This window comes from Butyrivibrio sp. WCD3002 (genome assembly GCF_000424265.1).
In the GTDB taxonomy this organism is placed as follows: domain Bacteria; phylum Bacillota; class Clostridia; order Lachnospirales; family Lachnospiraceae; genus Butyrivibrio.
In genome coordinates, this window is sequence record NZ_AUJO01000003.1 from 173,015 (window position 1) to 230,685 (window position 57,671).

General features: G+C 42.4%; 50 protein-coding genes, 1 tRNA gene and 1 other RNA gene (1 of these 52 cut by a window edge). 11 read left to right on the plus strand and 41 right to left on the minus strand.

The annotated features are described in order from the left end of the window. The first annotated feature begins 187 nt into the window (after positions 1 to 187). A complete protein-coding gene (locus G608_RS0106130) occupies positions 188 to 970 on the plus strand; it encodes a Cof-type HAD-IIB family hydrolase (RefSeq protein ID WP_051208916.1) in 783 nt (260 codons plus the stop codon). Here G608_RS0106130 and G608_RS0106135 read toward each other — a convergent pair. The 12 genes from G608_RS0106135 to lepA all read right to left on the minus strand — a co-directional run bounded on the left by G608_RS0106135 (position 963) and on the right by lepA (position 18,777). Next, positions 963 to 2,039, minus strand: a complete 1,077-nt coding sequence (locus tag G608_RS0106135; RefSeq protein ID WP_051208917.1) for a S66 family peptidase — start codon at positions 2,037 to 2,039, stop codon at positions 963 to 965. The two genes, G608_RS0106130 and G608_RS0106135, sit on opposite strands and share 8 nt — an antisense overlap. A 100-nt stretch (positions 2,040 to 2,139) precedes the next feature. After that, positions 2,140 to 3,810 carry a GGDEF domain-containing phosphodiesterase gene (locus G608_RS20125; RefSeq protein ID WP_035794847.1) on the minus strand — a complete coding sequence of 557 codons (1,671 nt, stop codon included), beginning with the start codon at positions 3,808 to 3,810 and terminating at the stop codon, positions 2,140 to 2,142. 107 nt (positions 3,811 to 3,917) lie between these two features. Beyond that, positions 3,918 to 6,206, minus strand: coding sequence for a beta-galactosidase (locus G608_RS0106145; protein ID WP_026495302.1), 2,289 nt, complete (start codon positions 6,204 to 6,206; stop codon positions 3,918 to 3,920). Positions 6,207 to 6,316: 110 nt separating this feature from the next. Next, positions 6,317 to 7,312: a LacI family DNA-binding transcriptional regulator gene (locus tag G608_RS0106150; protein ID WP_026495303.1), complete on the minus strand. Its 996-nt coding sequence runs from the start codon at positions 7,310 to 7,312 to the stop codon at positions 6,317 to 6,319. Between the two features lie 35 nt (positions 7,313 to 7,347). Next, positions 7,348 to 8,223, minus strand: coding sequence for a sugar ABC transporter permease (locus tag G608_RS0106155; protein ID WP_026495304.1), 876 nt, complete (start codon positions 8,221 to 8,223; stop codon positions 7,348 to 7,350). Beyond that, complete coding sequence (locus tag G608_RS0106160; protein ID WP_026495305.1) at positions 8,223 to 9,623, minus strand: carbohydrate ABC transporter permease; 1,401 nt, start codon at positions 9,621 to 9,623, stop codon at positions 8,223 to 8,225. Before G608_RS0106160 ends, G608_RS0106155 begins: the two co-directional genes overlap by 1 nt. A gap of 136 nt (positions 9,624 to 9,759) precedes the next feature. Continuing rightward, positions 9,760 to 11,142 (minus strand): extracellular solute-binding protein, encoded by a 1,383-nt coding sequence (locus G608_RS0106165; protein ID WP_026495306.1) that lies wholly within the window; start codon positions 11,140 to 11,142, stop codon positions 9,760 to 9,762. Positions 11,143 to 11,394: 252 nt separating this feature from the next. Beyond that, positions 11,395 to 12,633 carry a DNA-processing protein DprA gene (gene dprA / locus G608_RS20130; RefSeq protein ID WP_051208920.1) on the minus strand — a complete coding sequence of 413 codons (1,239 nt, stop codon included), beginning with the start codon at positions 12,631 to 12,633 and terminating at the stop codon, positions 11,395 to 11,397. Next, a complete protein-coding gene (locus tag G608_RS20135) occupies positions 12,633 to 14,258 on the minus strand; it encodes a YifB family Mg chelatase-like AAA ATPase (protein ID WP_051208922.1) in 1,626 nt (541 codons plus the stop codon). Before G608_RS20135 ends, dprA begins: the two co-directional genes overlap by 1 nt. Before the next feature lie 216 nt (positions 14,259 to 14,474). Next, a complete protein-coding gene (locus tag G608_RS0106180; protein ID WP_026495307.1) occupies positions 14,475 to 15,536 on the minus strand; it encodes a type IV pilus twitching motility protein PilT in 1,062 nt (353 codons plus the stop codon). A gap of 132 nt (positions 15,537 to 15,668) precedes the next feature. After that, on the minus strand, positions 15,669 to 16,973 hold the full coding sequence (hemW, locus tag G608_RS0106185; protein WP_242829347.1) for a radical SAM family heme chaperone HemW: 1,305 nt from the start codon (positions 16,971 to 16,973) through the stop codon (positions 15,669 to 15,671). Continuing rightward, positions 16,960 to 18,777 carry a translation elongation factor 4 gene (lepA, locus tag G608_RS0106190; protein ID WP_026495309.1) on the minus strand — a complete coding sequence of 606 codons (1,818 nt, stop codon included), beginning with the start codon at positions 18,775 to 18,777 and terminating at the stop codon, positions 16,960 to 16,962. Before lepA ends, hemW begins: the two co-directional genes overlap by 14 nt. Positions 18,778 to 19,021: 244 nt before the next feature. On the opposite strand from lepA, the gene rpsT reads away from it, so the two are divergent. Beyond that, positions 19,022 to 19,285 carry a 30S ribosomal protein S20 gene (gene rpsT / locus G608_RS0106195; protein ID WP_026495310.1) on the plus strand — a complete coding sequence of 88 codons (264 nt, stop codon included), beginning with the start codon at positions 19,022 to 19,024 and terminating at the stop codon, positions 19,283 to 19,285. A gap of 118 nt (positions 19,286 to 19,403) precedes the next feature. On the opposite strand, the gene G608_RS0106200 is transcribed toward rpsT, so the two are convergent. From G608_RS0106200 to G608_RS0106210, 3 genes are all read right to left on the minus strand, one after another. Then, complete coding sequence (locus G608_RS0106200; RefSeq protein ID WP_026495311.1) at positions 19,404 to 20,345, minus strand: TIGR03943 family putative permease subunit; 942 nt, start codon at positions 20,343 to 20,345, stop codon at positions 19,404 to 19,406. Positions 20,346 to 20,443: 98 nt separating this feature from the next. Continuing rightward, entirely contained in the window at positions 20,444 to 21,568 is a 1,125-nt protein-coding gene (locus G608_RS0106205) for a CobW family GTP-binding protein (RefSeq protein ID WP_026495312.1), read from the minus strand. A gap of 96 nt (positions 21,569 to 21,664) precedes the next feature. Continuing rightward, positions 21,665 to 25,030 (minus strand): hypothetical protein, encoded by a 3,366-nt coding sequence (locus G608_RS0106210; protein WP_155833227.1) that lies wholly within the window; start codon positions 25,028 to 25,030, stop codon positions 21,665 to 21,667. Between the two features lie 276 nt (positions 25,031 to 25,306). Between G608_RS0106210 and G608_RS20140 the strand changes: the two genes are divergently transcribed. Next, positions 25,307 to 26,380 (plus strand): GGDEF domain-containing protein, encoded by a 1,074-nt coding sequence (locus tag G608_RS20140; RefSeq protein ID WP_196810146.1) that lies wholly within the window; start codon positions 25,307 to 25,309, stop codon positions 26,378 to 26,380. Positions 26,381 to 26,497: 117 nt separating this feature from the next. On the opposite strand, the gene G608_RS0106220 is transcribed toward G608_RS20140, so the two are convergent. Then, positions 26,498 to 27,334, minus strand: coding sequence for a gluconate 5-dehydrogenase (locus tag G608_RS0106220; protein WP_155833228.1), 837 nt, complete (start codon positions 27,332 to 27,334; stop codon positions 26,498 to 26,500). A gap of 162 nt (positions 27,335 to 27,496) precedes the next feature. Here G608_RS0106220 and rnpB point away from each other — a divergent pair. Continuing rightward, an RNA gene (gene rnpB, locus G608_RS22315) (RNase P RNA component class A) lies at positions 27,497 to 27,841 on the plus strand. A gap of 12 nt (positions 27,842 to 27,853) precedes the next feature. Next, positions 27,854 to 28,693 carry a S1 family peptidase gene (locus G608_RS0106225; RefSeq protein ID WP_026495315.1) on the plus strand — a complete coding sequence of 280 codons (840 nt, stop codon included), beginning with the start codon at positions 27,854 to 27,856 and terminating at the stop codon, positions 28,691 to 28,693. On the opposite strand, the gene G608_RS0106230 is transcribed toward G608_RS0106225, so the two are convergent. The 8 genes from G608_RS0106230 to G608_RS0106265 form a co-directional block, all read right to left on the minus strand. Then, positions 28,649 to 30,301, minus strand: a complete 1,653-nt coding sequence (locus G608_RS0106230) for a nucleoside kinase (protein ID WP_026495316.1) — start codon at positions 30,299 to 30,301, stop codon at positions 28,649 to 28,651. The genes G608_RS0106225 and G608_RS0106230 overlap by 45 nt on opposite strands. A 42-nt stretch (positions 30,302 to 30,343) precedes the next feature. After that, positions 30,344 to 31,096 (minus strand): tRNA (adenine(22)-N(1))-methyltransferase, encoded by a 753-nt coding sequence (locus G608_RS0106235; protein ID WP_035794849.1) that lies wholly within the window; start codon positions 31,094 to 31,096, stop codon positions 30,344 to 30,346. Beyond that, entirely contained in the window at positions 31,096 to 32,304 is a 1,209-nt protein-coding gene (gene rpoD, locus G608_RS0106240) for an RNA polymerase sigma factor RpoD (RefSeq protein WP_035794904.1), read from the minus strand. Before rpoD ends, G608_RS0106235 begins: the two co-directional genes overlap by 1 nt. Positions 32,305 to 32,771: 467 nt before the next feature. Beyond that, on the minus strand, positions 32,772 to 34,553 hold the full coding sequence (dnaG, locus tag G608_RS0106245; RefSeq protein WP_026495319.1) for a DNA primase: 1,782 nt from the start codon (positions 34,551 to 34,553) through the stop codon (positions 32,772 to 32,774). Positions 34,554 to 34,581: 28 nt separating this feature from the next. Further along, on the minus strand, positions 34,582 to 35,589 hold the full coding sequence (locus tag G608_RS0106250; protein ID WP_026495320.1) for a deoxyguanosinetriphosphate triphosphohydrolase: 1,008 nt from the start codon (positions 35,587 to 35,589) through the stop codon (positions 34,582 to 34,584). 71 nt (positions 35,590 to 35,660) lie between these two features. Further along, positions 35,661 to 35,972: a hypothetical protein gene (locus G608_RS0106255; RefSeq protein ID WP_051208926.1), complete on the minus strand. Its 312-nt coding sequence runs from the start codon at positions 35,970 to 35,972 to the stop codon at positions 35,661 to 35,663. 25 nt (positions 35,973 to 35,997) lie between these two features. Further along, the gene (locus G608_RS22285; protein ID WP_051208928.1) at positions 35,998 to 36,453 is read right to left on the minus strand and encodes a DUF6465 family protein; all 456 of its coding nucleotides are present in this window, start codon (positions 36,451 to 36,453) and stop codon (positions 35,998 to 36,000) included. A gap of 12 nt (positions 36,454 to 36,465) precedes the next feature. Continuing rightward, entirely contained in the window at positions 36,466 to 36,852 is a 387-nt protein-coding gene (locus tag G608_RS0106265; RefSeq protein ID WP_026495322.1) for a hypothetical protein, read from the minus strand. A gap of 218 nt (positions 36,853 to 37,070) precedes the next feature. On the opposite strand from G608_RS0106265, the gene G608_RS0106270 reads away from it, so the two are divergent. Both G608_RS0106270 and G608_RS0106275 read left to right on the plus strand, forming a co-directional pair. Then, on the plus strand, positions 37,071 to 39,068 hold the full coding sequence (locus G608_RS0106270; RefSeq protein ID WP_026495323.1) for a methyl-accepting chemotaxis protein: 1,998 nt from the start codon (positions 37,071 to 37,073) through the stop codon (positions 39,066 to 39,068). 14 nt (positions 39,069 to 39,082) lie between these two features. Continuing rightward, positions 39,083 to 40,081, plus strand: coding sequence for a substrate-binding domain-containing protein (locus G608_RS0106275; protein ID WP_026495324.1), 999 nt, complete (start codon positions 39,083 to 39,085; stop codon positions 40,079 to 40,081). A gap of 126 nt (positions 40,082 to 40,207) precedes the next feature. On the opposite strand, the gene G608_RS0106280 is transcribed toward G608_RS0106275, so the two are convergent. Further along, positions 40,208 to 40,780, minus strand: coding sequence for a thymidine kinase (locus tag G608_RS0106280; RefSeq protein ID WP_026495325.1), 573 nt, complete (start codon positions 40,778 to 40,780; stop codon positions 40,208 to 40,210). A gap of 123 nt (positions 40,781 to 40,903) precedes the next feature. On the opposite strand from G608_RS0106280, the gene G608_RS23175 reads away from it, so the two are divergent. Together G608_RS23175 and G608_RS0106290 are read left to right on the plus strand one after the other, a co-directional pair. Further along, a complete protein-coding gene (locus G608_RS23175; protein WP_155833229.1) occupies positions 40,904 to 41,062 on the plus strand; it encodes a hypothetical protein in 159 nt (52 codons plus the stop codon). A gap of 69 nt (positions 41,063 to 41,131) precedes the next feature. Beyond that, positions 41,132 to 41,860 carry an ion transporter gene (locus tag G608_RS0106290; protein WP_035791913.1) on the plus strand — a complete coding sequence of 243 codons (729 nt, stop codon included), beginning with the start codon at positions 41,132 to 41,134 and terminating at the stop codon, positions 41,858 to 41,860. A 3-nt stretch (positions 41,861 to 41,863) separates the two neighbouring features. Here G608_RS0106290 and G608_RS0106295 read toward each other — a convergent pair whose 3' ends face one another. From G608_RS0106295 to G608_RS23555, 4 genes are all read right to left on the minus strand, one after another. Continuing rightward, positions 41,864 to 42,928 carry a CPBP family intramembrane glutamic endopeptidase gene (locus tag G608_RS0106295; RefSeq protein ID WP_026495327.1) on the minus strand — a complete coding sequence of 355 codons (1,065 nt, stop codon included), beginning with the start codon at positions 42,926 to 42,928 and terminating at the stop codon, positions 41,864 to 41,866. A gap of 179 nt (positions 42,929 to 43,107) precedes the next feature. Further along, a complete protein-coding gene (locus tag G608_RS23550; protein ID WP_051208929.1) occupies positions 43,108 to 44,460 on the minus strand; it encodes an ABC transporter permease in 1,353 nt (450 codons plus the stop codon). Between the two features lie 47 nt (positions 44,461 to 44,507). Next, positions 44,508 to 44,861: a hypothetical protein gene (locus tag G608_RS0106305; RefSeq protein ID WP_155833230.1), complete on the minus strand. Its 354-nt coding sequence runs from the start codon at positions 44,859 to 44,861 to the stop codon at positions 44,508 to 44,510. A 25-nt stretch (positions 44,862 to 44,886) separates the two neighbouring features. After that, positions 44,887 to 45,114 (minus strand): hypothetical protein, encoded by a 228-nt coding sequence (locus G608_RS23555; protein ID WP_026495329.1) that lies wholly within the window; start codon positions 45,112 to 45,114, stop codon positions 44,887 to 44,889. Between G608_RS23555 and G608_RS0106315 the strand changes: the two genes are divergently transcribed. Next, the gene (locus tag G608_RS0106315) at positions 45,105 to 45,992 is read left to right on the plus strand and encodes a substrate-binding domain-containing protein (protein ID WP_026495330.1); all 888 of its coding nucleotides are present in this window, start codon (positions 45,105 to 45,107) and stop codon (positions 45,990 to 45,992) included. The genes G608_RS23555 and G608_RS0106315 overlap by 10 nt on opposite strands. Before the next feature lie 128 nt (positions 45,993 to 46,120). On the opposite strand, the gene G608_RS20160 is transcribed toward G608_RS0106315, so the two are convergent. The 8 genes from G608_RS20160 to G608_RS0106350 form a co-directional block, all read right to left on the minus strand. Then, positions 46,121 to 48,751 (minus strand): response regulator, encoded by a 2,631-nt coding sequence (locus G608_RS20160; RefSeq protein ID WP_196810147.1) that lies wholly within the window; start codon positions 48,749 to 48,751, stop codon positions 46,121 to 46,123. A 353-nt stretch (positions 48,752 to 49,104) separates the two neighbouring features. Further along, the gene (gene thpR, locus G608_RS0106325) at positions 49,105 to 49,614 is read right to left on the minus strand and encodes an RNA 2',3'-cyclic phosphodiesterase (RefSeq protein ID WP_026495331.1); all 510 of its coding nucleotides are present in this window, start codon (positions 49,612 to 49,614) and stop codon (positions 49,105 to 49,107) included. An 82-nt stretch (positions 49,615 to 49,696) separates the two neighbouring features. Continuing rightward, entirely contained in the window at positions 49,697 to 50,194 is a 498-nt protein-coding gene (locus G608_RS0106330; protein ID WP_026495332.1) for an NUDIX hydrolase, read from the minus strand. After that, on the minus strand, positions 50,184 to 51,023 hold the full coding sequence (locus G608_RS0106335; RefSeq protein ID WP_026495333.1) for an LD-carboxypeptidase: 840 nt from the start codon (positions 51,021 to 51,023) through the stop codon (positions 50,184 to 50,186). The genes G608_RS0106330 and G608_RS0106335 overlap by 11 nt, the downstream gene beginning before the upstream one ends. 82 nt (positions 51,024 to 51,105) lie before the next feature. After that, positions 51,106 to 51,270, minus strand: a complete 165-nt coding sequence (locus G608_RS24545) for an STAS domain-containing protein (RefSeq protein WP_196810148.1) — start codon at positions 51,268 to 51,270, stop codon at positions 51,106 to 51,108. Then, entirely contained in the window at positions 51,210 to 51,371 is a 162-nt protein-coding gene (locus tag G608_RS23745; RefSeq protein ID WP_207637684.1) for a hypothetical protein, read from the minus strand. Before G608_RS23745 ends, G608_RS24545 begins: the two co-directional genes overlap by 61 nt. Before the next feature lie 92 nt (positions 51,372 to 51,463). Next, the gene (locus G608_RS24115; protein WP_255345317.1) at positions 51,464 to 51,589 is read right to left on the minus strand and encodes a hypothetical protein; all 126 of its coding nucleotides are present in this window, start codon (positions 51,587 to 51,589) and stop codon (positions 51,464 to 51,466) included. 795 nt (positions 51,590 to 52,384) lie between these two features. After that, positions 52,385 to 52,468 (minus strand) — tRNA-Leu (locus tag G608_RS0106350). A gap of 257 nt (positions 52,469 to 52,725) precedes the next feature. Between G608_RS0106350 and G608_RS0106355 the strand changes: the two genes are divergently transcribed. Next, a complete protein-coding gene (locus G608_RS0106355; RefSeq protein ID WP_026495335.1) occupies positions 52,726 to 54,459 on the plus strand; it encodes an IS1634 family transposase in 1,734 nt (577 codons plus the stop codon). Positions 54,460 to 54,870: 411 nt separating this feature from the next. Here the strand turns inward: G608_RS0106355 and G608_RS0106360 are convergent, their stop codons facing one another. From G608_RS0106360 to G608_RS0106375, 4 genes are all read right to left on the minus strand, one after another. Beyond that, positions 54,871 to 56,355: an alanine/glycine:cation symporter family protein gene (locus tag G608_RS0106360; RefSeq protein WP_026495336.1), complete on the minus strand. Its 1,485-nt coding sequence runs from the start codon at positions 56,353 to 56,355 to the stop codon at positions 54,871 to 54,873. Positions 56,356 to 56,567: 212 nt separating this feature from the next. Further along, entirely contained in the window at positions 56,568 to 56,789 is a 222-nt protein-coding gene (locus G608_RS0106365; RefSeq protein ID WP_026495337.1) for a hypothetical protein, read from the minus strand. Positions 56,790 to 56,887: 98 nt separating this feature from the next. Next, entirely contained in the window at positions 56,888 to 57,340 is a 453-nt protein-coding gene (gene dtd, locus G608_RS0106370) for a D-aminoacyl-tRNA deacylase (protein ID WP_026495338.1), read from the minus strand. After that, a protein-coding gene (locus G608_RS0106375; RefSeq protein WP_026495339.1) for an alpha/beta hydrolase crosses the window boundary here: on the minus strand, positions 57,337 to 57,671 show its final stretch. The gene runs 418 nt beyond the window's last position; the window shows 335 of its 753 coding nt (coding positions 419-753); the start codon falls outside the window, past its right edge — the gene reads right to left on this strand; the stop codon is at positions 57,337 to 57,339. Before G608_RS0106375 ends, dtd begins: the two co-directional genes overlap by 4 nt.

Below are 57,671 nucleotides of genomic sequence, written 5' to 3' on the forward strand. Positions count from 1 at the left end.
GTCCTCATTAAAATACGTCTTGTTACTTGCTGCTAATTGGTGAAACTTTTTTATACTATGTTATTATATCAATCTATGGACACTTTATCACGACCTATATTGGTAAATGTGGTATCATATAGAGAAATGATTTTATGCTTATTTACTGCATTCGCGGCAAATATTCATTTAGAAAAGGATGTTAAAAATGGTTTTATTTTTCGATATCGACGGAACACTTTGGAACTATAAAAACGAGATCAACGAAAAGACTATAGAAGGCATAAGACTCGCCAGAGCAAACGGTCACAAGTGCTTTATAAATACAGGCCGTGCCAGAGCCTTTATCACCAATGAAAATCTGCTTGGCATCGGCTTTGACGGAATCGTATCCGCCTGCGGAACAATGATTGAATTCGGAGACGAAGTTGTTTATCAAAGATTCATTCCAAAGGATGATGCCATAAGAACCATCGAAACAATAAGAGAATATGGTTTTAAACCAATCCTTGAAGGACCGACACATCTCTATCTGGAGCTTAAGGATTTTCAGGGTGACATGTATGGCGATAAGATCATCGCAGAGATGGGCTCACACCTTCGCGGCATCGATGAATGCTATGGAAAATGGGAAATGAATAAGCTCTCCTGCGCAACAGAGATTCCTGTTGAAAAAAGAGATGAGTGCTTCGATAAGCTCTCAGACCTGTATGATTACATAATCCATTCGGACACCGTTGTGGAGATGGTTCCCAAGGGCTTCAACAAGGGTACCGGCATTGAGAAGGTCTGCGACCTTCTCGGAGAATCCATCGAAAATACCTTTGCCTTCGGTGACAGCATAAACGACAAAGAGATGCTGATAGCAGCAGGCGTTGGTGTTGGCATGGGAGAAACCTATCACGACCTTACAGAATACGCAGACTACATCACAACATCTCTTGATAACGACGGCATTTGGAATGCCCTTAAGCATTTCGAGCTTATTTAAGATTTATCTTTAAATCATTTCCTTTAGCATAGACCTTAGCCTCAGCTCCCATAACAATTGGCATTGCAGGATCGATATGTCCCACATCTGCATCCATTACGATGGGTACTCCAAGCTCTCCCACGATATCTGTCACTGCATTGAAATGATTTGCTCCCATCATCTCTTTTCCAAAGGCTGTAAGGGGACGGCCTATGATAAATCCCTTGGCACTGTCAAACCATCCTGCTTCTCTCATGTTCCAGATGGTTCTTCTGTAGCTTAGAGGTGTAAGGTCGCAGGCTTCAAGAACCCAGATGACATCCTTAAAGTCTTTATTGAATTCCTTCATCTTATCAAATCTTGTTCCCACAAGATTGGCAAGAACATCGACGCAGCCGCCAAGGAGGATCCCCTGCATATTTATCTCGGTATTATCATCGACCTTAACTGCCTTGCCGCTGTCGCACACAAAGTTTGTAAGAATCTTATCCGAATTATATTCGTAGGGAACGTCAAAGTTCACCTTTGAATAATCCGTAATTTCTTCTGTTGGCTTTTCCTCTTTTGCAGGATCAACGAATTTCTCATAACCCGAAAATTCTGTCTGTGTTCCCTCAAGGGCAGCCATGGCATCTAGCTCAGGCTTCTCCCACTTTTTGGAAAAACCGGAAATGCAGGGGCCGTAAATTCCCTGTACTCTTGAAATGGTAACCAGCGGGAAAATAAAATTGGTATTGTCCGAATAGCCAAGATACCATTTAGGCTTTTCATTTTTCAAAGCTTCATAATCCACGTAGGTTATGGTCTCATTCATGCATTCGCCGCCACCTGCAGAGATTATCGCATCGATGTCGTCCCTTTTATAGAATTCCACAAGCTCTGCGGCTGCCACCTTGGGATCAGTGTTTATGCCGATACCATCGTTTTTAAAAAGGGTATCACCCTCTATTATTTTATAGCCTCTATTCTCAAGATTCCTCTTTGAATAACCATACATTGAATAATAAGGCTCACTGGATGGTCCAAAGGAAGGTGCTGTAATTCCGATACTGCATCCGGGTTTTATATATTCCGGTCTTTTTATCATACTGTTCTTCTCCTTTTTATTAGCAGTATATTTTAAGTACATATTTAAAAACAGGCTGCTCTTTTCGGAAATCAGCCTGTTTTTATCTTTGTACTAAAACTTAATACGGCAGTCTATATTTATAGTTAATAAGTCTCTCTACAAACTCTTCATACGGAAGAGGCTTATCAAAGAAGTATCCCTGCGCAAGAACGCATCCCGTCTCTTTGAGGAACTTAAGCTGTTCCTCAGTCTCCACGCCTTCAGCGATACTCTCAAAGCCCATATCATTAGCCAGCGAAATAACGTGGCGGAACATTATACTTCTGATGCTTCTCTCATCCTCATCATCCTCGGGAAGGAAGCACTTATCAACCTTAAGCACATCCCATGGTATCTCCTTGATGAGGTTCAGTGATGAATATCCCATACCAAAATCGTCTACCGAAGTAAATATTCCTACCTCCTGAAGATCATTAACCATTCGCTTAAGGTATGTAAATTCCACATCGGCATTTGTTTCAGTAAGCTCTATTTCAATATATTGGTGAGGCACATTATGCCTGTCGATGATTTCAAGGATATGATTCGTAATGTCAGGATCTGCCATATGCTTACGTGAAAGGTTCACAGATACTCTGACAACTCTCTTACCTTCATCAAGCCAGCGCCGTATATCCATACATGCATGTTCAAGCATATAAAAATCGAGCTTACAGATGTCCATATTCATCTCAAGAATCGGAATAAATTCCATAGGCGGAACTATTCTTCCATTCCTGAACCATCTGCACAGGGCCTCGGCTCCCATCAGCGCTCCTGTCTCCACAGAAATCTTAGGCTGATAGTAAACCTTAAACTCCTCATCCCTAAGAGCTTCCACAAACTTACTCTGAACCTTTATGATATATTCACGATCGATATCTGTTTTTCTGTCGTAATTAATTATGCTGGCACCGCCACCTGTCCTTGCCTGCTCTGAAGCACCGGTTACCTTCGCCATTATATCGCCAAAATCATGATATTCGAATTCATCGGGAATATTGAAAATACCTGCGGATGAAGACACCATAATATAATCACCGGTGGTGTCGTCATAAACAATCGGTGCCCCGGTAAGGATTTTGATTATCGCATCTTTCTTATCCCCGCCAAAGATCATAATGAAATTATCACCGCCGATATGACACACAACACCGTCACCGGCAATAGTATCATCTATTAGAGATACATATTTTTTCATGACAACGGTACCGGCGTCTCTTCCGATCTGCTGATTGACAAGGGAAAAATGACTTAGATTGATTCTTGCGGCAACCATGCCGGGAAGCTTATTTTCCTCATTAAGTCTTTCTATTTCACGCATATAAAACTTGAGATTCTTATATCCGTCAAGATCATAGAAAGAAAGCCTCTCCACCGTTCTCTGAAGCCTGGTTCTGGATAAAAAACTGACTATAGTCTTCTGAATAAGATCAACGCGTTCAGTCTCCTCTTCATTTAGAGGTTCTGCGTCTTTTGAAAAATAGCAGATACAGGTGGTCACAGTTTTAACATCTGTTTCGAAACGGGCAACTCTTGTGTTATCAGAGCTATTCCCGTCATCGTAGCAGACAAATTCTTCGCATATACCAAGAGTCTCTTTTTCAGGACTGTCATAAAAACAAGTGACGCCCTTTGATACTCTGAACATTTTGCATAGCTCGCCCAGAGTAGCATTGATATCTTCAATATCAAGGACTTCGGCTGTCATTTTCTTTATAAGTTGTTCGAGTAATTCATAGTATCCCATATATGGACCACCACTTTCATACTTCGTTACAATAACTCCTATTATATTGTACCTTAATATTCAGATTTTGGCATCACTTGTTGTCAATTTGTCAGATAAAAGTTTTATTAAATCGAAAGCCTTACTCTATATTGTGCTATAGAATCCACAGAAGTCATCCTGCAGACCTTGCCATCCTTCATTTCAGGTTTGGACTGAAGATAGATTTTGTCATCCTCATGCAAAGGATAAACTACCGCTTCAGCCTCGAATTTATCTTCAAGGCCGTTTTCTCCCTCTGAACCAATAAATCTCTTAAGGCCCACCTCCCACTTTTGACCGGTATAGAAACTGTCGGCTATCATCTGACCTTTACTGAAGGTCTCCATATCCTTAGCAGCATAAAGCTCGCCTCTGTCTCCCGTATAGTCTATCATAAGATAAACTTCATCTATGTCAGAATCTATATCAGATACTTTTATTCTGTATTTCATACTGCCATCTACGCCGGGCTCAGCATTCTCATCCCAGCTAAGGATTGTCATTACCGGATTAACATACTCATCAACATATCTGTAATCAGCAAATTCCATGCTGTCTATCATGTAGGATTCGCTTGCGCTCTCAGCATCAGCATGTATAAAGCCGATGGGCGTCTCGTCAAGATCGGGCCACACTCTGAAGGATACATTATGCTCTCGTCCATCGGATGGAATCTCTGCATAAATCTCATAGCCAAGGGAATTACCTTTTTTATCTGTCCTCGGATTCTCAACCACATTGTATTCACTTATGACAAGATGCTCAGCCCCGCGCTCATCTATGATTTTCACAGCATGCTCAGCCTCATTTCTAAGAAGAGTAACAATGCTTATTCTTCCAAGGTCACCTTCTATCTCATAGGATGCTGACTCATTTTTATCTGTATAAAAAACGTATGCCAGTTCTTTTCCTCTCTCATCATGAAGGATACAAAGAGGCGTAGCATTTGCTCTTCTCAAAACAGCCTCATATCCGATAGGCATATTAAAGGGATAGAAGAAATAGTCTCCGTTATTAACATCCCTTTCCTCAAAATCGCAGATTTTTTCTCCGGCTTCATCGTAAGCGGAAAGTGTAATCTGCTCATGGTCTGCCATCTTATATCTTCTCTGATAATTGTTTACAAAAAGATATCCGGACAGTTCCTCTTTACCGCATATCTCAGCCTTATGAGCTCTCACTGCGCATCTAAGGGACGAAAGATCATCGGGTTTAAGGGGATTTCCGGGCTGCGGAATATAAGGCATATCGCAAAGCTCTTCTCCAAAATCCTTGGTGAACATGGCAAGTGTTCTAACCTTGCGATAGGTCTCCTCCATCTGTCCGTACTCTCTTATAGGCGCATTGAAATCATAGGATAAAACAGGCAGATCGTTGGGATAGCCTGTTGCTGTGCTCTCCTGCAAAGTTGTGAGCTTGCCCTCCGGATTGGTACCGCCGTGATACATATAATATCCAAGGAGATTTGCACCGCTTCCCATTTTTACCATGCTCATAGCAGCCGTGTCATCGCCTGTGGCAATAGGCCTTCTGTGATGGGTAACCTGAAGTCCGCCTCCAAGCTCAGCTGTAAGATAAGGAAATCTATCCATATCAAAGGTAATTCCAACGCCAAGGCCATGATCTGAGCCTATGTTGTGATCGTTTCTTTCCTTTGTGAAAATATAATTTCCACTGGGTTCAATCTCTGTGGTTCTTGGATCCCACGGTGCCTCGCAATATCCGCCCATAACAGGCAGCATTCCTCCTGTTACAGCTCCGCCCCAACCGGTAGCAGTGTAGATCGGCGCATCAAAACCTATCTCCTTTGCCATGCTCTGAAGGGTTCTCATGTGCTGTTCTCCCTCAGGGCCTCCAAAGCCGCCGCAGTGACCATATTCATTTTCAATCTGGATGCCGATAACAGGGCCATCATCCTTAAGGAAAAATCCCTTTGCCTGTTCATAGATATGCTCGTAGAAATTTCTTACATGAGAAAGATATTCCGGAGCATCACTTCTAAGATCGTATCCTTTTTCCTTAGCATCCTCCAGAAGCCAGTCGGGGAAACCTCCGTTTCTGGCTTCGCCATGGGCCCAGGGACCTATTCTCAAAATGCATTTAAGCCCGCTCTGTTTAACGGTCTCAAGGAATTTATGTAAATCCCTGTCTCCGCTAAAATCGAATTCTCCGCGAATTTCTTCATGATGTATCCATATAGTATAAAGTGATACGATGTCAACGCCGCCACTTTTCATTTTCTTTAATTCTTCAGCCCAATAGCGGCTTCTATATCTGGAAAAATGCATCTCACCCATAACAGGATAAAAAGCCTTCCCGTCAACTGTCAGTGATTTTTCATTAAAAGACAGATTACTTTCCTTCGTAAGTTTCATTTTCATATCCTCCGAGCAGGGACATCCGGCTCTTCAAAGCCTTCCTCCTGCTTTATTTAAAAAGTGCCGGCTCATTTTCAAATACCATTAAATGAGCCGGCATATTGATTTTACTTCGTGCTTTCTTTCATTACAACTTCATAATTCTTCAAGCTTTGTTTTTCAACCTTTTCACCATCTATCAGTGAAAGCAGCATTCTGGTTGCTGTAGCTCCAAGCTTTCTTTCATCAAAATTCAGTGAAGTAACAGGAACTACTGCATTTTCCAGAATATTACTGTTGTAAAAGGATGCCAGTCTAAGATCCTCGGGAATCTTGATTTTTTGCGCTCTGCATATAGAGATCACATATCCCGCAAGCTGATCATCCATACAGATTACTCCATCAACTTTCTTTGCTGCAAGATGCTTTAAAATCTCTGTAAGTCTCTGCTCATTTCCCTGATTCAGAAATATGAGAGACTCATCGATTTTCTTGTTAGCCCTCTTAAAGGCATCAACAAATCCATCATATCTGGTTCTGGTGATCATGTGATTCTGTGAACCACCGATAAGAGCCAGCTTGGAGTGTCCCTTTCCTATCAAGATAGAGGTAAGCTCCATACATGCGCCATAATTATCATTATCAACAGTAATGATATCTTCGTCAAAGGACGTTCCTATTGCTATAAAAGGAATTCCGCTTTTTTTCAGATACTCAGCAGGCTTATCATCAATAAGTGTTCTTGTCAGGATTACTCCGTCAACCTTTCTGTTCTCAATGATTCGTCTGAGATTAGATATCTCATCTCCGGATACAAGGGTTATAACAATGTCATATCCATGACCGCTTGTAACCTCACTCATTCCAATAAGGCAACGCTGAAAAAAAGGCAGGTCGACAAGTGAATAATCACCGGGCCATACAACAGCCATGTTATATGTCCTTCTCTGAGCAAGTCCTTTGGCAACAACATTAGGTTTGTAATTATTCTGTTCTATGTATTCGAGGACGCGGGTTCTTGTTTTTTCTCCAATTCTGCCCTTACCAGAAATTGCTCTGGATACGGTAGTTTTGGAAACACCAAGGGCCGCCGCAACATCCTCGATGGTTATTTGCTCGCCCATATTTTTTCTCTCAAAGTTTTAATAAGGAAGTTCCGTTAGCCTTTTACAGCACCGCCGGTAACACCTTCAACGTAGTACTTCTGCAGGAACAGGAACAACAGTGTAACCGGAATGGCAACAAGCACGCCGCCGGCACAGAATCTGGTAAAGTAACCCTGATAGTCACCGGTGTTCATCCATCTGTACATGGAAACGGCTACGTTGTAGCTCTTATCATGTCCAAATGCGATGTAGGAAGCAAATACATAATCATTCCAGGGTGCCATGAAAGCTACCAGCATTGTGTAAATGATGATGGGCTTACTCATGGGAAGTGTCATTGTAAAGAATACTCTTGCTCTGGAAGCGCCATCGATACGGGCAGCTTCATCCAGTGCCTTGGGAATAGTATCAAAATATCCCTTACATACGTAGTAACCCATACCTGAGCTTGCAACAGATACCAGAATCAATCCCGGTATAGCACCTGCCTGAGTAAGTCCCATCTGCTTAAGCAGGAAGTACAGACAGATCATTGTAAGGAAGCCCGGAAACATACCAAGTACCAGCCAGAACTTCATAAGTGCTGTTCTTCCGTAAAATCTCATACGGCTAAGAGCGTAGCTTACGCAAAGTATGATGATAGTCTGAAGCACTGATACGCAGGTAGCAATGATAACTGTATTGAGATACCATCTCTTGAAGTTGGTCTCATTTCCAAGAACGAATCTGTAGTTATCCAGTGAAAAGGTCTTGGGAATTATATAACCAACAATTCCGCCGTACTCAACCTCGGGAAGATATGATCTGAAGCTTCCAAGTACCAGTCCCACAAAAGGGAAAAGCCATATTATAACGATGATTGTAAGTGCCAGATAAGCAAGTGCATTGCTAATGGCACGTTTCTTTTTCATAGAAGTCTCTTTTGCCATTACTGGAATCCCTCCTCATCCTTAACTGACGGCAGCATGCGATATACAGAAAGCATGATTATAGCCGTAACAACGAATACCATGATACCTATTACAGCGGCCATCTTATAATCAGTGTCATTGATGGTCATCTTATAAAGCCATGTTACAAGAAGGTCTGTACCACCTGCACCTCCTGCATAACTCATAGACTTTGGTCCGCCACCTGTCAAAAGATAGATAACGTTAAAGTTATTAAGGTTACCTGTATAGGATGTAAGCAGATAAGGTCCTGTTACGAAAAGCATGTATGGCATTGTGATATTCTTAAACATCTGCCAGGGTGTAGCGCCGTCAATCTTGGCACTTTCATACAGATCCTCAGGAATGTTCATAAGAAGACCTGTAGCCATAAGCATAAGATAAGGGATACCTATCCAGATATTGACTACTACGATTGTTATCTTTGCAAGCCATGGATTTGTCCAGAATGGAATCGCACTCTTTATTATTCCCAGTTTAAGAAGTGTTGCATTGATTATACCTGCGTTATCAAACATCTTTGCCACATACAAAAGACTTACAAACTGAGGAATAGCGATGGTCATAACAAGACATGTACGCCAGAACTTTTTAAATTTGATTCCCTTCTTGTTAATAAGAATCGCTACTGCTATTCCAAGGAAGTAGTCAATAAAGGTTGCAAGAAAAGCCCAAACCAGAGTCCAGAGAAGGACGCTTACGAAGGTACTTCCAAATCCGCTTTTTCCAAAGGAAAAAAGATTCTTGAAGTTTTGAAGTCCAACCCATGTGAACAACTTGGTAGGTGCCTGATGTGTCGCATCATAATTGGTAAAGGCAACACATATCATGAAAATGATCGGCAAAACGGTGAAGGCGAATACACCTGTTACCGGAAGTGCCAACAAAGTTTTATCAAAATTAGAATCAAAGAGTGACAGGAAATCTGCTCTGTTTCCGGGAAGTTTCTTGCCTTGTTTAAGTGCAAGCTCTTCCTTTCTGTTCTCTTTGATGTTCATTCTCCACAAGAAAATAATGAATACAATAAAAATAAGAGTTAAAAGACCAAACAAAAGGATCAGGAATGAATGATCTCCATACACTATTTTTCTGCGCTTTTTAGTTGTCTCGATTACACCAAGTGTTCCCAGCTTGGAAAAATATTTACCGCCAAAAGCTCCAAGGAACACAAAGAATAAAATCTCAACAACAAGATACATAAGGCCTCTTAAGGTCTGTCCCCTGAGTATCGGTCCGATACCCATAATCAAAAATGAGAGTTTTGTTTTCCAATCGCCCTCTTTAAATGTGACCCCAATCTCCTTGAGGTCATTTACCAAAATCGAAAAAAATCTGCTAATAGGATTCTGTTTCGAATTAGACGCATTATCACTGCTCATAGCGTTCTCCTCCGCTCTTGCGTTCCCACACAACCAAGTATTTTCAGCATTCCTTCTAAAAAACCGGCAGAAGGCAAAAGCTCCTGCCGGTTTGAATTTTTCAAGGTATTGTTTTTACCTCGCTAAGTCATCAGTTTTACTGAGCAAGACCTACTACTGTCTCCTGGAATGTAGCAAGTGCTGCCTTGAGGTCATCATCAGATGCGCTCTGGAACTTGTCTGTTACATCACCAGCAAGTGCCTCTGCATTTGACCAGTAGTCACCAGGATACTGACCCTGAGGAATTGTGAATGCGAACTGCTCTGAAAGTGCTGAAAGAGCTTCGTCAGCCTTAACTGAAGAATCTTCCTGAGCATTGAGGTTTGAAGGGCCCCAACCTACTGCATTGTATCTGGCAAGCTGAACTTCTTCGCTTGTGAGGTACTGAGCAAGTGCATCACATACAGCAAGCTTGTTCTCATCTTCCTGAGGCTTAACACCAAGAAGCTTGCATCCGTTGAAACCGCTCATCTGATAGCTCTTGCCATCAGAACCTGTGAATGTAGGAAGCTTAGCGCAAGCGTAGTTGTCGCCAAGTGCTGCCTTAACTACATCTGCATCCCATGTACCATCGATGATTGCTGCATAGTCAACTGCATCGCCTGCAGAAGAACCGGGCTGGAAAGCCTTAGAAGAAGCAACTTCGATCATCTCCTTAAGAGCTACGAGGCCTGCATCTGAATCATAGTTACAATCGCATGCTGTGAAGTTACCGTCATTGTCTGACTCGTATGTAAGTGTGCATCCTGTTCCGAAGAAGAATGCTACCTGATACCAACCTGTAAGATCCATGTAGAAGTTCTTACCAGCTGCTTCGCACTGCTCAAGGATGCCCTCAAGAGTAGAAGGATCTGTTACAACGCTCTTATCATAGTAAAGGAAATATCCGTTATCAGCTGTCATAGGATAAGAATAAAGTGTATCGCCAACTGTTGCTGCTGTTACAGCACCTGCTGCGTTCTCACTCTTGATTGCATCAACGTTCTCAGGAGCAACCTCCTCAAGAGCACCTGCTGCAACAAGTCTTGCTGTCTGGTCCTGAGCGAAACCATAAATATCAGCACCTGCTGTTACGTCTGTGATCATGTTGCTTGCTGCATCGCCTTCACCTACAGCCTCAACTGTTGCTGTGTATCCGGCGAACTGAGGGTTAGCTTCGATAAACTTATCGAACTGCTCCTTTGTGAAATCAACTACATTGTCAGCAACCCAGATCTTAATCTCGCCTGTGCCGTAATCTGTGTCATCTGCTGCTTCTGCAACATCTTCTGTAGCTTCTTCTGTTGCTTCTTCAACTGCTTCTGCTGCATCTTCAGTTGTTTCTTCAACTGCTTCTGTTGCCTCTTCTGCAGTCTCCTCTACTGCATCTGCAGTGCTCTCAGCAGTATCTGCTGCTGTGTCGGCTGCGCCGCCGCATCCTGCAAGCAGTGATGCAGTCATAGCTGTTGCCATCAAAACTGATACCAATTTCTTTTTCATTTTACTTTTTCCTCCGTTTATTACCGTTTTTTTGTTGCGCAATGGTTAATTTGCGCAATCGGTTGCTCTTGATCACATTGTAAGTCTGTGCTTTTTTATCGTCAATAGTGATTTCTTCCTAAAAGAAAAACGTTTTCCTTATACAAATTGCACAATTTTGTTACCGGAAACGTTTAGTTTCAAAAAGTGCATGCGCAACCGTTTGTCTTGGCTTATTAACTGTGTCGGTAACGTTTCCGATTTATATTTTCATTATTGTGCTTTTTTATAAAAACCGGCTCCGTTTCCTGCCGCTACGCCTGTAATACAAAGCTCAACAAGAATGTTCATAACCTCTGAAATACCGATATTTATGCCCTTTTCAGCCATTTTCTCATATATCGAAGCCGATGTCTGAGGATAGAAATCCATCACGGAGTAAACCTCTTGTTGTGCACTGCTCATAGTTATAAATGGCACAGTTGCGCTACTCTCCGCCTGAGCCCCTTCGGAAACTCCAATGTTTTCCCCAGTTTCAGCCACTTTATCATCTGAAGACAAATTTTTATTTCCGACGAACACTTCTCCCATCAGCTTTCTTCTGAGAAAATCCACGACATCCTCAGGTGATGTGGCAATTTCTGCCCCCTGACGAATCAACTGATTGCAGCCACTGCTAAGGTTATCGCATATCCTTCCCGGGACTGCAAAAACTTCTCTCCCCTGGTCAAGAGCCATATCCACCGTTATAAGTGTTCCGCTTTTCTGTCTTGCCTCAATAACAATAACAGCATCGGACAGCCCGCTTATTATCCTGTTTCTTGGCGGAAAAAACTGTGGCTTTGGAAGTGTTCCGGGGACATATTCGGATATAATTCCTCCCGAGACTATAAGTTCATCATAAAGTGCCCTGTTTTCCTCAGGATAGCAAACATCTACTCCGCTTCCCAGAACGCCGAAGGATGCACCGCCCGCATAAGCTGCTGCTTTTTGCGCAATGCCGTCAATTCCCCTGGCCATTCCGCTTATAACCTGTATTCCGGCCAGCGCCAGCTTTTCTCCAAATAATCTCGCGGCATATTTTCCATACTCAGAGCTGTTCCTTGCTCCGATTATTGATACCGAAGGCCTATGCTCATCAGGCATTTTCCCTGCGCAGTAAAGTGCAAAAGGCGGATCAGGAATATCCTTTAAACGACCCGGATATCCTTCAGAAAAATAGGAGCAAAAGTCGATTCCCCTGGTGTAGAGATATTCAAATTCTCCGTCCACATCCCATTCTCCTTTAGCTGCCTTAAAGGCCTTAAGCTGTTTGCCCGTGAGCATTTTTCTTAGGACATCGCAAGAGGCATGATAAATCTCTTTACAGCTTCCAAGCTCCCGGTAAAGCATAAACAGCGTCTTATTCCCAAAGCCCTGAATATTGTGAAGCATATAAGCATATTTATCTTCTTCCGCAAAAACCGCATTATTCAACGGCTTGCCGCTCTCAAAGTCTTTTATATTGCCCATCAGCATACCCTCCTGTTCTTGATAATCGGAGAAGCTGTTCTTTCTTTTGATGAGCTTTCCTGCTTGTTCCAGTATCTTGAATCTGTCATTCTATAGCAGGCAGCCTCGGTGATATGTCTTGTCTCAATGTTTTCGCTTCCATCAAGATCCGCTATGGTTCTTGCTACCCTGAGAACCTTATGATATGCCCTGGCGGATAAATCCATCGTATTGAACACCTGCTCCATAAGTCTTTGCTCCTTTAGACCAAGCTTGCAATATCTTCCTATCTGGGCAGGGCTCATCTCAGAATTAAACCTTATGCCCTCATCCTTAAATCTCCTTTTCTGAATGTCCATGGCGCCAAGAACACGCTTTCTTATCTCCGCACTGCTCTCATTGCACTGATTTCCGTGACTAAGCTCACCCACATCAATCTTGGAGGCTTCAACGCTTATATCTATCCTGTCCAGAATAGGCCCGGATATTCTGCCAAGATACCTTGATATCTCGCTTTCCGAACACCTGCATTTATTAAGGTCAGGATAATATCCACATGGACATGGGTTCATGGCTCCCACAAGAAGCATATCCGCAGGATAGGAAAAAGTCCCTCCGCTTCTTGCCACATGGACCTCTCTGTCCTCCAAGGGCTGTCTTAAAAGATTGAGCGTATTTCTTTTGAATTCCGTCATCTCATCAAGGAAAAGCACTCCTCTGTGGGCAAGGGAAATAACACCGGGATGAGGTATTGTTCCGCCTCCCGTAAGTGCCGGTTCCGTAATGGAATGATGAGGGCTCATAAAAGGACGCCTTGTAATCAGTGCTTCACCCTTTTTTATCATTCCCGCCACACTGTAGATTGAAGATACCTCAAGACTTTCATCCTCCGACAAGGGCGGCATTATCCCCGGTATACGTTTTGCAATCATGCTTTTACCGGAACCGGGCGGCCCCACAATAAGAATGTGATGATATCCTGACACTGCTATCTCAACCGCTCTTTTTACGGCTGCCTGTCCGTTTATCTCTGAAAAATCCATACCTCTTAAATATTTTTCTCCGGGCTCAGCATCCTTAAACATCATTTGAACGTCAATTTTAGTAGGCTCAATTACTTTGTCCCGCTCTGATTTTTCCGCAGTCAGATAGCTTATGGTTTCAAGAAGATTCCTTACTCCTATAACCTTCATGCCTCTGACCACAGCGCCTTCGTTTGCATTGTCATAGGGCAAAATACAGGTTTTGAATCCTTTTTTCCATGCATGGGTAACCATAGGCAAAACGCCGTTTACCGCCTTTACTTCGCCATCAAGCCCAAGCTCGCCGATTACCAGTGTATCCTTTAGCGCATCCTCACTTATCTCTCCCATGGCACATAGTATTCCCAGCGCCACCGGCAGATCTACCGCGATTCCGGCCTTTCGGATATCCGCAGGAGAAAGATTGACTGTAATTCTCATCGGAGGCATCGGAAAACCGGCATTTTTCAAAGCAACCCTGACTCTCTCTGATGCCTCTCTTACGTCGCCGCTGATAAAGCCGACCATATTGAACATGGGCAGTCCATCTGACGCGTCTACCTCAACCTGCATCAGATACGGCAATATACCCTTTACCGCACCCGAAACAACTGTACTAAACATAAAAACTCCTTCCGGGGCATAAACGTACCCCAAAGGACCGTTATCCGAAAAAAATTACAAAAATAAAGGAAAATTGTACGGAGAATCTCCGTATGAAATCTTTTTTTATTATACCGATTAGAAAAAGAAATGCAAGCAGATTTTCCGATAAAAAAAATCTGCCTGCACCATAAATAATCTCTCAATCTGCAGCAACTGCCGATTGCTTTATGTGAATTATCTCAATATCTTAGCCTGCATTGTTTCAGGATCCTGGGCATAATGAATTGCCATATCGCGACCGATTTTTCCTGATTTACAAAGCTCAACTATCGCATCATCCATGGTTATCATTCCCTGCTTGCGATTGGTCTGCATGATAGTAATAAGCTGATGGGTCTTGCCTTCACGGATCATATTTCTTACGGCGCTGTTTACATGCATAACCTCAAAGGCTCCCACTCTCGCATCACCGTCAGCTGTAGGAATGAGCTGCTGCGAAATGACAGCTTCAAGAACGTTGGCAAGCTGAATTCTTATCTGCTGTTGCTGATGCGGCGGGAAAACATCAATTATTCTATCAACTGTGCTGGCTGCTCCGATCGTATGGAGAGTTGACAGCACCAGATGTCCTGTCTCAGCAGCAGTAATAGCGGTACTTATGGTCTCAAGATCTCTCATCTCTCCAACAAGGATAACATCAGGATCTTCTCTAAGAGCAGCTCTCAGAGCGTTGGCATAATTATCAGAATCAAGACCAACCTCTCGCTGATTTACAATGGATTTATTGTGCTGATACAAAAACTCGATAGGATCCTCAAGAGTTATAATATGAGCCTCCCTGTTGTCGTTTATCTTATCAATGATAGACGCAAGGGTGGTTGATTTTCCTGAACCCGTAGGCCCCGTTACCAACACAAGTCCTCTCTGTCTCTGGTAGAGATTAACTACCGACTGGGGAATTCCCAGTATCTCAGGATCCGGTATCTCAGTGGCAACAAGGCGAATAGCCATAGCAACTGAGCCTCTTTGTTTAAATACATTAAGCCTGAAGCGTCCAAGTCCTTTAACCGAAAAAGACATGTCATGCTGTCCGTTGGCATCAAGAAGCTCCATTTGTTTTTCAGTCATAATACTTTTAGCAACTTCCATGGTGTCGTCAGGAAGCATTCTCTGATAGCCTTCAAGAGCAAGCAGTTTTCCATTTACGCGCATCTTAGGCGGAATACCTACAGTGATATGAACATCGGATGCTCCTGCTTCTTTAGCTGTTTTAAGAATTTCATCAATCCTTGGCATTTTCTACTCCTTGTAATTGCATGCGCATATTTTTCTATAATTATCTTGTCGAAAAGACCCGAAATTGTCAACGAAGTTACCGTTAAATATTCTAAAATTATGATTAAACATGAGCCCTATGATCTTCTCTTGTCAAAGCAAAAATTCAGCCATGCAGTAATTGCTTACATCAAGGCCTTCCGCCGATAATCGGATCGTATCTCCGTCCCATTCCAGAAGATTTTTCTCCCTAAGCCCTTCGATGACACCTCCGTAAATTTCACCTATTTCTTTTCCAAATCTACTCCTAAATTCATTGGCAGATACGCCGGCCGTAAGGCGAAGCCCCAGAAACATAAATTCTTCCATCCTTGCCTTCTCATCCAGCGGTTCTACATCCTCTCTGATATCCAAAAGCCTTTGATTCTCAGCAGAAAGTGAAATGGCTCCATCCTTACCCTCAGCTTCTCCAATTGAAAAATCACCGTTCAAAGTCTCTATATACCTTTCAAAATCCGAGGTATTGTGATACCTTTCATTTTTCATAAGAGATGAAGCACCAAGACCAAGGCCAAGATAGTCTCCGCCCTGCCAGTATCTTAGATTGTGTATGCACTCTTTTCCCTTCGCAGAATAATTCGAAATCTCATATCGGCGGTAGCCATACGAAGATAATATTTCCTCTGTGCGATGATACATCTGCCGCTCCGTATCCTCATCAGGTAGCGGTAGCCTGGGATTTTGGCAGTACTCAGAGCCATCCTGCATATTCACACTGACGGCAATATCTTTATTCTCATTATCCTCCCCATAAAGCTCGTAAAAAGGAGTCCCCTCCTCGATTATGAGGCTGTACGCAGAAATGTGGCACGGCGCAGGATCAAGGGTGCAAACATATTTTAGATTATCCTCCCAATCAGTGAGAGTCTGACCCGGCAGCGCACTCATGAGATCCACATTTATATTTTCAAAGCCTGCCTTTATCGCATTCCTGTAACATTCCTCGAACATTTCCCTGTCATGTATTCTGCCAAGCCTTTTCAGTTCATCATCCTTTGCTGACTGAAGGCCTATACTGAGTCTGTTAATTCCGGCATTTCTATATGCCTTTAACGCATCAAGATCAGCGGTACCTGGATTACATTCTATAGTTATTTCCGCATCGTCTTTAAATGAAAAATTATCGAAAAGAGCCTTCATTATCCGAACAATAGCTTCAGGCATGACAGCTGTGGGAGTTCCTCCTCCAAAAAAGACCGATTGTACTTCATATTTGCCGCAGCCCGTTGCGGATAGCAAAATTTCTTTTTCCAGAGCATCAAAATAAAGTGCCTGCTGCGCTCTCCCCTTCGGAAAGGAGAGAAAATCGCAGTACAGACACTTTCTTATGCAAAATGGTATATGGATGTAAATTCCAAGACTTTCCATTCTGAAACCTCGTCCATCAATTTCCTTCATCCAGCTTAAGAACACTTAAGAAAGCCTGCTGAGGGATTTCTACGCTACCGATCTGGCGCATCTTCTTTTTACCCTCCTTCTGTTTTTCCAGAAGCTTTCTCTTACGGCTGATATCACCACCGTAGCACTTTGCAAGCACGTCCTTACGCATAGCCTTAACAGTCTCTCTGGCTATTATCTTACCGCCAACTGCTGCCTGAATCGGAATCTCAAACAGGTGTCTCGGAATTTCGCCCTTTAGCTTTTCGCACATCTTGCGTCCACGCTCATAGGCACCTTCCTTGTGAACGATAAATGAAAGAGCATCCACCTGTTCATGGTTAATAAGAATATCAAGCTTAACAAGCTCTGACTGCTCATAGCCCTTGATTTCATAATCAAAGGAAGCATAGCCCCTTGACCTTGATTTAAGAGCGTCAAAGAAATCATAAATAATCTCATTAAGCGGAAGCTCATACTTAAGGATAGCTCTTGTGGCCTCTATATACTCAGTACTGATATACTTACCGCGTCTCTCCTGGCAAAGCTGCATGATGGATCCGACATAATCGGTAGTAACCATGATCTCACCATTTACAATGGGCTCCTCCATATAGTCTATCTCTGAAGGATCTGGAAGATTTGAAGGGTTGGTCAGATCAAATACTGTACCGTCTGTCTTGTGAACCTTGTAGACAACACCGGGAGCGGTGCTGACAAGATCAATATTGTATTCTCTCTCAAGTCTCTCCTGAATTACTTCAAGATGAAGAAGTCCAAGGAATCCCGCACGGAAGCCAAAGCCCAATGCCTGTGATGTCTCAGGCTCATAGAAAAGTGAAGCATCGTTAAGCTGCAGCTTTTCAAGGGCATCTCTAAGCTCAGGATATCTGGCTGTATCTGCAGGATAAAGACCGCAGTAAACCATAGGCATTACCTTCTTATATCCTGGAAGGGGCTCTGCGCAGGGTCTGCTAACCTCAGTCACTGTATCACCGACTCTTGCATCCTGAATATTTTTAATTGAGGCTGTAAAATATCCAACGCTTCCTGCAGAAAGTTCATCGCAGGGAATAAACTGTCCGGGGCCAAAATATCCAACCTCAACCACCTCCCAGGAGGCACCTGATGCCATGCACTTAGCCGTCATGCCCTTTTTAAGGACACCGTCTCTTACTCTTACAAATACGATAACTCCGCGGTATGAGTCATATACAGAATCAAAAATAAGTGCCTTAAGAGGCTCCTTTGAATCTCCGTTAGGTGCAGGAATTCTGTGAACCACAGCTTCAAGAACATCATCAATTCCTGTTCCCATCTTTGCGGAAACAAGGGGAGCATCATGAGCTTCAATCCCAATTACATCCTCGATCTCTTCCTTAACCTCATCCGGTCTTGCACTGGGAAGGTCTATCTTGTTGATTACAGGAAAAACATCAAGGTCGTGGTCAAGGGCAAGATATACGTTTGCAAGAGTCTGAGCCTCAACACCCTGAGTTGCATCAACAACAAGTATTGCGCCATCGCATGCGGCAAGGCTTCTTGAAACCTCATATCCAAAATCCACGTGACCGGGAGTATCTATCATATTGAAAACATACTCCTCGCCGTCCTTAGCCTTATATATCATACGCACAGCCTGAGATTTGATAGTAATACCTCTCTCCCGCTCTATATCCATATTATCGAGAACCTGATTCTGCATCTCTCGACTGGTAAGCACCCCGGTAGTTTCGATCATACGATCAGCCAGGGTAGACTTGCCGTGATCAATATGTGCAACTATGCAAAAATTTCTTACTTTACTCTGATCAAATTCAGCCATTCTTTAAATCCATCCTAAAAACAATAATACATACGTGCCGGATATTTTAGGGTGGCACGCACACCTTGAAATATGATAACATAAGAAGCGTTATAAAGTACAGCAATTCAAAAAAGCTCTTGACATAATGTACTATAACATCTAAAATATTTGGGTGTATGTGGCATTGACTGTCCGTGTCCGGTTTCATAGCCATATAACTTAGATGACTATTAAATTTTTTGTAATAATAATGGAGGAAGTTATGGCTAATATCAAATCTGCCAAGAAGAGAATTCTTACAAATCAGAAGAAGGCTGCAAGAAATCAGGCTATCAAGTCTGGTGTTAAGACAGAGATCAAGAAGGTAAGAGCAGCTATCGAAGCTGGCAATAAGGAAGAGGCTGCTAAGGCACTCCTTGCTGCTACATCAGCTATCGACAAGGCTGAGTCAAAGGGCGTTTTCAAGAAGAACACAGCTTCTAGAAAAGTTTCTCGTCTTGCTCAGGCTGTTAACAAGCTTGCATAATTAAATATATGAATTTTAAAAACTCCTGCATCTCTCACCGGTGCAGGAGTTTTTTCGTATAGAAAAATTCTTTTCCTATAAAAATCGCCGGCAAAAAAACTCTGCCGGCGATTATCATTTATTCATTTGGATTTGAAAAATCAATTACAGGACTCTTAGGCTCAGATACATGCTCTAAGCTTACAACGCTAAGAAGCGGTCCTACTCCCTGATACTCAGGTACAAGAGCCTTCTTTACATTGGCTGTTACCTTTACCCATTCCTTCTCTTTAAGCGAAGGAGCATCATCATATTCACATTTAAAGCCCAAGAACTGCATATCATCAGCGCAGCAGGTCATAGCCATACGTCCCGGAACAAATGCGTTATCTGCCATATCGTAAGGCTTAGCCACCATTGCAGTGAATGATACATTCTTACCATCATATCTGTCCACGTGCTCAAGGGCATCTAAATAGAACATTCCATATCCAAAATTATTGAGCTCGATGGGATCTGCGTTAAGATCAAAGGGAAGATCCTCATCCAGAGTTACATCAACCTCGCCGTTCATATCTTCAAAAATAATATCAGCCTTCTGGTTGATTGCCTTAACATTTCTCTTATAGGTTGCAAGATCCTCGATTCCGTCACATCTGTTAAACAGGATAAGCTCAGAATTCCTAAGCTGTTCAGACAGAAGTGATTTCATATTTGTAAAATAAAGCTCAAAGCTTGAAGCATCGATTATGGTAATCTGCTGTTCAAGCTTCCACTTATTGGGGATCTTGAAATTCTTAAAATTCCACATTCCGTTATACTCAATGAGAATACGCTCAGGCTCATGCTTTGCATCAAGTGCCATAAGAGCTGCGGGAGTAAAATCCTCCTCATCCTCAAAAGTCTCGAGAACTGTGTTGGTAGCGGTCAGAAGCTTCTCCTCATATTCATTCTCACCCTCTTCACATACTATAAGAAGAGTCTTACCCTTTGTTCTGAAGTAAGGCTGAGCAATTGTATACTTAAAAAAGTCCGTCTTTCCGCTGTCAAGAAAGCCATTAATTACATATACCGGTTTCATTTTCTTTTCTCTATTCCTTCCAAACATCAAATAACTCCACAAAATCCCCCGCCAATACGGCGAGGGATATCATTATTATAACTGTGTTGCGTTAAACATTAGAGCTTTCTCTTAAAGAGCAGTTCGAGATTATCTTCCTTAAGCTCAGCACCGATTACACAGAACTTACCTGTTACATCTGCGCTGCCCTTACGGATTGTAGGCTCACCGGGAACATAATCAAACTCGATCCACTCGCCATTTTCATCAGGAACCATTCCCTTAGCTCTGAGAACAACGCCAAAGTTTTCCTCTTCCTCAAGTCTTCCAAGCATCTTCTCAATCTCATCCTTGGAATACTTAGCAGGAGTCTCCATTCCCCAGCTTGTGAAAATATCATCTGCGTCGTGATGGTGGTGATCATGTTCATGGTCATGATCGTGTTCATCATGGTCGTGATGGTGCTCATGCTCGTCATGGTCATGATCATGGTGGTGCTCATCATGATCGTGGTCATGCTTGTGAGCTCTGTAAACTGTGTTACCATCCTCATCAGTGAATTTCTCTGAACCATGGTCATGGTGATGATGATGTTCATCAGCCTTCTGAGCAAGAACCTCCTTAAGAAGCTCTGCCTCAAGATCATGATTTCCCTCAAAGGTATCAAGAACCTCTTTTCCGTCAAGCTGATCAAGAGGTGTGGTAATAATAGTAGCCTTAGGATTATACTGGCGAATGAGCTCTACAGCTGTCTCAATCTTAGCTTCGTCAGCCTTATCTGTTCTTGTTAAAAGGATGGTTCCGGCATTTTCAATCTGATTTGTGAAAAACTCACCGAAATTCTTAATGTAAACCTTAGCCTTGCTGACATCAACAACAGTAACTGCACTGTTCATAGTAAGATCAGTACTCTGGTCAGCAACATTCTGAATAGCTCTCATAACATCAGAAAGCTTACCAACACCTGAAGGCTCAATAAGAATTCTTTCAGGAGCATAGGTATCCATTACTTCCTTAAGAGAAGTACCAAAATCACCAACAAGTGAACAGCAGATGCATCCTGAATTCATCTCACGGATATCGATGCCTGACTCCTTGAGAAATCCGCCATCAATACCGATCTCACCGAATTCATTTTCTATAAGTACTGTTTTTGTTCCTGCCAACGCTTCCTTCAAAAGCTTCTTAATAAGAGTAGTCTTTCCTGCTCCAAGGAAGCCTGAAATTATATCTATTTTTGTCATATAATCACTCTCCATTCCAAAAATAAAGTAAAATTCTATTACACAACGCTAACATTGTAGACCTGAATTCAGACAACTGTCAAGGAACGTCGGACATCAGTTATTTTCCCGGATTGCTTCTGACTCAGCCGTGCCGTTACTGTCATCAGAAGTATCGCCTGTTACTTCCTCAGAATCAGAAGTTTGCTGTTCTTCACTGTTTTCTGTCTCTTCAACAATCTCATTTTCTACAATTTCCTCTACAAAATCTTCATTTTCTTCATCACTTTCAGGAAGAATTTCTGCGTCTTCATATTCGTCATAGTCCACACTATCACAACTACCATTGTTATCAACCGGAATGAATTCCTCAAAAAGAATTTCTCCGTCAACGAAATCCACCGCTGCGTTTGCAGCAATCAGAGATTCCGCTAAATCATTTTCCTTTTCATATTTGATAGTCGCTTTCACAATGGAATTCTCCTTATATCCGCAACCGGGTATATAGTACTCGACGCTATCTCCCATAGAGCAAACCAGCTCTCTTTCAACCCTCATTGTATATCCATTTATACTTCTCCTGACAGCGTCATCAAGGCTCTCGGACTCCTCATCATGATATGGATTATCTGATGCTGTATTACATCTGTCGCAATAATATCTCTCACCTCCACCATTATTGATACGCCTGTCATATCTATTAGTTCTATAAGAATATATTGTTCTCTCATTAAAACACTCAGCGCCATGTCTGTGTTTTACTTCGATCTGGAAACAGCCGCCTTTATTAAAACTGGTTTCATTAGGGCATGCACCTTTCCCATCAACATGGTGATGATATTCGTACTCAACATCGCTGGAATTTAAGACTGCTTCAGGGACCTGCTTTATCGCATTTTCAAGGTCCTCAAACTTGGCATCCTCAGGAACATTTACTCCAAGTGTGGCAAGCGCGGATGCCAGTCGCTTTTTACCGCTGGCCACATCGTTAAAAACCTTTTCAAGCTTTCCAAACAGAGTCTGGATATCAGTGTCTATCTTTCCTATACCGCTCTCAAGAGTACTCATTCTGCCCTCAATGGTACCAAGCTTGGTGTTGGCCTCATTCTGGGTCTTCTGAAGAGAGCTTACACCACTCTTTACATTATTAAAACCGTTATCAACTTTCTTCTCTACGCCTCCGACCTTTGTTTCAACATTACCGACCTTTACACCGACACCATCAACCTTTCTATCGACGCCGCCAACCTTGGTATCAACACTGCCTACCTTTGTCTCAACGCTACCGACCTTGTTTTTTACTCCGTCAACCTTGCTGTCAACACCGCTTACCTTGGTATCAACACCGCTTACCTTGGTATCAACGCTTCCGACTTTTCCGCCAACGCCATCGATCTTTCCGCCTACTCCATCTACCTTTTTATCAACTCCGCCGACCTTCTTGTCTACGCCATCGACCTTGGTATCTACAGTTCCGACTTTTCCGCTGACTCCGTCGACCTTCTTATCCACGCCGTCGACCTTGGTATCTACAGTTCCGACTTTTCCGTTTACTCCGTCGACCTTCTTATCTACACCGCTAACCTTCTTGTCTACACCATCGACCTTGGTATCTACAGTTCCGACCTTTCCGCTGACTCCGTCGACCTTCTTATCCACGCCATCGGCCTTCTTATCGACGTCATTGATCTTCCTGTCTACATCGCCAACCCTTGATTCAACTTTTCCGACCTTTCCGCCAACACCATCAATTTTTCCATCTACACTGTCAATTTTTCCATCTACACTGCTGACTTTTCCATCCACGCCATCAATCTTTTTATCAACGCCGCTGACCTTCTTGTCTACATCGCCAACCTTTGTATCAACAGTTCCGACTTTTCCACTGACACCGTCAATCTTCTTGTCTACGTCGCCAACCTTTGTATCAACAGTTCCGACCTTTCCACTGACACCGTCAATCTTCTTGTCTACGTCGCCAACCTGAGATAATGCACCATCAACCTTGCTGTCAATACCGGTTACCTTAGAGCCCATACTGTCGACTTTTCCGTTAACGCCATCCATCTTTCCACTTACGCCGTCGATTTTTCCGCTTACTCCGTCCATCTTTCCGGAAACACCCTCGACCTTGCTGCCAACGCCATCAACTTTTCCGTCAACACCTGCTACTTTTTCATCTACACCGTCAATTTTTCCGTCTACATCGGCAATCTTTCCGTCCACGCCGTCAACCTTCTTGTCTACGCCGCTGACCTTTGTTCCGACGCCTTCGACATTGCCGTTAACGCTATCGATTTTTCCATCCACTCCGTCGATCTTTCCGTCGACTCCATCGATTTTTCCGTCTACACCGTCAATTTTTCCGTCTACGGTGCCAATCTTTGCATCTACAGCTCCGACTTTGCCATCCACGGTACCGACCTTTGCATCAACAGCACCAACCTTGCTGTCTACGCCACTGACTCTGGATTCCACAGCACCAACTTTACTGTCTACCGCGCTAACTCTTGAATCAACGCCGCTCACCTTACTGTCAACGCCGCCAACTCTGCTTTCAACACCATCTACTTTATTTTCAACTGTACCGACCTTGTTTTCTACGCCGGCCACCTTGTCCTCAACCTTGTCGAGATTCTTATCGATACCGTCAAGACCTGACTCCACCTTTTTACCTAATCCGGACACGCTCTTATCAACCTTTTCCACGTCCTTCTCGATTTCACCCATCTTTGCCATATATGTATTCTGGGTTTTAAGAAGATCAGATTCCATTCTGGTCAGGGTATCAGTTACATTTGTATTCTCAAGCTGCTTTTCAATCTTCTCGAGATTGTTTATAACAGTCTTGTTTTCACTGTTAGAGCTTTCCTTGTTTTCCTTAATCTGTGCAACAAGGGCTGTAACCTCTGTACTTGATTTGTCACAAGCCTTCTTAATATCACTAAGCGCATTTGTAATCTGTGAGAAATCCTCTTTATCTTTATCTGTGTTTTTGCTCCCACCATTATTCATGCTTTCCTTAAGCTCACATACCTGGTCGGATGTATTCTTGATCTCGGAATGAATTGATGCAAGCTCCTTATCAAGGCCACCGATTTTCTCTACTACCTTGTTGTTATTGGTAGTTGTGGAATTATTCTTTTCATTTTCAATTGTTTTCTCAGAAAGAAGCTTTTGCTCATTCTGTACTGTCTGAATCTCCTTTATGAGCTCCTGGCTTCCTGTCACTACCGAATCAAGCTTTTCAAGATAATTATCAATCTCTCTTAGCTGATCGCTTGCCTTTTTCTGGACGCCGAGAGAATCCCTGCGGACCTCCTCAGCTGCAGCATCAGCACTTATTGCAGGTGTTGTCACATAAACAAAACTGCCACATAATATCGTTGCTGCCATAACACCTGCGCCCATAACCAGCGTATCGTGTCTGCGGAGCTTCTTCAAAAGCTCTTTCATCGAGTTACTTTGTTTGAATGGTTTCATAGATAATAAACCGCCTTTCATAATAAATAATAAAAATAAAAACAATAGGGATTCATCTCGAAGCGATAGCTTCAATGAATTGCCGGCTGACCGCCGACAGGAAGTGATACTATCACACCAAAAATCACATGACAATAGATTTTTGCAAACTTAAGTTTTTCTTAAGATTGTCATAAGAATCTTAAGAATTAAAACAATCAATATAAGTTTTGTGTTTTAGTAGTGATTTTGTGATAGAATGTATTCATGCTTACGAAAAAGATTGCGAAAAATGAATTGAATAATTTTTATCAGTCGAAGTTCGACTACTTCAGAAGAGTCTCATTTTTATCAGCTATGCTGACGGGACTTCTCGAGATTACTTATTTTATATCCGATTGTCAGATATTTGGCAGATTTGCCTACGAAACCCTTGTGCCGAGATGTTCGGTTATCCTGCCACTTTTGCTATTGATAATATGTGAACCGAGAATTAAGAATTACCGTTTTGGTGTTTTCCTATATTACCTGATAGCCCATGCGTCAATGTGGGCCACAATCTGGGCGATATGGTTTCTTCCAAATAAAGATTTCGCCAGAGAAGGCTTTATAATAATGCATTTTGCATTTTTGGCCATTGGACTGGGCATGCCTGTTGCGTATCATGTTCCGATCCACTCGCTGGTACTGCTTAACATAATTATTTCCAATACATGGAATCATTATGAACACTTTGATATGATGATTTCCCTGGCAGTACCTGTTTTCATCGGCATTATTATCATCATGCTGATCCTGGAAAACTCATACGCCGACCAATATCTGATAAAGCGGGAGCTTGAGAAAACATCCATAACTGATAATCTTACCGAGGCATACAATCGTAACAAGATAAATGAAATAGTATCCGACGATGAAACCGAACAGCTGAACATTCCCCATGCGGTGGATGTTGTAGTACTGATGATCGACATCGATAAATTCAAGAGAGTCAATGATACCTACGGTCATGATGCCGGAGATAAAATTCTTGTATTCTTAACAGAGCAGATCAAACGCTGCATCAGATCATCAGATATGCTGATACGCTGGGGCGGTGAAGAATTTGTTGTTCTTCTTGTCGGCGCTGAGACAGAGGTTGGCTTAAAGATTGCTGAGCACATAAGACATTCTGTTGAAACTACTGAAAACGAGGTTTGTCCTATTACCATTTCAGTAGGTGTCAGCAAATATGATGGCGGTAATTATCGCGAAGCTGTCAAGAAGGCAGACAGAGCTCTGTATTATGCAAAGGGTCACGGCCGAAATCTTGTTGTACACTATGATGATATTTCTGACGAAGATCTCTTGGATTATCCAAAATCAGAATAAACCACTCTCCGGCTCTTAGTCGGAAGAACTTTCCGGTTAATTATACGTAAATACAAATTAAGCCCTCATGTCATCACAGACATGAGGGCAATTTTTATATAGATATAAATTTTAAAATCAGTCTTCAAACTTTGAAGGATCAAGGTTTCCCGGATCCTGTCCGATGTAAGCAAGTATTCCGCCATCGATGTAAACAACCTGTCCGTTGATAAAATCAGAAGCAGGAGATGCAAGAAATACCGCAAGTCCCATAAGATCTTCCGTTTTTCCCCAGCGCTGTGCGGGAGTCTTTGATCTGATAAATCTGTCAAAGGGATGCATTGAACCGTCAGCCTGCTTTTCCCTAAGAGGAGCTGTCTGAGGAGTAGCAATGTAGCCGGGTCCTATGGCATTACACTGAATATTGTACTGTCCATACTCGGAGCAGATATTTCTGGTAAGCATTTTAAGGCCGCCCTTAGCTGCTGCATATGCAGAAACAGTCTCTCTTCCAAGCTCACTCATCATTGAGCATGCGTTAATAATCTTACCGCTTCTTCTCTCTATCATACCGGGAAGAACTGCCTTTGAGCAGATAAAGGGTCCTGTCAGATCAACGTCGATTACCTGATTCCACTCCTCAACACTCATTTCTGTCATAGGAATTCTCTTAATAATTCCGGCGTTATTTACAAGGATATCGATATGTCCCTTAGCTGCTTCAGCTTTTTTTACAAACTCAAGAACCTGATCCTCTTTGGTAACATCACACACAGCACCATAGGCATCAATTCCAAGCTTTTTATACTCAGCCATGCCCTTGTCCACCAGCTCCTGACTGATATCATTAAAAACAATCTCCGCTCCGCTCTGGGCGAAAGCTATGGCATAGGCAAGTCCAAGGCCATATGAAGCGCCGGTAACCCATGCTGTTTTACCTTCAAGAGAAAAATGCTTCAAAAAACTCGTATCCATAGAAAAAACCTCCAATACAATTATGAATTCTCACATATACTATATTATAGGAAAAATACTACCAAATCCTAGTTGATATCTCTTTAAAACTTGCAAAAATTGACTTAAATAAATCCAATGGTGCTTGACAACAAACATTCAATTGATTAAAGTGCTTATGTATGAGCAGGACAAATGATCGCGGCCGCTATTCCCGAAAGGGTGCGGGTGAGGAAAGTCCGGGCTTCATAGGGCAGGATACCGGATAACGTCCGGCGGAGGTGACTCCCGGGATAGTGCAACAGAGATATACCGCTCGTAAGAGTAAGGGTGAAAAGGTGGTGTAAGAGACCACCGTACAGATGGTAACATCTGTAGCCATGTAAACCCTATCCGAAGCAAGACCGAAAAGAAAACCATGGATCGGCCCGATCCGTTTTCAGGTGGGTCGCTTGAGGCTGTTGGCAACAGCAGTCCTAGATAGATGATCATTCACGACATAACCCGGCTTACAGGCCTGCTCATACACAAAAAGGAACAATGTCTAAGAAAATAATCTTTTCACTAATAATCATCATATTGCTTAATCCAATAAAGGCTATCGCATATGGTCCCATGCCATCTGAAATTGCAGATGACATGCTCTTTTTTGATGCCTTTTCCATGTGCCCTCTCAATAATTCCTATGAATCGGAAGAAGATGTAATTGAGGCTGCTCTTTATGTACGTCCATCCTGCGTCCGAATACAGCTCGGCACCCGGTACGGACAGGGCACAATAACATCAATAGACAAGGACGAAATCCGTATTCTCACTGCAGCCCACCTATTCAGAGGCTATGATGAAAACAGCAGTATTTATTCAATTTTCTATAATGGTGTCGTAAAAGAAGCAAAGCTATTATATGCAGACAAAAATGTGGACGTTGCTATCATCAGCGTTTCCACATCAGATATTGATCCAGCTGATCTTATACAGCTAAAAAGTGCACCTGTTTCAGAGACAGCTTTTAATGCTTTTGAAAAAAGCGAAAAGGAAATTGTTTTTGCACTGGACTCAGAGCCCTGTTCTGATCCTGCAAAAAATCAGCATTATGATTATTACGGCCGGGGAACAAAGGTAGCGGAAAACTATATTTACGGAACCGCTATCAACACAAATATTCTGGTCAAAAATTTCGGATATAAGATGATATATGCAAAATGCTCCGCCCACGAAGGAATGTCCGGAGGCGGAGTATTTGATATACATGGTAATCTTGTAGGCGTTCTTGCAGGCGGCACCGAAAATGATGAAATGGTGGCCGTTCGCCTTGCTGATGTTATAAAAGTACTTTCAGACCTTGAAGCAGCTTCCGCCAACGAACTCTCTGGTAAGTGAATTCATAGGAAGGGCCTGTGCATCTACAGCCACAAAGTAATCAAGGAATTTTAGAAGCCTCTTAGCCTCAAAGTATTCAGGCTCTCCCGGCTTAATAGCGAATAACAACGGCTCTGCATACTGCTTTAAAACAGCCAGTTCATATATCTGAGCCGAGTTAAACATCTCATCTGCATCTTCCTGGAAGGGGAAAATATTCTGCTCCTCTCCTCTTCTTACAGAATCCCACATTGCAATTGTATGCTTTGCGGATGCTCCGCGGGTCCTTGCATCTCTTACTATTCTTCGGATAAGGCGCCCGTCAGTAGTGGTAATTCTGTTATGGGCATCAACACTTAAGGTAGTAAGTGCGCTTATGTATATCTTGAATTTGGACTCTGCAGGAAGCGCATAGCTCATTTTTTCATTAAGGCCATGAATACCCTCTATTACAAGGACATCATTTGGAGCAAGCTGAAGGAAATCACCATTCATTTCTCTTTTTCCGGTGACAAAATTAAAGGTAGGCATCTCAACCTTCTTACCGTTTAGAAGGTCCACCATATCCTTGTTAAACTGCTCTACATCCAGGGCCTCAAGGCATTCGAAATTATAGCTTCCATCCTCGTTAAGAGGTGTCATTTCCCTGTTAACGAAATAATTGTCCAGGCTTATTGGATGAGGGTGAAGACCATAGGTCCTCATCTGAATGGCAAGTCTGTTTGCAAAGGAAGTTTTTCCCGAGGAGCTTGGGCCTGCTATCATGACAAATTTTACATGCTTGGCATCAAAGATTCTCTTTGCTATCTCACCGATTCTTCGCTCCTGAAGCGCCTCCTGAACATGCATCAGTTCATTGAAGCCGCCGCTGCAGATAACATCGTTAAGGTCACCTACAGTATCAACTCCCATCATTTCTCCCCACTGTGAAGCACGAACCATCTCAGCAAAAATCTTTTCTCTTGGATCGCTTTCCGTAATGGTATCAGGATTCTTTCTGGTAGGAAGATTCAGTAAAAGTCCGTCGTGATATTTTTCAACCTTAAACCACTTAACATAAGAGGTATTTGGAAGCATGTATCCATAGTAATAGTCTGAAAATCCATCCAGCTTATATACGTTTACTTCAGAGCTTCTGCGGTAACGAAGAAGGCGAACCTTATCATCCATACCTTCTCTTGTAAAAATATCCACCGCCTCAGATAACGGATAGCCCTTCTTGGTTATGGGAAGATGATCGTCAACCATATCCTGCATACGCTTCTGAACAGCTTCGGCAAAGGCCTCCGTAACCTTGAAATCACCCCTGATGCTGCAGTAGTATCCATTACCGATCTTATACTCGATTCTGGTAAAGGCAGGCTGCTTTCCGGATGCGTCCCTGACAGCCTTAATAAGCATCATAAGAGCAGTTCTGGTATAGGTGTTATTACCGATTTCATCAGCCGTTGTGATAAAGGTAAGATCATCATCATGATCAACCTTTTTCATCAGCTCCCTTATGCGGGTGCCATAGGTCACAGCCACTATCTGATTTTTTACCTGGGGCTGATATTCCCTGGCAATCTCTTCAAAGGTTGTTCCCTTGTCATATTCTTTTACTTCACCGTTTATTCTAAGTTTTGGCATATACGTTTCCCTCTCTAAACATTTAATGTCAAAATTTGTATCTTAATACATAGAAAGCACAGTTGTAATATCGTTCTTTTTATTTATAATATCACGTATTCTGTCTGTATGCTCGTTTTCAGACAATTTTTTAAAAATCTTATTGCAAACATTAAGTTCATGCTCAAGATATTTTTTTAGAACAGGATCCCTTTTCTTAATAAGAACAGGGCCAAAACGATGGCAGATATGCAGTGCTCTTTCCCTGTCGCAGCCTGCACTTTTTTCTATATCCAGTGCTGCCTCCTCAAGAGGAGTTCTCTCCCCTGCATAGTCGGCTCTCACTCTCATCATAGTGTAGTATTTCCCATCCTCGAAAATCTCGCGCTCATCATCTATCACAAGATTATTTTCTCTAAGATAAATTCTGAAATTCACAAGATCCGACTGTGGCTGGAGAATCATGGTCTTTATTCCCTTGTTTACAGGATCTCCCTCCTTTAGAATTCTCATCATCAAAAGGCCGCCCATGCCAGCACAGACCATGGTATCAGCTTCACCATCAGACAGCTCTTTAAGCCCGTCCGACAATCTGAGTTCAATCCTGTCATCAAGACCATATTCATGAACATGCTCCCTTGCCCTTTCAAGAGGGCCCTCGTTCACATCCATTGCCACCACATGTTCAGCTATATTTTCATTTATAAGATAAATCGGAACGAATCCATGATCCGTTCCGACATCTGCTACGCGACTGCCCCCTGGAACAAGGGATGCAGCCGCGAAAAGTCTTTCTGATAATTGCACGTTTTTCATTAGTCCAGATAATCCTTAAGCTTTCTGCTTCTGCTGGGATGACGAAGCTTTCTGAGAGCCTTTGCTTCGATCTGTCTGATACGCTCACGGGTAACGTTGAACTCCTTACCAACCTCTTCAAGAGTTCTTGCTCTTCCGTCATCAAGACCAAATCTGAGTCTGAGTACCTTCTGTTCTCTCTCTGTAAGAGTACCCAGAACCTCAACGAGCTGCTCCTTAAGAAGCGTGAATGCTGCAGCATCTGCAGGTACAGGCACGTTATCATCCTGAATGAAATCACCAAGATGTGAATCTTCCTCTTCACCGATAGGTGTCTCTAAGGATACAGGCTCCTGAGAAATCTTGAGAATTTCTCTTACACGCTCTACAGGGATACCCATTTCCTTTGCAATCTCTTCAGGTGTGGGTTCACGACCAAGCTCCTGAAGCAACTGTCTGCTGATACGGATAAGCTTGTTGATGGTCTCAACCATATGTACAGGGATACGGATTGTTCTCGCCTGGTCCGCGATAGCACGGGTAATAGCCTGACGAATCCACCATGTAGCGTATGTGGAGAACTTGAATCCCTTACGGAAATCGAACTTCTCAACGGCCTTTATAAGACCAAGGTTACCCTCCTGAATAAGATCAAGGAAAAGCATACCTCTACCAACATATCTCTTTGCAATACTTACAACCAGACGAAGGTTTGCTTCTGCAAGGCGCTTCTTTGCTTCATTTCCATAGTAAGTAAGGTTCTTAAGCTCCTTATCGCCAAGATCCTTAATACGATCATAGGCTTCCTGCTCCTCTTCCTTAACCTCTACCTTATCGACGCCGCCTGCTTCGAGAATTTTCTCAGCCATCATACCGTCTTCCATCTGCTGAGCAAGCTCGATTTCCTGCTCTGCTGTAAGAAGCGGAACCTTACCGATCTCCTTTAAGTACATACGAACCGGATCTTCAATGCTGATTCCATCCGGTACAGAGAGATCGATATTCTCCATATCAACCTCATCCTCATCAGAGAGTACTACCTCGTCATCATCAGGAAGTTCAACCTCTGTATCATCCATTCTGATTACATCGATTCCTGCTGACTCAAGATGCTCAAGCACCTTATCAAGGTTCTCCTCATCAAGATTAAGATCTCTGAAGTAATCACTTACTTCGTTGTAATCAAGAGTATTCTGTTTTTTCTTACCAAGAGCAAGGAGCTCTCTCATCTTCTGTATGAACTTGACTTTGGTCTCCTCATCAAGCTCATCGCCGCCTTCTTCTACGGCATGAGAGGTGTTCTCCGGCTCAGCCTTTTTCTTTGCAGGTTTCTTGGCAGGTGCCTTAGCGGCAGCCTTCTCCTCAGCAGCCTTTTTCTTGGCAGGCTCTTTCTCCTCTGCCTTAGCAGCCTTCTTGGCTGTTTCCTTCTTTGCAGGCTCCTCCTTGGCAGCTGTTTTCTTGGTTGTCTTCTTAGCAGGCTCCTTCTCTTCTGCCTTTGAAGCCTTAGCCTTGCTTGCTGCCTTGGTTTCCTTTTCAGCTGCTTTCTTTGTATCTTTTGCTGTAGCCTTCGTCTCTTTTTCAGCAGCTGCCTTCTTGGTAGTCTTCTTTACCTCTTTCTCTTCTGCACCGGCCTTAGCTGCTTTTGTCGCCACCTTAGCTGTTGTCTTCTTTTCTGCCACTTTAATCAATTCCTTTCTTAATCATTGTTAATTATGATTCTTGCCTTTAATAGCTCTTCAAGTCTGCGTTTTCCCTGAAGTGTAAAATTCCATCTCTCAGGGTCGTCGGATGCCATGTCTTTTAGTCGCCTCTCGTAACCGGTCCTCTTGACCTCATATAAAATATCATGTAGCGCTTTCTCACGTTCATCCTTCGTATCTATCTGAACAAGGTTTGTGTTAAAGAGCTCCGCAACCTGAGCATGCTCTTCCTCTTCTACGAATCGGTCAAGTACTCTTGCGGGATCAAAGCTGCCCTCCGACAGTCCTTCCCACATCTGCTTCGCTATTCCCCTGTACAAATCATCTGCAAAATCCTCGGGTTCAATCCATCTGCTGATGGCTTCAAATAATTCCGGTTCATCGGCAAGCCATGTTATCAGTACCCTTTGCGGTTTTCTGCCGGGATCCTCTTTTCTCAGCTGCGAATGCATGCCGCTCTTTGGTTTTGGAGCTGTTTTTACAATTCCGCCCTCAGAAGCGATACTTGCCACAAGCTTATGAAGATCATCAGAACCTATTGAGTATCTCTGTGCCACTGCCTCGATGTAATTTTCTCTCTCAACGGCCTCTTTAAACTCACAGAGCTTTTCTCCTATATATCTATGGAACTCCGTCTTTGAAGCGGGATCTGACATATCATATTCCCTCTCCTTAACGGAAATCTCGAAGAAGAATGGATTCTCGGCTTTTTTGATTCTCTCTTCAAAAGCTTCTTTTCCTTCTGCTTTTATGAATTCATCAGGATCCTTGTAGGGCTTAAGATTAAGGACCTTGCCCTTTAGTCCCGCCTCCTTCAAAAGCTGTATCCCTTTAAGTGCTGCGCTGGTGCCTGCACCGTCACTGTCATAGGAAAGAATAACTGTATCCGTATATCTTTTAAGGAGCTGAGCCTGCTGGGATGTAAAGGCTGTTCCCAGGGATGCCACAGCCATGTTAAAGCCGGCCTGATGCATCGCTATTACATCCATGTAACCTTCGCAGATTATGATGTAGCCTGCTCTTGCGTTCTTAGCATAATTCAGTCCGAAGAGATTTCTGCTCTTATCAAAAACCGGTGTCTCCGGAGAGTTCAGATACTTAGGCTTCCCATCACCCATAAGTCTTCCGCCAAAGCCTATTACCTTGGAGTTGGCATCAAGTATCGGAAACATTACTCTGTTCCAAAATTTATCATGGGTACCATATTTCTCATCATGGGATGCAAGACCTGCCTCGATAATAAGCGCATCGCTGTAGCCCTTGCTCCTTAAGTATTTAACAAGATCATCACTGCTTACATTGGCATAACCAAGTCCGAATCTGGTAATAGTCTCATCCGTAAGCTTTCTGTCTCTGAAATAAGCAAGTCCCTTTTCTCCGGATCTGCCCTTTAGCTGATATACATAATATTTGGCAGCCTCTTTATTTATCTCAAAAAGGGTGGCTCGCTTATCTCTCATGCGCTTTGCCTCAGGGGATTCATCCTCCTCCGGAAGTTTCACCCCGCCTCTCTCAGCAAGAGATCTGACCGCTTCACCGAATGTTAAATTGTCATATTTCATTAAAAACGAGAAAACATTGCCGCCCACTCTGCATCCAAAACAGTAAAACATCTGCTTGGAAGGTGAGACACTAAAGGACGGGGATTTCTCATTATGGAAAGGACACAGCCCCACGTAATTGGCTCCTGCACGCTTAAGGCTCACATACTGCCCTATTACGTCCACGATATCATTACGGGATCTGACCTCTTCTATGATGTCATCCGTATATCGCATTTTTTATCCCTTTATTCCAAAAGCTCCGTTAAAGTACCTGCCAGCTCTGAGGAACAAAAATCTCATGGAATCTGGCAATTGCAAATCTGTCTGTCATGGAACTTATGTAATCACAAACAATTCTTTCCCTGGGCTGTCCGTCTTCATACAATTTCTTCAGATAATCCGGAAGCACCTCGATGTGATCCATGTAATAGCCGTAAAGAATCTTAACTAGGTTCTCTGCCTTACCCTCCTGGCTCTTGGCAACAGGATTGGTATATACGCTCTTAAACATGAATGCACGAAGCTCCATAAGTGCATTTCCAACCTCTTCAGACATGGAAATGTCATTCTTATCAAAGCTGTTTTCAACTATGTCATGGATAAATGTATCAAGCCATTCTCCGTTAGTATTACCGATAACTTTTGTAATACTCTCAGGGACATCACTAACCTTAAGTATTCCGCCCCTTATGGCATCGTCCATATCATGATGAATATAAGCTATCTTATCCGAAAGTCTTACAACCCTGCCCTCTAAGGTAATGGCTGTGGTATTCATCTCATGATTGATAATGCCATCCCTTACTTCAAAGGTCAGATTAAGTCCCGTTCCATCCTTCTCTAATAGCTCTACCGTACGAAGGCTCTGCTCATTATGCTTAAACCCGTAGGGACATATGTCATTAAGCGCGCGTTCACCCGCATGTCCAAAGGGCGTATGCCCAAGGTCATGTCCAAAAGCTATCGCTTCACACAGATCCTCATTTAGCTTAAGTGCTCTTGCTATGGTTCTGGCATTCTGAGCCACCTCAAGCGTATGAGTCATTCTGGTTCTGTAATGATCTCCGTCAGGCGTTAAAAATACCTGCGTCTTGTCCTTAAGTCTGCGGAATGATTTGGAATACAGAATTCGATCCCTGTCCCGCTGGAAGCACGGTCTGATATCACAGGGCTCCTCATCAATTTCCCTTCCCCTTGAGTTCATGCTAAGAGTAGCATAAGGGCTTAAATTAAGTCTTTCTCTGTTTTCTAGGCTTTCTCTAATTTTCATAGTTTGAAAAACTCCCCACAGTTATTATATTCTGCGGGGAGTTTGCTTTTCCTTTTTTTATTTTTCAATTTTCATGATTCGCCCCAATCGCGGCTGTCATACTGCTCATTGATCCACTCTATAGCCTTCTCAAAGCCCTCTTCATCGATGGAAAACTTTTCCGAAGTCTTCTGCTCATCGGGTGTATCAAAATAGCTGTAGGGTTCAGGCCACACCGTTGCCATAAGTCTGGCCTCCGGGTCCCTTTCCTCAACAGGAACGAAAAAAACGTGGTCAAGAGGTTCTCTTGCAAGTCTGAAGCGCATGCCCTTGTAGCTTCCAAAGAATGCCTCTCCGTACTCATAGTGTCTTAAATTAAAAAATAAATTCTTTTCAATCTTCAAAAAATAATTCCTGCCTTACTGCAAATTAGTAGGTGAACTTACCTGTATCCTTGTGATTAACCACATAATAAGCGGTATTTTCCTGAGGCTTCAAATATATCTGAAGCTCCTTAATATCGCTCATCTTATGTCCCTCTGCAATATACTGCTCGCGAATTTTATCTGCGATATCCTCTGTCCTTATCTCGTAATCCTTGTACTGTATGAAAAACTCTGCCTTATGAGCTTTTTTTGCCGATGCTTCGGTTATATCTTTAGTAGCTGCTCTTACCTTGTCCGCAGCCTTTGTTCCCTGCTCCTTAGCCTTTTTAATATAAGGTCCTGCATTCTTCTTTGCAACATCAATTGCAGGTTCAGCCTTTTCCTTCATCTCCTCGATAACAGGGCCGCTCTTTTCCTTTGCCTTCTCAATATATGGCTCCGCTGCCTCTGTAACAGTTTTTGCTATATCCTTAATTGTTTCGCTTGCTTTCTTAGCCATTTTAATTCCCCCTTATCTGAATCTGTTCATAAAGCTTGCAAAAGGTCCAACAGCATCCTGCAGATCCTTTATCGCAGTATTAAGCCCGTCAAAATCTATGTTGGACATCTTATCAAGAGAATCTGTTAGCGTACTCTCGTTATCCTTGATAAGCTTGTTCATATCTTCACCGGTCTGTTCAATCGAATCGGCCATTTCGGATATGTCGGCAAGAGTACTATCCGCCTTCTCCAGTGTAGACATGGCTCCTTCCGCTACACTCTGTGCCTGATCCAGCAGTTTAACAGCCCTTGGTACCACCATAATAACTGCGATAAGAATAACTACAAATATACCTGCCGTACAGAAAGTCTGCAGCTTCTGGAATTTCAGTATTTTTTCATTAACGTTGTTATCCATATGCTCCCCCTTACATCGTTATAATGCATTTATGCTGATTTTTATTGTATCACAGACTCTATTTGATTTGGTACAAAATAGAGTAATATAGTTTGTTCTTTTTTTCGTAATAATTTACGCAAATTTTAGAATATGCTCGCTGTTTTTTTACACATTAATGATAAGTTTAGAATAGCATTATTTGTATTGTTTTTTTCCTTCAAATAAAGGAGGCCCAGATGAGTGAAAAAGCTGCTAAAGTTCCAAAGAGAGGAAAAATAAGGAACAGACTACTTCTGTACATCGTTCCCATAGTAGTTATTATGATTGCTGTTCTTGTCACCATAGCTACTACCATGTCAAGAAAACGTATGACCGAGCTTGCAACTTCCAACCTGAATACTTCCATTTCCAATCAGGCAGATAACATCGAATCCTGGCTGAATGAAAATCTTGAGTTCTTTAAAACTGCGAAGCAGGCTATTGAAGGCTCTGAACCTGATTCCGACCAGCTTCAAAAACTCCTTGATTCCTATTATGGGTTCAATTCCAATTCACCTGAGGGACTACATATAGCAACCTCAGATGGAGAGTTTATAAAGCCTACAGAGTCATCCCTTGAGGAAAATGATCCCACTAACTCTACCTGGTACAAGCAGGGACTTACAAGAGCTAACATGCAGTACGGTACAGCATACAAAAACGCAGAAGGCATCAATGTAATAAGTGCCTCTGCCATCATCAATTACGGTGATGATTCCATAAAGGTCATAGCCGCAGATGTTACTCTGGACAAAATCAGTATTATTGTTAACTCCGGTGTAAAAATGGATAAAGCAAGTTCTTTCCTTGTTGACACCAACGACAATACCATTCTTGCTCACAGAGATTCCGCCCTTGTATCCACAACACTTGACACAAACAACAGCAACAGTCTTCTGGCAGGCATTGCTCAGTCCATAGCCGATAATGATCTTACAACAAAGGACATCGGCAAATATGTTGTTGCTTTTAAAGAAATCAGTGGCACTGACTGGATACTGGTTTCCTATATTGCAGAGGATGTTATAATGGCCAGCGTTCAGGAGCTTGCAAATTATCTGCTAATGGCAGGTATTATCGCTGTAGTTATTATCATACTTCTCATCATCTTCGTAGTTAGCAAAGTTATAGCTCCTCTCGCAGGAATAACAGAAAGTATCCACGCCATGAGCGAAGGCGACTTTACTATAGATATAAAACCTCAGAGTAATGATGAGATTGGCGTCATGAGTGGCAAGATTTCCGAATTCATTGCCAGTATGAGAAGTATGCTTTCAAGCATCAGCGAAGAGTCTGAAAAGCTTAAACAGGAATCTGAAACCAGCGACGCTGTATCAAGAGACATGTTCGATGCATCACAGTCACAGGCAGAAGCTATGCAGCAGCTTAATGATACTGTTGATCAGCTTGCCATAGCTGTAGGAGATATCGCTGAAAATGCAACCACACTCGCTAACGTAGTAGCTGATACCAAGGATAATTCAGAAAAAGCTGATGTGGCCATGAAGGAAACCGTTAAGATTTCTCAGAAAGGCCGGGAAGATATGGAAAAACTCTCCCATGCCATGGAAGGAATCCAATCTGCAAACAACCAGCTTGTTGATTCCATCAATGAGGTAGGCAAGGCATCTGAAGAAATCACGAATATTGTAAGCATGATCGCAGAGATTGCAGAAGAGACCAATCTCTTATCACTTAACGCTTCTATCGAGGCTGCCCGCGCCGGTGAAGCAGGTAAGGGATTTGCAGTAGTTGCAACACAAATTGGCAAACTGGCTCAAACCAGTTCAGAAAGCGCAACAAATATCTCCAACCTCATCGGTGATGTCCACAGACTGATTGATGAAGCCGTAGGTCAGGCCAATGCCAGTGCCGAAAGTATTGAGAAAAACAGTGAACTTATTAACGTAGCAGTTGATACATTCGATCAGATTTATTCCAATATTCAGGCATCCAATGAGTGCATAGAAGAGATGATAAGGAATGTCGAAAAGGTTAATGATGTATCAACTAATGTAGCTGCCATCTCTGAAGAACAGGCCGCAAGTGCAGATGAGATACTGGCAACCTCACAGAACATGGTTGAACAGGCCAAGAATATATCAAGAAGCAGTGAAGATGTGGCCAACAACTCACACGAGCTTGCAAACACATCTGACACTCTCACCGCCCATGTTCAACAGTTTAAGATTTAAGAGGAGGTCTTATCATGAAAAAATGCATTTCAACCAGATTGATAAGTATTTTGGCAGTATGTATATTAACAATCACTACTATCACAGGCTGCGGAAAAGCTTCCTCAGATAGTGGCTCTATTGATGGTTCAGGCGTCAAAGTATTCTTCTCCACTTTGACTCTCGACGATTTCAAGGAGCTGATAATGAACTCAGTTGCAGAGGCAGGCGCCAAAAGCGAAGTGACTGTTGATCTTGGAGCACCATGTGCCTCTGTAGATGAACAGGTTGTTCAGATCCGCGACGCGGTGTCAAAGGGATATGACGCAATTATCTGCAATCCGGTTGATGCTGATACTGCGTTGCAGCTTGAGGTAATAGCAGGTGATACACCTATAATATTCACCAACACACAGCCCTCAGAAGATCACCTTAAACCTGATAAATACATTTATGTTGGAAGTTATGAAATAGATGCAGGAACCATGCAGGCAGAATATGTATGGAAAACACTGGGCAATCCAAAGAGCCTTAATGTAGTTCTTTTCCAGGGTCAGCCCGGGCACCCTGCGGCAATCAGCAGAACCAAATCCGTTAAAAACTTCTTCAAGAAAAACGGAGTTGATGCCAACTACGTGTTCAATGATACAGCTTATTGGGATACTCAGAAGGCTGCAGACGGATTCAAGACCTTCTTGAAGACACAACAGGATTATGACTGCGTCATCTGTAACAACGATTCCATGGCACTTGGTGTCGTTCAGGCTATGAATGAACTTGGAATAGATACCTCAAAGGTTCCTGTTGTTGGAATTGACGCAACAGTAGACGGATGCCAGTCCATTCTGGATGGCGGTATGCAGTTCACAGTTTATCAGTCAGCTACAGGTCAGGGTGCTGCCTGCATAGAAGCAGCTGTAGCCCTTGCGAAGAAAGGCACCATCAAGGATGTAGAGTATGTAACAAACGATAAAATGTACGTCTGGGTTCCATTCGTTCCCGTTGATAAATCAAACGCCGGCTCAATACAGTAAACTTGTTCCCGGTATCCCCAACGGGCACGAAATGCTATTTAGGTAGTATTTCCTATAAGAAAAAATGGCTATGGCTTTGTAAAAACGCAGCCATAGCCATATCTTTTAATATTTTATCACGGTGCCTCAGATAGTAAGCTTACCCTTTTTGAAATGCTTTCTGCAAAGAGCAATATAGCTCTCGTTTCCGCCCATGAAAACCTGCTCACCGTCTCTTACGATTTTGCCATCATGTATTCTGGCGTTGCAGGTAGCTTTACGTCCGCACCAACAAACGGTTTTAACCTCTTCTATCTTATCTGCTATCTCCATAAGCCTTAGAGAACCCGGGAAAAATTTCTCCTGGAAATCCGTGCGAAGGCCATAGCAGATAACCGGAACCTTATCAAAGTCAACGATATCAGAAAGCATATCTACCTGCTCTGCAGTAAGGAACTGCGCTTCATCAACGATGATCGCATCATATTTTTCAATCATCTTATGCTTCCTTCTGTATTCGTCAAAGAAGTCCTCCACCAGCATGCACTCTGCCTGAAGGCCTATTCTGGAACGAATGATCGTTGCTCCGTCCCTGTTTTCGAGACCGGGCTTAAGAATAATTGAATTCTTCCCTCTCTCGTGATAGTTGTAATTGACCATAAGTGCATTGGCCGTTTTAGACGATCCCATTGCACCGTATCTGAAATAAAGCTGTGCCATCTAACCCTCCGGTACCCATAATGAATTGGTCACTTGGACCTAAACATCATATTATCCTTTTTATGATGCCTTGTGAATAGGTAACCGACAAATTAACGCATCTAATCAAAGGAGACTACTATTATGCCAGATAATTCCCCTAAGAGTCAGTTGATTTCCGACATCGGTGTTATTGACAGCAAAAAAGAATTGCATACAAAAATCTTCGTTACACTATGCCGGATCATGAGCTTAGCACTGGCTATTATCGGCATACTTGCTTTTTTAGAAGGAAATTTCTAAATTTCATTTGTCGCAGAATTTACCGCTAATCGCTCTAACAATTACCTTGACTCAGGCAAAGAGGTGCTTATGAACGCTTTCAAAAAAAGGATCTATGAAGTAATAGAAGTTTCCAGTATAGGTGATGCCTCCAGCAGGGCCTACGATATTCTCATGACTACAACCGTCATCGTAGGAATGATTCCTCTGACTCTAAAGGCAGACAACATTTATACCTTTATCATTGAAATAATGACAGGAATAATTTTCCTGATAGACTACTGTGCAAGAGTGTACACAGCGGATTATAAAATGGGCTACATCAGCATTCATGCATACTTTGCCTATGTTCTGACGCCCCTTGCGATATTTGATTTATTATCTGTTATGCCGATTTTATATGTGTTTTTCCCGACTTCACAGAGTCTTAGACTGTTAAAGCTCATTCGAGTTTTCAGAGTAGTGAAGCTGGTAAGATATTCCAAGACCATGATCGTCATTGCCAATGTTCTTAGAAAAGTAAAAAAACAGCTCCTGGCTGTTCTTATACTGATCACCATATATATCTTCGTTTCTGCCATGCTGGTGTTCCAGCTTGAACCGAATCTTTTTGATAATTTCTTTGATGCCCTGTATTGGGCAACCATCTCCATAACCACTATAGGTTACGGAGACATCTCTCCCACAACGGACATCGGCCGTTTTATAACCATGATATCAGCACTGGTGGGAGTCGCCGTAATAGCTCTTCCCTCAGGCATGATAACCGCTGCTTACATGAATGAAATAAGCAGAAAAAAATCAAAATACGAGCTGTAACTATCAGCTTGCCTTTGCTTCAAGCACTTCCTCTTCCTTCTTGTTCTTATAGATAGGAGCAAGAATGAAAAGCGCAAATACAAGGCTCTGAACAACCGCTATCGGAATCTGTGCCCATGTGATGGTCTGATTCTGAATAACAGTGGCATCTCCGCCTGCAAATACAGCGATATAGTTATTGTTGATAAAGTGCATCATTGCAATTGCCCAAATATTACCGGTCTTCATATATGCATATCCCATGAAGATTGCAAGGGCGATGCAGGTGATGATCTGCGCTGTAAAGTACTGTAATCCTGTGGTTGTTGAATAGAAAATGAAATCAAGCACTCCGTGCCATGTTCCCCATGCAACACCAAGAATAATTACGCCAAGTCTAAGGCCGAACTTCTTCTGAAGTATTGGCTGTAAATAATATCTCCAGCCATATTCCTCACCAAGAAAAGCAATAAACATAAGCGGGAAATTCACAAGAACAATTACCGCGCTTGAAAGCACGGAAGGATTTGTGAGAAGTCCGTTTATCTCTGCGACAACGTTCATGTCAGGCGCTATAAATGTCTGTGTCAAAAATCCTGATACATACATTCTTGCAATGTAAAGTACCACAAACAGTACAACCATAACTATGCTGAGCTTAACCTTTGTTCTGCTAAGTCCTGCATTTCTTCTCTTTTCCTTACCGCAAACCCAGAAAAGAATATATGCTATTGTACTTCCTGCCATAAGAACATACTGAGAATAGAGATTCCAATTGGAAATCTGTCCTCCGTTTATCTCTGACATCTGGTGTGCCATGAATGTAGATGCGATAGCCACAACCATCATAAGAGCAGCTGTTACCAAAAACACAATAAATCCTGCCTTTGGAAGCTTCCTCTCCTTATTCCCCCAAATAAGAAGTCCGAGAATTACGCCGCATGCGGGATAGGTCATCTGCACATTTACAAATGCAGTCATGTCTTTATCTGCCTTGAAACACATGAACATAAAGATGCTCATGATCAGGGTCAGGCCATAGGCCACCGCTAAAAACAGCACTAATCTCTTTTTTTCATTTTTTTCCATGTAATATACCTCCAGTAAAACTTTTTTCACAACAATTAAATAAATTACCATAAATACGTATTATATTCAATTAAAAAACGGCCATCTAAGTATTCGTCGTTTCCAAAAAACGACCAGATACAGCAGATGACCGAATATCAATTACGCTTTCGTTACCTTATTTTCGCTTTTACTTTTCTTTAACTTTTCATTCCCGTGATCGCAATTCCCTGAATAATCTGTCTTTGAAAAATCACATAGACGATCAGCACCGGAATGATTGATATAACCGTCCCCGACATCAGCAAAGGATAATCCGTTGCATAGGTACCCTTAAAGAAATTAAGCATCAGCGGAACCGTAAAGGTTTCTGTTTTATTAAGAAAAATCAGAGGATATAAAAAATTGTTCCACTGCCCCAGGAAAACAAAAATGCCAAATGCCGCCATAGAGGGCTTTATCAAGGGCAGAATTACATGTATAAAAATCTGAGGCACGGAGCAACCGTCAATTATGGCTGCTTCCTCAAGATCCCCCGGCAAGGAAGCAATAAATTGCCTCATCAAAAAAACTCCAAAAGCATTAAACAGTGATGCAGGTAGTATTAACGACATATGGCTTCCTAAAAGATGAAGCTTTTTCATAATAACAAACAGCGGAATCATAGTTACCTGTGAAGGTATCATCATTGTTGCCAAAAACAAAATAAAAACCAGATTATGTCCGGTGAACTTAAGCTTCGCGAAGGAGTATCCCGCCATGGATGCCGCACAGGCTATACCCATTCTAAAATGAACAAAAGCATTCTGATAAATGTGGAATACCAGCGTATAGCTGGACTTTATCGGTCCCCCTCCGGTCATTACAAAAGCCTGATCAAAAACCTGGAAAGAGCTGATTATGGTAGTTATAAGTACAAAAAATAACGTAGGCGACAACATCGGTAAGGTTATATTAAAAAAGAGCTGACTTTTAGATGCGCCGTCCAGCTTTGCAGCTTCAAAATATGTCTCAGGAATATTCTGAAGTCCTGCCAGAAGTAAAACCATATTGTAGCCCACATTCCACCAAAGGGACACAATCACGATGGAAAGCATCACTATTTCCGGATCAGAAAGCCATCCCGGTCCGTCAATACCAACCGCTTTCAAAGCATTATTTATAAGTCCGAAATCCTTATTAAAAATCCAAGTCCATATTATTCCAACCGATACAGAACCTGTTACCACAGGCATAAAATACAGGAGCCTGTACAGCGTTTTCCCTTTGATCTTCTGCACAGCCAGAGCCAGCATTAGCGCCAGCACCATATCAACAGGAATATACATAACCGAATATATCAATGTGTTTTTCAAAGAGATTAAAAAGTCTTCGTTCGCCAGTTGCTTTAAATAATTGCTGATCCCGACAAAATTCATCTTTGGAGCAATTCCGTCCCACTCAAAAAAACTAAGACCAAAACTCATAAAAAGCGGAACCAAAGCAAAGATCAAAAGTCCTAAAATCTGCGGCGCAACAAATACCCATCCCCACAATTTACGTTTCGTTTTCATTTTCTTTCCTCACGGCCGCGAGGCTAAAGCCCCGCAGCCTGCATTTTTTATTTTCCACTTTCAGCTATGATCTCAGCTGCTTTCTTTTCAGCTTTAGCAAGAACCTCCTCCGGATCGGTGCCCTTGATATATGCTTCTTCAAAAACAGATTTCACATCATCAGAAAATCCCGGATAATAAACATCCCTACATCTGTCATCTCCTGATGCCCATCCTGTTTTTCTTACTTCGAGAATATGACTGCTGTGTTCAGGCACTCCTGATTCCTTGATAAGATCATCAAGTGTAACTATTGAAGGCACAGAGGTTCCAACACCTTCGATGCGGGCAGACTGACCTTCAGTACTTGAGTAGAAGGATACAAATTTCATTGCAGCTTCGATGTTTTTTTGAGTTGGCATTTACGTAGTTATATCCAAGACAAACCTAGGCAGGTGCATATTTTTTACCGTCTTTTGTGGGATAAGGAATATAGTCAAAATCTATACCCTCTGAATGGAAGGTTTTTGTGAGCCAGCGTCCTGCAACAATAAATCCTGCCTGTCCCGACATAAACATTGCATCCTCGCCCTGACCATCAGGAAGTGTTCCTCCATATACAAATCTGCCATCATTTACTGGACACGGCTCACAAGAATAATTATGTGCTGCCAAAGAAAAAATCCCACAAGCAGAAGGTCGCTGCTCCCGGCGGGCGATTATATGAAATCGGAATCCTCAGTTATACTCTGCAATACGGCAAATCTGCAGGACCTTACTACAACGGCATCTTATCAAGCATACTTGAAGCAATAGAAAGCGAAGGATATTCGAACCGAATCCATATACGCTACATAATTGGAGATTTCTCCAAGGAGCTTAAAAATCTTGATGCTCTTTTGATTCTGGGAAAGCTTGATATTGATCCGCAATCTCTCCTGATAAAGGGAATAAACAATGTGATAACTATAGATTATAAAATTGACGGTGCGAATTTTGACGCAGTTGTTGTTGACTTTAAAGAAGCTATAAGGCTTGCTTTCGAAGCCTTTAATCGCAGGAAAGTAAGCGATATTTATTATATAGGCTCCAGCAGCCAGGTTTCTCAGTTTGGGCAGGATAAAAAGCTGATAAAAGAAGACCTTAGAACCAGCGAATTTAGAAGCACCCTTGCTGCTGCAGGAGAATCACTAAAGGATCGAATCTGGCTCGCAAAAGATTTTACAGTGGAATCAGGATATTCATCCACCAAAGATCTATTGAAAACCGTTCCAAATCCCGGAGCTATCTTATATGGTTCAGGTGAAATGGCCATCGGAGGCTACAAAGCCCTGCAGGAAAATGGTCTTTCCATAGGCAGTGACGTTCTGGTCATCAGCATTGACGATATGGAATTTGCCAACTATATGCATCCCCCGCTAACTTCAATTTCCATCAACATAGAGGACATAGGAAAAGCCGTTGTCTTTGACCTTATAGCAAGACTAAACGGCAGATCATTCCCATTAACACTTAATCCTTCCGTAAAACTTATACCCAGAAAAAGCTGCTGACTTTATTCCAGTCCGAAGTATTACGAACAGTTTTGTTTTTATCCGGATTCTCTTAGTGGAATCCGGTTTTTTATGCCTTTTTAAGCTTTGAATCCCTCATTATTTGTATGGTTCATCTCATTCCCCTTCTATTTATCCTTTGTCAGAGCTAAAACCGTGTCATAATCCAGAGCTTTAAATGCTTTTTCAATTTTTGCCATAAGCTCTGCATCTTCCTTTGAAACAGCATATCCTCTCATGCCTTCAAAAATCATCTCTATACTGCTGTAATCCATATATCCGGCTGCCTCTTTTATCTGGTTATAGGCTTCCTGGACAAGCCATGGCTGCGCAACCACAACACGCTTATCGGAAGTCTTTGAATCGCAGACTCTGCCTATGAGTTCTCTTAGCTTTCTGCACTTTTTTATGAAGCTTTCATGGTGGTCGCGGATATAATCATAATCCTCTGCCATTCCTGCACCCTCAAGGCGCTGTGCTTTATCCGATAATCTGTGAGCCCCGATTATTCTAAGGGAGCTCTTAAGAGCATGTACCTTGATGGTATAGTTTACAAAATCACTTTCTGCCAGATATCGGTTAAGCTCTTCTACTTTTGCATCCGCCGTTTCATAAAAAATCTGCAGTATGGGCAGATAATCCTCCACAGAGCCGCTGTTTTTCATACCCATTTTTACATCTATCAGGTCCTCACCCATAATCGGCTCAAGAATATCCATATCCTCGGACTCATCATCCTCGTCCTCCTTCGATGCGTCAGCTTCTTCACTGGTCATTTCTATCAGGCTCTCAGGGAGATATTTAATAAGCATATTCTCAAGCTTTTCAGGATCTATAGGCTTTGTGAGATAACCGTCAAAGCCTGCTGCCATATATTCTTCTCTTGCTCCAAGAACAGCATTTGCTGTAAGGCAGATGACAGGAGTCTCAAGATTTGGATTGTCCTTCTCCTGCTTCATCTCATGAAGCGTCATTATTCCATCCTTCTCCGGCATCATGTGATCAAGGAAAATGATATCGTATTTTTTATTCCGCATGCGGTCAAGACCTTCGTCTCCGCTTTCTGCAGTATCTGTATTTATATGAGTCTGCTTTATAAGACTCTTAAACACCACAAGGTTCATGGAGTTATCGTCAACCACCAAAACCTTTGCTCTTGGCGCCGTGAATTTTTCCTTATACTCCTTGGCTTTTTTTAGCGCTTCCATGTAGGATGTGTGGAAGTCGCCAAGTACATCACTGCCTACTACCTTCTGCTTTAAGGCAAAATGGAAATTGGAGCCTTCTCCATATTTACTTTCGACCTCCAGTGTACTGCCCATCATTTCAAGAAGATTCTGCGTAATATTCATGCCAAGGCCGGTACCCTCTATATGGCGGTTTCTTGACTCCTCGATTCTGTCAAATTTAGAAAACAGCATGTTCATATCTTCTGCTTTGATGCCGACACCGGTATCCTTTACAGACACCTTCAAAAGCATACTGTCAGGCTCATCTTCAAGCTTTTCAAAACCAAGATGAAAATCTATGCTTCCCTTTTCTGTGTACTTCACCGCATTTGTAAGAATATTGGTTATTATCTGCGTAAGGCGCACAGCATCGCCGTTAAGCTCCTTTGGAGTATCGGGATCAATATCAAGATTGAGGGTAAGCCCCTTTTCCTCCGCACGGGTTCTTATCATATTTACCAGGTCGTTTATGACCGACGAAAGATCATAATCCGCCGGGATTATTTCCAGTTTTCCTGCTTCTATTTTGGAAAAATCAAGAATATCATTGATAATGCCAAGCAGCGTAGAACCGGCTGTCTTAACATTTTCAGAATATGCACGAATCTCTGGATCCTTAGCCTCACGAAGGACCATCTCATTCATTCCGAGAACGGCATTTATAGGTGTACGAATCTCATGGGACATATTGGCAAGGAAGCTGCTCTTAGCACGGTTAGCCGCTTCAGCCTCCTTAATCTGCTCCGTAAGAGATACCGCCATGGACTGAAGAGAGCGCGACAAAACTCCAAGCTCATCCTCACTGTCTATCTCAAGCTTTTTACTATAGTCACCATTTTCATAAAGCTGCGCCACTTCTGTAATCTGTTCAATGGGCTTTGTTATTGTCTTAATCTGCCTATAGCACAGGCTTCCCACAAGAACAAGGGTAATAGAAAGGATCAGCAGGAAAACAAGCATGGTGTTCCTGATCTGCTCACGTAATTGCCCCTCATACCAATCTTTACTGAAATCTACAGCAACTATTCCTACGATTTCACCTGCCGAATCATAGATTGGGCTGTAAGCACTGTAAAAGGTTCCCCAGGCATCGGTATAGGGCTTCTCATCTACGGCACTGATTCCTTTACTAGCTTTTACCAGAGCATCGGTTTTTACAACCGGCCCTCCGAATTCTCCCGGCTCCTCAAGAGAGGGATCAATGGTGAAGGTAAAGCTTCCATCATCTTCCTCACGGATTCCGTAAACAGAGTCCGCCTCAATATTGTCGCGGAAAATTGCAAGAGCGTTATAAACCCTCTGATAACCGGGATTTCCAACGCTGTCCTTCGTAAGCCTTTTGATAGTATCACCATCAACTGACCCCGAAGCACAATTTGCTATATCAAGCATTCTTTGTCTCGTGGCACGGATTATACCATTATTGGCCTGAAACATAGTAACAACACAAAAAGAACCGGTCGACAGAAGTATCGCCAGTAGAACAACCATCCATATTCTTGTTGCAAGGCTTTTGTTGCTATTCACCATAAATGCCACCGGCTGCATCCAATTATTGCCAAATAAAAAGAATACAATGCTTACTCTAAATTATAATACGTAGCAACAGCCTAAAGTCCGCATTTATGAAAATATTAACTTTATTTAATGCCATTTTTATAAGTCAGTTTTTGAGGACCTCCTTCATTGACAGCCCATTAATCTTAGCTGATTTTTTCATACCGGAATTTCCTGCCAGCATATATAGAAAGCGCGGGAATTTGTTAGCCTTTGTGTAAAGATCGCCTATAGAATCGCCGTCATCTATGGCTTTGGCAAGCTTTATAAGATCCCTTTACCGGACACTACTTCAAACCCTTCATAGTCTGTAGCTATTTTCCCCATCAGAATGCTATCGCATAACCAATTTCCGTGTAAATCATTCCATGGCTTCCCCTCTCGGATTTCATAAGGGAGATTCCCTTAACCCGCATAGTCTCAGCCTCGTCAAACTCAGGAAGAGGCGCACCCTTGATGCGATGTGCCTTTCTTACAAGCGTAATGTGAGGAAGGAACTTTTTTCTGTCAAAAGGAATCTCATTTTCTGTTAGTGCTGCCCTTAGCCTTTTAACGTAGGCCTTCAGGTTTTCATTCTCCTCAATATCCGCAAATATCATGTCCTTGAAAGGAGCGTATCCCTTAAGGGCAATGGAAAAGGACTTCATGGGCACACTTTTCACAACCTCAAGTACGCCCTCGGGGTCATCCCACTCTCCGATAAAAGCCAGTGTCATATGGAGGTTTTCAGGAGCCGTGTAATTTCCATCAACTCCGCAGCGCATCAGCTCGTCCTGAATATCTATAAGTGCATCCCTGAAATCTTCTTCAAAGTTAATTGCAATGAATAGTCTCATATTCCGCCCTCCATTTGCTTTTGCTACGACAGTGGCAAGTCAGTTATCACAACGTAAATACTATTTCCACTGTTACAACGAGTTAATTCTCAGTGTTCACTCTTTCGTCCGACACTATATGCTCAACTCCTGTGTGCTCTTTTTGCAAAAACTCCTTCATAAAACATGGAAATGCTCTGTAATTATCAAGCTCTGATATGGGAAGCCAGTGCATGGTTTCCTTTACTCCCTGCGTGTAGCTGTCACTTTTAAGCTCCTTTGTTCCCCTGGGCTTCATCATGAAATAGAATGCGATTTCATGACAATCCATCCCCTTTAGGGCTCCCTGATTCTCATTAAAAAAGTTTTCATGTATCACAGCAAGATGATCAATCTCATATTTTATTCCGGTCTCTTCATAGACTTCCCTGATGACAGCATCCTCTGCCGTCTCACCCATATGTACTGCGCCGCCTATGGAGTAAAAATAATTATCCTTCTCGTTCCCTGCAAATAAAACGCATCCGTCTTCTACAATTATCGCTGCGGCTCGATATCTGAACCACTTATTATCCTTTGTAAATCCGCAATTATATTCCATACTTCTCCTCTTTTCCGATCACTATTGCCTTCGAATTGTGGCCATGACCAATTTCTCTCGTACTTGCCACAGGAAGGTCCTTTGAAATATGCATCTTTAAAAGATCATATACAGACATGGTAAAATCTGCTTTTTCATAATCAGAAAAGGTACCAAGCAAAACTCCTGCCACCTGATCAAAGACGCCCATATCATCAAGCTGCGCAAATAACGTTGCTATCTGTCCCGATCCTCCGTCAAGGGATTCAAGAAACAATATCTTCCCCTTCATATCAGGAAAATATCTTGTTCCCGCAAGCTTTGTAAAGCAGCGGATATTTCCGCCGACAACTACGCCCTTCATGGCTTTCCCCTGTAGGAAGCTATATTCAATATCAAAAAGATCTTCATTTTTTCCTGAACGATAATCCCAAAAGCGCTGTCTTTGCATATCGGCATAAGACCATATCATATTTTTTACCTGATAAAGAACTGACTCATTTCCGGTCATTGTATATATAGCATTGATCACAGTTGTGAGATCACTATATCCCCAAAAGGTTTTCCCGGATTTTGCAATCACATCATACTCAAGATACTTAAGCACTCCATTAGCCAGATCGCCGCCGGAAATATCGTATATATCAGATATTTCATCATTCTCATAAAAACCCATGAGATCAGCAGCCCTTTCCTTATCAGTACCGCTAAAATCATCTACAGTCCTTATGATATGCTGTGCAGGCACCGCTTCTATTCCATTTTCCCTAAAAATATCTACAAGCTCTGTGATCTGTCCTTCCCACTCAGGAAGATGACCGCTAGAACATGCTGATAAACCTACTTTCATACTTTGCTCCTATATTAAGATGATAATTCATAAATCCAAATCTAATTTATAGTAAGGATGACTCATAATCATAATGATCTTGCTAAATGCCCAAGATCTCACTGAAACCGGTCTGACCAAGAATGTCGGATACAAGATCGTTCACACCTATGAGGCTGACTCCTTCTTTGCAACCCTTCTTCATGATCACCAGAACCCGCAGTCCGGCAGAGGAAATGTAATCCAGGGCATGGCAGTCAATCTGCACTTTTCTGATGACATCGGATGCACTACCTCAGCGCCCATGATTCTTCCCAACCTTTCTGCGGATACTTTTACCCCTCTGCAAACCCCAATTGTCGGTCTCATTTATAATAAAATTATAACAGAAAATTCTTCTGGTTAAGAAAAGACCAGATCATCTGACCTGGTCTTTTTGTTCTTGAACTTCAATTAGATTATCAACCGTAAATTTTCTTCATTCCTGCGTTAAAAGCTTTAACTGTTTTACCTGCTCGTTTTGCAGATTCCTTCACATCAAGAACTCCATCATGGATCAGATAATAGCTCAATTCTGCCTTTCTCAATGCCCTGTTCCATCCCTTTTTCTATGCCTTTTTCCTCTATCTCATCAAGAACCGTACACATATTAACACGCTACTGTTCTTTTGAAGACCCGCGCCACTATTTTGAGTAATATGCTTATTTTCTCTGCGCAGACCTTATGGTGAGAATCTCTCTAAAGTCGCTCAAATGGACTTTACGCCTCTATTTTAGGGGAATTTGCGATTTTCTCTGCTCAAAATCCGGTTTTATAGCATTTCAGAAAAATGCCGCGCCTCTATTTTGGCGATAATTGCGTTTTCCTCTGCGCAAAAAGGATTTGTCATACTTTTCAATGTTTGTCCGCACCTCTATTTTGATCAAAATCAACATTTTCTCTGCGCGAAAAGAATTAGAAATAGGAATAGATAGTTTGTATTATTTCCGAAAATAAGGTGATTACATAAGAGATCGGCAGCTTCTGGTTAGCTGAGCAGAAACATTTTTGAAAAAAGAGAATAAGACATTTCAAGTGCGGAAGATGGGGCGCTGCGTGCCAGTGGCACGCGTTTAGCGCCGACCGAGGCGTGTCCCCACACGCCGAGACCTTGAACCCTACTTGCGAAGCAAGTTGGTCCAAGTATACCCTTCCACAAGTGCGGAAGATGGGGTGAGCCGGAGAAAGAAAAAGGTCCAGTGGACCTTTTTCCCGGCGAACTGACCGACGCAGGCGCCCCGCGCCGAGGAGATTGAACCCAGCTTGCGCAGCAAGCTGGGTTCAAGGCCCCCTTCCGCACGAACGAAAAAGACCAGGTCATTCGACCTGGTCTTTTCATTCGTGCGGAAGAAGGGACTTGAACCCTCACGATGTAGCCATCACAAGATCCTTAGTCTTGCTCGTCTGCCAATTCCGACACTTCCGCATCTATCAAGTTTTCGCTGCCGCTGTATCAGCGACAGCTTCTATATAATATCAAATTCACAGAAATAGTCAACCCCTTTTTTCAAAAATCGTTAATTTATTTATTTCTGCACGATATTTGATAAAATCTCGGAAGTTTGACACCCAAAATCCTTGAAACCCAGTAATGGGTTATTTTTTTGCGCAAATTTCAAAATCTTGTATACCGTAATGCCGTATTGTGGTATAATAGAACTAGATATTGGGGAGGGTCTTAAGGTGAGATTAAACAAAGTCAAATCTAAAAATGCTGTTTCTTATTACATCATCAGATCGGTCAGAAGGGACGGTAAGAACTCATCAGAAATAGTCAAAAAGCTTGGCACTGAAAAATCCATCAGAGAAACATACGGCGTGGATGATGTAGATGCATGGGCTAAAGAGCAGCTTCGCATCATGAATGAAGAAGAGGCTGCTTCTGACCACAAAGTGTTGATTCCACTATCCACTGACAGGATTGTAGACACAGATGTACGGCTCTCATTCAATGCCGGTTACCTCTTCTTGCAGCAGATATATTATCAGCTTGGTCTTCCTTCCATCTGCAGGAAGATAAAGAAAGAGAATTCTTTCGAGTATGATCTCGATAACATACTCTCAAGACTTGTTTATGGAAGAATACTCTTCCCATCATCAAAGCTCTCCTGCTTTGAGCAGTCTGAGAAACTCATAGAGGAGCCTCAGTTTGACCTCCACCAGGTTTATCGTGCCCTTACCACGCTTTCTGAAAACTCAGACATGATACAGGCAGAGCTTTACAAACGTTCTAAGAAACTTGTAAAAAGAAATACCGGTGTCCTCTTCTATGACTGCACGAACTACTTCTTTGAAATGGAGCATGAAGGTGGATTGAAGCAGTATGGTCCCAGCAAAGAACACCGCCCCAATCCCATAGTACAGATGGGTCTTTTTATGGATAAGTCAGGGATACCACTTGCATTCTGTATCAATCCCGGCAACCAGAATGAGCAGTTATCTCTAAAGCCTTTGGAGCAGCAGATTATGCGGGACTTTGAACTCTCAAAATTCATCGTATGTACCGATGCAGGACTTTCTTCTGATGCAAACAGAAAGTTCAACAACTATGGTGAAAGAAGCTTCATAACCACCCAGTCGATAAAAAAACTCAAATCAGAACTGAAAGACTGGTGCCTTGATCCCACGGGATGGATGCTTGAAGACAGCAATAAAAAGCACGATATATCAGAGCTTGAAAACACTCCCGAGAACAGAAAAAAGATCTTCTATAAGCAGAAGCTGATCGAAGGATATGATGAAGAACGAGACATAACTTTCGACCAGACAATCATTGTGACCTATTCTCTTAAATACAAGGAGTATCAGCAGACTGTAAGAAACCGCCAGATAGAAAGAGCAAAAAAGCTTATTGAAAAGCCATCTTCAGCTGATAAGCGCTCACAGAATGATGCAAAGAGATTCATAAAGAAGACTCCATTTACAAACGACGGAGAGATCGCAAGCAGGGCAATGTATGAGCTTGACGAAACAGCCATCGCTGAGGAATCAAGGTACGACGGTTTCTATGCCGTATGCACCAACCTTGATGATGATCCTGCTGACATAGCAAAGATAAACCATGACAGATGGGAAATCGAGGAGTCATTCAGGATAATGAAATCCGAGTTTGAAGCAAGACCTGTATACCTACAGCGAGACGACAGGATTGAAGCTCACTTCCTCACATGCTTTATTGCTCTTATGATCTACAGAATACTGGAAAAGAAACTCGGAGATAGATACACCTGTGAAGAGATAATAAAAACTCTCAGAGAAATGGATATGAGAAAAGTTGGAGAACACGGATATATCCCAAGCTATACAAGAACACAGGTGACAGACTCACTACATGAAAATGCAGGGTTCAGAACTGACTATGAACTGATAACACCTAAGTCAATGGCAGGAATAATCAGAAGAACAAAAGGGTTATGACGGGTGGTCCGCCTGTCGGACACCCTTAGTTCATATCCGCTTGTCAAACAGTCCTCATGAGTCATATATCTGTCAAGGCCGTAGCCGCACAGCGGTGTTTCGCAGCCTTGACAGATATATGGCTCATGATAAAAAGGTAATCAAGCGGATATGAACTTAGGCCTGGCATAGATGCCCGGCTGCAACGTAGATTCAGAGGCTTGCCGGAGGCAAGGCTTCCTTTTCTAACAAGTTTACGCAGCATTACGCTTTTCACGAGATAAAAGCAAAGCCGTAACCCCAGGTGTATACTGGGATTGCGGCTTTTTAGGTGTCAAAGATGGGTATATAATATCAAATTCACAGAAATAGTCAACCCCTTTTTTCAAAAATCGTTAATTTATTTATTTCTGCACGATATTTGATAAAATCTCAACTTGCTATTTCCTTTTCATGGAGCTCCTGAATGTCCTCCATTGCTGAAAGCATAGGCTTTACATCCTTACCCTTGATCTTTCTGTCCACATAGTTCTGAGTTATTTTCATAACTGTTCCGCTAAGTGCAATTACACCGATAAGGTTGGGAATCGCCATCATTCCATTAAATGTATCTGACAGATCCCATGCCAGTGACAAATCCATGGTAGCACCAACAAAGATAAATACCACGAACACTACCTGATAGAACTTGATTGCCTTTGTACCAAAGAGATACTCAAAGCCCTTACTTCCATACTGGCTCCAGCCAAGTACTGTTGAGAAAGCAAAGAACAAAATTGCTATAGCGATAAATGCAGAACCTGCTTTTCCAAAAATAGTTGAAAATGCCTCAGCTACAAGAGCTGTAGAAACCTGATCGGAAAGAACAGTTCCTGTCTCAAGATCAACAAGTCCGCTTGAAAGAACTGCAAAAGCAGTAAGTGTACAAACGATGATTGTATCAGCAAATACTTCAAATATTCCCCACATACCCTGAATTACAGGCTCGCGAACATTTGAACTGGAATGAACCATAACTGAAGAACCAAGACCTGCCTCATTTGAGAACACGCCTCTCTTCATGCCCCACTGCAGTGCATATGCGATTCCGCTACCTACGATACCGCCACCTACAGCTTTAAGTCCGAATGCACCTTTAATTATTGAAGTAAATACTGCGCCAACCTGATTTATATTTGCAAAGAAAACAATAAGTGCTCCTACAAGATATATAACAGCCATGAAGGGAACAAGTCTCTCAGTAACAGCAGCGATTCTTTTAAGACCACCAACGATTACAAGACCTGCAATTATCATAAGGAATAATCCGGATGCCACAAAAGGAACCCCAAATGCAGAGTTCATGTTTACAGCAATTGAATTGATCTGGCTCATGTTTCCGATACCAAATGAAGCAAGAACGCAGAATACGCTGAAAAGAACAGCAAGTATAGCACCAATCTGCTTGCAGCCCTTCTTAGCTCCAAGACCATCTTTTAAGTAGTACATGGCACCGCCGCACCACTCATTTCTCTCATTTCTTCTGCGGTAATAGATACCAAGAACGTTCTCTGAAAAGTTGGTCATCATTCCGAAAAATGCAACGATCCACATCCAGAAAATAGCTCCCGGGCCACCAGCCACGATAGCTGCTGCCACACCTGCGATATTACCTGTTCCGATGGTAGCTGCAAGAGCAGTACAAAGACTCTGGAACTGGCTTATCTGAGTATCCTCTTTTCCGGTATGAGCCGTGACATGCTTATCCTTGAAAATACCACCGATGGTGTTTTTAACCCAGTGTTTAAAATGAGTTACCTGAAAAAGCTTGGTAAGCGCAGTCATCAAAATGCCCGTTCCTACAAGGAGTATGAGCATCGGCAATCCCCACACAAAACCATTCACCGCATTGTTGACGTTTTCTACTGTTTGAACCATAGAATCCTCCCCTTCCTGACACAAAAAACAAATTTTTAGAAATTATACATGAAATTACCCTGTGGCACAATAAAAAATATTCAAAAATAGTATTTTTATTCATTTTTTATGCACTGATTTGCATAAATAAAAAAACTGTCCACAATGATAGTATTCATGCACCCTTGCAGACAGTTTTATATTTACATTATTTAGTTTTCAAAATGAATAAATTACCGCTCAGCCTTCATAGGGAGTAACTGCAGGTCTCTTGTGCCAAAATACATGCTGTTTCTGATCATCCCTATTCTGTACAGGCTGATTACATAATACAGCGATTTTGTCACATTGACAAATCCAAATACTTCAACGAGTTCCTCCACCGTAGGCGGGTAGCCTTTTCTTCTTGTGTAGTTCCCAACAAATTCTGCAATGTAAGTATCGCTCGTTTTCATATGACGTCCTCTCCTTTGCAAGTCATGAAACCATCTTACATTCGAAATGTTTAAAAAATGTGAGCCAATTCTAAAAATTTTATAAACTATTATCTCTTCTATTTTTTCTTAAGGTTATCTGTATCTATCAGAATTGTTACCGGGCCGTCATTTACAGACTCAACCTTCATGTCGGCACCGAATTCTCCTGTCTGAACTTCGAAGCCCTTATTCCTGCATTCTGAGACCACCAGTTCATATAATGGCTCTGAGATAGCGGGCTTTGCTGCGTCGGTGAAACCGGGTCTTCTGGAAGAAACATCTGCATAAAGAGTGAACTGACTGACTATAAGAAGCTTTGCTCCCGCATCTGCAGGGCCGATATTCATCTTGCCGTTTTCATCCTCAAAAACACGAAGACCGCAAATACGATCCGCAACCTTTATGGCTTCTGCCTCAGTATCATCACTTCGTACACCCAAAAGAACAAGAAATCCGTTTCCGATTTCAGATACCTTTTTCCCATCTATCGTGACTGATGCTGATAAAACTCTTGTTACTACCGCTCTCATTTTGCTCCTTCCGTAAGTTCTGTTAAAAAGCTCTTAATGGCATCTGTAACTTTTTCAAGGCTGTTGTCGTAGCAATGTGTATCGCCCGGGATAAGAACCAGCTTGCAGTTTTTATAAAGCTTTGCAGCATCGATTGAATACTGTACAGGAACTGCCTCATCCTCGTCGCCATGAACGATAAGTACAGGTCCATCATATTTTTCTATAGCTTCTTCCACATGAAGTGTCTGGGCTGCGCGTATGTAGTTTCCGCTAAGGCTCCTGCCATCCCATGAAAAGAGCTCATCCGGAATATGATCAGGATCAAAAGGCTGTCCAAGAAGGTTACCTT

What these genes read in the sequence shown, in the direction of transcription:
- G608_RS0106130 (WP_051208916.1), top strand. Translation starts at nt 188, where the DNA reads ATGGTTTTATTTTTCGATATCGACGGAACACTTTGGAACTATAAAAAC.
- G608_RS0106135 (WP_051208917.1), bottom strand. Translation starts at nt 2,039, where the DNA reads ATGATAAAAAGACCGGAATATATAAAACCCGGATGCAGTATCGGAATT.
- G608_RS20125 (WP_035794847.1), bottom strand. Translation starts at nt 3,810, where the DNA reads ATGGGATACTATGAATTACTCGAACAACTTATAAAGAAAATGACAGCC.
- G608_RS0106145 (WP_026495302.1), bottom strand. Translation starts at nt 6,206, where the DNA reads ATGAAACTTACGAAGGAAAGTAATCTGTCTTTTAATGAAAAATCACTG.
- G608_RS0106150 (WP_026495303.1), bottom strand. Translation starts at nt 7,312, where the DNA reads ATGGGCGAGCAAATAACCATCGAGGATGTTGCGGCGGCCCTTGGTGTT.
- G608_RS0106155 (WP_026495304.1), bottom strand. Translation starts at nt 8,223, where the DNA reads ATGGCAAAAGAGACTTCTATGAAAAAGAAACGTGCCATTAGCAATGCA.
- G608_RS0106160 (WP_026495305.1), bottom strand. Translation starts at nt 9,623, where the DNA reads ATGAGCAGTGATAATGCGTCTAATTCGAAACAGAATCCTATTAGCAGA.
- G608_RS0106165 (WP_026495306.1), bottom strand. Translation starts at nt 11,142, where the DNA reads ATGAAAAAGAAATTGGTATCAGTTTTGATGGCAACAGCTATGACTGCA.
- dprA (WP_051208920.1), bottom strand. Translation starts at nt 12,633, where the DNA reads ATGGGCAATATAAAAGACTTTGAGAGCGGCAAGCCGTTGAATAATGCG.
- G608_RS20135 (WP_051208922.1), bottom strand. Translation starts at nt 14,258, where the DNA reads ATGTTTAGTACAGTTGTTTCGGGTGCGGTAAAGGGTATATTGCCGTAT.
- G608_RS0106180 (WP_026495307.1), bottom strand. Translation starts at nt 15,536, where the DNA reads ATGCCAAGGATTGATGAAATTCTTAAAACAGCTAAAGAAGCAGGAGCA.
- hemW (WP_242829347.1), bottom strand. Translation starts at nt 16,973, where the DNA reads ATGAAGGAAATTGATGGACGAGGTTTCAGAATGGAAAGTCTTGGAATT.
- lepA (WP_026495309.1), bottom strand. Translation starts at nt 18,777, where the DNA reads ATGGCTGAATTTGATCAGAGTAAAGTAAGAAATTTTTGCATAGTTGCA.
- rpsT (WP_026495310.1), top strand. Translation starts at nt 19,022, where the DNA reads ATGGCTAATATCAAATCTGCCAAGAAGAGAATTCTTACAAATCAGAAG.
- G608_RS0106200 (WP_026495311.1), bottom strand. Translation starts at nt 20,345, where the DNA reads ATGAAACCGGTATATGTAATTAATGGCTTTCTTGACAGCGGAAAGACG.
- G608_RS0106205 (WP_026495312.1), bottom strand. Translation starts at nt 21,568, where the DNA reads ATGACAAAAATAGATATAATTTCAGGCTTCCTTGGAGCAGGAAAGACT.
- G608_RS0106210 (WP_155833227.1), bottom strand. Translation starts at nt 25,030, where the DNA reads ATGAAACCATTCAAACAAAGTAACTCGATGAAAGAGCTTTTGAAGAAG.
- G608_RS0106220 (WP_155833228.1), bottom strand. Translation starts at nt 27,334, where the DNA reads ATGGATACGAGTTTTTTGAAGCATTTTTCTCTTGAAGGTAAAACAGCA.
- G608_RS0106225 (WP_026495315.1), top strand. Translation starts at nt 27,854, where the DNA reads ATGTCTAAGAAAATAATCTTTTCACTAATAATCATCATATTGCTTAAT.
- G608_RS0106230 (WP_026495316.1), bottom strand. Translation starts at nt 30,301, where the DNA reads ATGCCAAAACTTAGAATAAACGGTGAAGTAAAAGAATATGACAAGGGA.
- G608_RS0106235 (WP_035794849.1), bottom strand. Translation starts at nt 31,096, where the DNA reads ATGAAAAACGTGCAATTATCAGAAAGACTTTTCGCGGCTGCATCCCTT.
- rpoD (WP_035794904.1), bottom strand. Translation starts at nt 32,304, where the DNA reads ATGAGAGAGCTCCTTGCTCTTGGTAAGAAAAAACAGAATACTCTTGAT.
- dnaG (WP_026495319.1), bottom strand. Translation starts at nt 34,553, where the DNA reads ATGCGATATACGGATGACATCATAGAAGAGGTCAGATCCCGTAATGAT.
- G608_RS0106250 (WP_026495320.1), bottom strand. Translation starts at nt 35,589, where the DNA reads ATGAAAATTAGAGAAAGCCTAGAAAACAGAGAAAGACTTAATTTAAGC.
- G608_RS22285 (WP_051208928.1), bottom strand. Translation starts at nt 36,453, where the DNA reads ATGGCTAAGAAAGCAAGCGAAACAATTAAGGATATAGCAAAAACTGTT.
- G608_RS0106265 (WP_026495322.1), bottom strand. Translation starts at nt 36,852, where the DNA reads ATGGATAACAACGTTAATGAAAAAATACTGAAATTCCAGAAGCTGCAG.
- G608_RS0106270 (WP_026495323.1), top strand. Translation starts at nt 37,071, where the DNA reads ATGAGTGAAAAAGCTGCTAAAGTTCCAAAGAGAGGAAAAATAAGGAAC.
- G608_RS0106275 (WP_026495324.1), top strand. Translation starts at nt 39,083, where the DNA reads ATGAAAAAATGCATTTCAACCAGATTGATAAGTATTTTGGCAGTATGT.
- G608_RS0106280 (WP_026495325.1), bottom strand. Translation starts at nt 40,780, where the DNA reads ATGGCACAGCTTTATTTCAGATACGGTGCAATGGGATCGTCTAAAACG.
- G608_RS23175 (WP_155833229.1), top strand. Translation starts at nt 40,904, where the DNA reads ATGCCAGATAATTCCCCTAAGAGTCAGTTGATTTCCGACATCGGTGTT.
- G608_RS0106290 (WP_035791913.1), top strand. Translation starts at nt 41,132, where the DNA reads ATGAACGCTTTCAAAAAAAGGATCTATGAAGTAATAGAAGTTTCCAGT.
- G608_RS0106295 (WP_026495327.1), bottom strand. Translation starts at nt 42,928, where the DNA reads ATGGAAAAAAATGAAAAAAAGAGATTAGTGCTGTTTTTAGCGGTGGCC.
- G608_RS23550 (WP_051208929.1), bottom strand. Translation starts at nt 44,460, where the DNA reads ATGAAAACGAAACGTAAATTGTGGGGATGGGTATTTGTTGCGCCGCAG.
- G608_RS0106305 (WP_155833230.1), bottom strand. Translation starts at nt 44,861, where the DNA reads ATGCCAACTCAAAAAAACATCGAAGCTGCAATGAAATTTGTATCCTTC.
- G608_RS20160 (WP_196810147.1), bottom strand. Translation starts at nt 48,751, where the DNA reads ATGGTGAATAGCAACAAAAGCCTTGCAACAAGAATATGGATGGTTGTT.
- thpR (WP_026495331.1), bottom strand. Translation starts at nt 49,614, where the DNA reads ATGAGACTATTCATTGCAATTAACTTTGAAGAAGATTTCAGGGATGCA.
- G608_RS0106330 (WP_026495332.1), bottom strand. Translation starts at nt 50,194, where the DNA reads ATGGAATATAATTGCGGATTTACAAAGGATAATAAGTGGTTCAGATAT.
- G608_RS0106335 (WP_026495333.1), bottom strand. Translation starts at nt 51,023, where the DNA reads ATGAAAGTAGGTTTATCAGCATGTTCTAGCGGTCATCTTCCTGAGTGG.
- G608_RS23745 (WP_207637684.1), bottom strand. Translation starts at nt 51,371, where the DNA reads ATGAGACCGACAATTGGGGTTTGCAGAGGGGTAAAAGTATCCGCAGAA.
- G608_RS0106360 (WP_026495336.1), bottom strand. Translation starts at nt 56,355, where the DNA reads ATGGTTCAAACAGTAGAAAACGTCAACAATGCGGTGAATGGTTTTGTG.
- G608_RS0106365 (WP_026495337.1), bottom strand. Translation starts at nt 56,789, where the DNA reads ATGAAAACGAGCGATACTTACATTGCAGAATTTGTTGGGAACTACACA.
- dtd (WP_026495338.1), bottom strand. Translation starts at nt 57,340, where the DNA reads ATGAGAGCGGTAGTAACAAGAGTTTTATCAGCATCAGTCACGATAGAT.